Raw genomic sequence first — 41,237 nt, 5'->3', positions numbered from 1 at the left:
CTATTTACATACATTTTGATAGTATTTCCAATAATTATAAGATAATGCAAGAAATTACTCATTTTTGTAAATTTAATAAAAAATTTATAAAAATATAAATTTATATGTTTAATTAAGATAATTTTTCCAATAATTGAGATGTTTTTTTCATTCTATAGTATATTATTCAAGTAGAACTATAATATTTAGGAGGTATTTATATTATGAAAATATGTAAAAAATTATTAACTATGGGAATTTCATTCTTGCTAGTAATTTCTGCTTTTCCAATAGTATCAAATGCACTAAGTTCGATTGATAGTATAAATGGTAAAGATAAGTATGAAACTTCAGCTATTATTGCAGATAGGCAGAATTATACTAAAGCTATCCTTATCAATGTGGATAGTAGTTTAGCAGATGGATTATCAGCAAGTGGATTGGCTGGAGTTGAAAACGCACCAATATTATTGACTAAGAAAGATGAGATACCAGACTCAACATTAAAAAGATTTAATAATGTTAAAAAAGTGTACATAATAGGAGGAAATAATTCTATAGGAAGCAAAGTAGAGAATTTATTAAAGGAAAAAAATATTGACGTTGAAAGAATTGAAGGAAAAGATAGACTTAGTACAAGTTATAAGGTAAGTGACAAGATTTTAGAATTAAAAGGTACTTCAGGTAATGTACTGGTAGCAAATGGGTTTAAAGGTGAAGCAGATGCCATAAGTGCAGCTTCAGTTGCATTTAAAAATGAGATACCTGTATTACTTACTAATGGTTCAGATATGCCTGAGTTTAAAATTAAAGGAGATAAAATATTTGCATTTGGTTCAACAAATACTATGAGTAATCAACTTGTAGAAAAATTAGGAGCAACTAGATTAGGTGGAATTGATAGATATGAGACTAATAAAAAGATAGTTCAACAGTTTTATGGTGGTGCTAAAGAATTTTATGTAGCTAGTGGAAGTGACCTAGTTTATCCGTTAATTGGCTCAACTCTAGCTGAAAGTAAACCAATTGTATTAGTTGGAAATGGAAGTAACAAAAGTATACTTAAAGGTGCTACTAAAATAACATCAATAGGAAATATTGATGCTTCTATAATAACACAATGTTTGAATGTAACTAATAATGTAGGTGACACTAATACAGGCGTAGTCAAAAACAATACAAACGAGGAATATCCTCTCAAAGGGATGCTAGTACAGCTTGGCCTTAACACAACTGGTAAAGCTGGGTGGGACATTAATTATGGTGGAAATGAAAATGGGAATGAACTTAGAGCAGATGGCAAATATTATTATATAAATAAAGGATATGCAGGATTAGGTGCATACGCTGCTGCATTTGCAGGTGAACCATACAAGAGTGTAATATTTAAAAATCTTGACCCTATAAAAATTATAGCAGGCAAAGAGTTGCTTACTTATGAGCAGACTAAAAATGAACTTGCAGTAATTAGAAATTTCCTAAATAGTTTCGATTGGAGAAATGCATCTGATATGGAAAAGGCGAATAGAGCTGCAAAACTGGTAATAGAGTCAAAATATGTGAGTGGTATAGCACATGATACAAATGTATATGGAAATCTTGTTGAAAAACGTGGTTCATGTGGAAGTTTTGCAAGTAGCTTTCATGTATTGACAAGGCTAATGGGAATGAATTCGATATATCAGGAAGATGGAGCCTTAAACCATGCTTGGAACTATGTGCAAATTGATGGTAAGTGGTATGAATTTGATGGTTCTGAAGTTGCATTATATAGAACTTCAGCAGAGTTTAATTCTTCTAGACTAGAAAATGCAACAAAAACTATGCCTAAGTACTATGATGCTAAGGCATTATTTGTATTAGGCTTCAACCAGTAAAACAAGAAAGGTTCTTTAGGGAGCCTTTTTTATGATTGAATATCCTTAAATTCTTCAAAAAGTTGGATAAACACTTTCAAAAATATATTTATCATTTAATTATTTATATTGAAAAAACATGTACATATATGATGGATTTTATAAATGTATTATTAATAATAAAATAAATATCGAAAAACTAACATGATTTTTAACGTTTTTACATTGAACAGTTGAATAGTCTAAAAAAATAGACTATAATATTTTTATAGATTAAAGAAAGGGATGATAAGATGGACGTAGTAAAATTGATTCTAAATCCTGCTAGACTTCGTATTTTACAGTATATTCGACTTCATGGCAGTGTTCGTACATCTGATATAGTGAAGTATTTGAATGATATTCCTCGCGCAACGGTTTATCATCATGTCAAAATTTTAGAAGAGAATAATATGATTGAAGTAGTCAAAGAAAATCGTGTGCGTGGTACGATTGAAAAGGTTTATGCACTAAAGGAAGATGAAGTGCCAATGGAAGGTGAGGCATTTGTTGCACTTTCTACAGCATTTCATATAGGGTTAATGCAGGAAATGAATGAGTATTTTAGCAGGAAAAATCAAGAGCATAAAAAAGATAATGTACTTTTTACTTCAGCATTGTTATATATGACTGATAATGAATATAAAGATCTTCTTCAAAATATAGCTAATTTATTGAAACCATATGTAGATCAAAAACCTAAATCGAATCTAAAGCTTCGAAAACTCTCAATTATATCTTCTCCACCTGTAGTGGATGATGACAAGAAGAAATAACATTCATTTTATTTTTATAGGGAGAGGTGACATATGAAATTTCATGAATTTGGAAATAAAAAAAGTCCACATATAATGTTGATTCATGGAGGTGGGAACGCATGGTGGAACTATTTACGACAAGCACAGGTTTTGTCTGAAAACTATTATGTAATACTTCCTACATTGGATGGTCATGGAGAAGAATATGAGAATACATATATTTCCACAGAGGATACAGCAGACAAGTTAGTAGAATATATAGATAAAGAATGTGGTGGTCATATTTTTGCTTTGTGTGGTGTGTCACTTGGTGGTCAAATTGTGATGGAGCTTTTATCTCGAAAACCTGATATTACCCAAAAGGCAATTATTGATGGTAGTATATGCTACCCAAGACCTACTATGGCAAGGGTTTGTATTGCTGGTATTCGTTTTTGTGGAGGACTTCTATTTAGTGAGAAGGCCTGTCGTTTTCAAATTGCTATGATGCCAAAGCTATTACCTAAAAATATGCAGTACCCAGATGAAATCAAAGCATATTATATGCAGGATATGCCACATGTCAGAAAAGAAACATTATATAATATGTATCGTACTTATATGATGCAATATACACTTAAGGATAGCGTCAAAAAAACCACGGCACAAGTGATGTACTGGTATGGAGAAAAAGAAATGAAGTGTGTCAAAAACTCTGCGAAAATGTTTCAGTCTTATGTGGCCTCATGTAGGATTTATGAAGCTAAAGATTATAATCATGGTTATCTCTCTCTTTATCTTCCAAATGAGTGGCTAGCAATTGCTGAACCATTCTTTCAACAGAAATAAATGAAGTGAAGAAGTCATTCTACTATGAACATAAAGTTTAGAAGATGCAACAAAGAACATGCCTATTTACTATTATGCTAAGACATTATCTGCATTAGGCTTCAACCAATAAAACAAGAAAGGTACTTTAGAGAGCATTTTTTTATGATTGCACATCTTTAAACCCTTCAAAAAGTTGAATAAACACTTTCAAAAATATGTTTATCATTTAATTGTTTTAGAGGAAATATATAATGAATGAAATCTTGGGAAGAAAGTGATAAATAGATTAAAAGGTAGCGCCTATGTAAATAGTTGCTACCTTTTTATATTTGTAAATAAATGATAGATAAGGAAGTTTACTGACCATTTACTGACCAAACTCGATTTTCTTACATTGAAAGCCTTAATTTTACTTGTTTTAAATAAATTTATAGTTTTTTGTTATAAAATACTAAATTTTGTTAACAATTATAATTAGCATTTAATTTATACTGGAGGTTTATATGATTAATGTAAGAACAGATTTAGCTTTAGAAGCTAGTGAAATGTGTGAAAAGTCTCAAGAAGGAAGTAGTATTCCTGGGGTAGAAATAGAAACTAAAGAATTAGAAAATTGTATTGTAACAAAAGTTGAAGTAATAGATGAACAAGGTTCAGAGATAATGAACAAAGATATAGGAAAATATATAACCCTAGAAAGTAATCTTATGAAGTTTGATGATGATGAGTCAAGAGAAGAAATGATAAGTTATTTAAAAGATGAATTGGTAGATGTGTTTGGACAAGACAAAAACAAAAAGACACTAGTAATTGGTCTTGGAAATAGAAATATTACTTCTGATGCATTGGGTCCAAAAAGTGTATCTAAAACACTGGTAACTAGACATCTCTTTAAAAATTATAACAAGGATTATGATGATGATTTTACTGAGGTATCAGCTTTAAGCCCAGGGGTTATGGGTGTTACTGGAATAGAAACTAGTGAAGTAGTGAAGTCATTAGTTGAGAAAGTGAAGCCAGATAGAGTAGTAGCAATAGATGCACTAGCATCAAGAAAAATGGAAAGAGTAAACTCTACTATACAAATATCAACAGCAGGAATATCACCTGGTGGAGGTGTTGGCAATACAAGAAAATCTCTCACTAAAGAAACTTTAGGAGTGGATGTTATTGCAATAGGAGTTCCAACTGTGGTTGACGCAGCAACTCTTACTATAGATGTTTTGGATATGGCAATAGATAATTTAATATCTCAGTCAGAAGAAACAGAAAGTTTTTATAATATGTTGAAAAAACTTAAAGAAGAAGAAAAATATCATCTAATAAAAGATTCTTTAGACCCATATGATAAGAATTTAATCGTAACACCAAAAGATATAGATGATACAATTGAAAATCTATCTATAATAATAAGCGAAGGTCTAAATAGGTCTTTACATCCAGGTAGATTGTAAAATAAGGAGGAGCAAATATGTTTAAAAAATGCATTAAAGTAGTAACCTTGACTTTTATATTAGCATGCATTTTACCAGGAAAATCATTGGCTTTAAATCAAGATGACTTTTTGAAGTTTTTAGTAAATTCATCTTATCCAGAAGCTAAAGTCGAAGGAAATAATACAGAAAATAAAAAGAGTGATAAAAATAAAGAAACAAGTAAAGAAAGTAAAGATGAAAATAAAAAGTCTGAGGATGTAAGTAAAGCTGACAATAAGAAAGAAAGTGAAAAAGAATATATAAAACTTTATGTTGGTAAAGAAAATGTTCCAGACATTGAGTCAAAAAACTCGGATACAACTGAAACTAGTACTGCATCTAGTGAAGATTATAAAGATGATTTAAGAGTGACTAAGGAAAATCCAAGAATTTTGATATATCATACTCATGGATGTGAAACTTATTCAAATTCACCTGCTGGAAATTATCATTCAAGAGATAAGAAAAATTCAGTAATGGAAGTAGGAAATGCATTAACTAGTGCTTTAGACAGTAAGGGATGGGGTGTAGTCCATACTACTAAATACCATGACTATCCATCTTATAATAACTCTTATGCAAGTAGTTTAAAAACAATAAAAAGTATACTCCCTAAATATAATACAGTGGACATAGCAATAGATTTACATAGGGATGCTAGGGATTTAACTAATCCAGCCACTAAAGAAAAAGACCATTTGAAATATACAACTATGATAAATGGAGAGAGAGTATCTAAATTCTTCTTTGTTGTAGGAGGAAAAAATGAAAATAAAGCACAACTTAGAGCTTTAGCGGATGATATAACTGCTTTTGCTGAAAAGAAATATCCAGGCTTGGTGTCTCCAATAGTAGAAAAAGATTATGCTAGATTTAATCAATTTGCAGTTAAAAATCACATGTTAATAGAAATTGGAAATAATGCAACAAGTATAGAAGAATCTAAGGCTACTACAAAGTATCTTGCTGAAATTTTAGATGAATATTTTAAACAAAAAAATTAGATTGTTTAGTGTAATTAGGAGCATGTTGAATGAGCCGATTAGAAAGAAATATAGAAGGTAAAAGTAAACAAAGAAAATATAAGTATATTATGAGAATTATATTTTTAGTTATTATGATTATAGGTACATCAGTTTGTGTATTTATAGTTGACAGTAATGCTAAAAGTATGTTGGGAATAAAACAACATAATTATTTCTCAAGTATTAAATTTGATATTACAAAGCTTGATATCCCAAAGATTGATATACACAAAATCGTTGAAAAATTTAATAAGTAGTAAATAAGTGAATAAGGTTTATTGATTAAAATAAGCCTTATTTTAGTTATGTATCTTTAATTGTATAAAATAAAAATACATTAACTATCTTTTATAGGATTTACTTTAAGTTTATGATATTATATAATATTTAGTGTTAGGCTTGATAATCCACATATAATGTGGATAATTTTGTTTAATGCCAATTAGTTTATATTCAAAAATTTAAAATTTGATATATAAAAAGTTTTTATATAATATAAAATGATAACTATAAGAATAATCAAGAGGAGGGAATTTAAGGTGGACAATAAACAAAGTAGAACTAGAAATTTTAGTATAATTGCACATATAGACCATGGAAAGTCTACCTTAGCTGATAGATTAATACAACAAACGGGGCTTGTCAGTGAAAGAGACATGAAGAGTCAATTACTTGATAACATGGATCTTGAAAGAGAAAGAGGAATCACTATAAAGCTCCAAAATATAAGATTAATGTATAAGGCGAAGGATGGAAATGAATATTATTTAAATCTTATAGATACACCAGGACATGTAGACTTCAATTACGAGGTATCAAGAAGTTTAGTTGCATGTGAGGGAGCATTATTGGTAGTTGATGCAGCACAAGGTGTTGAGGCACAGACTTTAGCTAATGTGTATCTTGCAATAGACCAAGATTTAGAAATATTACCAATAATAAATAAAATAGATTTACCAAGTGCAAGACCAGATGAAGTAAAACATGAAATTGAAGATATAATAGGGCTTGATGCAAGTGAAGCACCTCTTATTTCAGCTAAAACAGGTTTAAATATAGAAGATGTTTTAGAAGATATTGTAAAAAATGTTCCTGCGCCTAAAGGAGATAATGAAGCCCCATTAAAGGCGTTAATATTTGACTCTTATTACGATGCTTATAAAGGTGTTGTAGCCTATGTTAGAGTGTTTGAAGGAACTGTTAAAAAAGGTATGACAATAAAAATGATGAATACTAAGAAAAAGTTTGAAGTAACTGAAGTTGGTGTTATGGCTCCAGGGCAAACTGAACTTAGTGAATTATCAGCAGGTGATGTTGGTTATATTGCTGCTAGTATAAAAGATATAAGAAGTTGTCGTGTAGGGGATACAATAACAGATTCAAATAATCCTACAGAAGAACCTTTACCAGGATATAAAAAAGCTACTCCAATGGTATATTGTGGTATATATCCAGGAGAAGGTGAAAAGTATGAAAATGTAAGAGATGCTCTTGAAAAATTACAAGTAAATGATGCTGCTCTTGAATATGAGGCTGAAACTTCAGCAGCACTAGGGTTTGGGTTTAGATGTGGATTTTTAGGTCTTTTACATATGGAAATAATGCAAGAAAGACTTGAAAGAGAATTTAATCTTGATATAATCACTACAGCACCATCTGTTATATACAGAGTTACAAAAACTGATGGAGAAGTTGTAATGATACAAAATCCTGCAAATTTACCAGAAGTAGCTGAGATAAGAATGATAGAAGAACCTATAGTAAAAGGAGATATAATAGTCCCTAAAGATTATGTAGGTGTTGTTATGGAACTTTGCCAGGAAAGACGTGGAAATATGTTAAACATGGAATATATAGATGAGAGAAGAGTAATGCTTCATTACGACCTTCCTCTTAATGAAGTTGTTTATGATTTCTTTGATGCCTTAAAATCAAGAACTAGAGGATATGGCTCTCTTGATTATGAGATTAAGGGATATGTTGCATCTACTCTTGTAAAACTTGATGTTTTAATTAATAAAGAGCAAGTTGATGCACTTAGTTTTATTGTACATGAAACTCGTGCTTTCCCTAGAGGAAAGGCAATGTGTGAGAAATTAAAAGGAGAAATTCCAAGGCATCAATTTGCTATACCTATACAAGCTGCTGTTGGTAATAAAGTTATTGCAAGAGAGACAATAAGTGCTTTAAGAAAAGATGTACTTGCTAAATGTTATGGTGGAGATATATCTCGTAAGAAGAAACTTCTTGAAAAACAAAAAGAAGGTAAGAAGCGTATGAGACAAATTGGCTCTGTTGAAGTTCCTCAAAAAGCATTTATGTCTGTACTTAAGTTGGATGAATAATTTATTAAATTTTTATAAATTTAGATAAAAATACTTAAAAGCTAGAGTGATTTTAGAATTATTTCTAAATTAATCTAGTTTTTTTGTGGTATATTTTAATTAAACACATGGAGAATATAAGTAAGAGTATATTAAAGAAAAAATAAAAAAAGGTGATATTTATGACTAATATAGAAATTCCTAAAAAAGTGGATTATATAATTAAAGAATTAGAAAAAAATGGTTATGAGGCATATGTAGTTGGAGGATGTGTGAGGGATTGTTTATTAGAAAGAATTCCAAATGATTGGGATATAACAACTAGTGCAAGACCTGAAAAAGTAGTAGAGATATTTGGAAGAACTATTCCGACTGGTATACAACATGGTACTGTAACAGTCATGATTGAACATGAGCCATTTGAAGTGACAACATATAGAATAGATGGAAGCTATAGTGATGGTAGACATCCAGATTCAATAGAATTTACAAATGATATAGTTAAGGATTTGTCAAGAAGAGACTTTACTGTTAATGCAATTGCATACAATTCAAAGACTGGATTAGTTGACCCATTTAATGGCTGTGAGGATATACAAAATAAGTGTATTCGTTGCGTTGGAAATCCAATAGACAGATTTGAAGAAGATGCACTTAGAATGCTTAGAGCGATTAGGTTTTCTGCACAGCTTAATTTTAAAATAGCTGAAGGTACTAAACAAAGCATATACAAAAAAGCAGATTTAATAAAATGTGTGTCTATGGAAAGAATTCAAGTAGAATTCAATAAAATGCTAGTATCTGATTCATCTAAGTTAAATTTATTAATTTCAACAGGATTATTGAAATTTATAATTCCTGAAATATGTGATTTAGAAGATGTTATTCAACATAATCCATATCATATTTATAATGTTGGGAAACATACTTTGATAGCTACTGAAGTAATTGAAGATGAATTATATCTAAAGCTTACAATGTTATTTCATGATTTGGGTAAAAAAATTACTAAAACGACTGATAAAAATGGAATTGACCATTTCTATAGTCACAGTAGGGAGTCTGTTAAAATAGCAAAGCAAATTTTGAAGAGGCTTAAGTATGATAATTATACTATTAATAAAGTTTTAATATTAATACAATATCATGATTATAGAATAGAACCAAAAAGAAAAATTATTAAAAAATTATTAAATAAACTGGGAGACATTGAACTATTTGAAGATTTAATAAAAGTTAATTGGGCTGACACACTTGCTAAAAACCCAAAATATGCAAAACAGAAAATATTAAACCTTATTGAGAGTGAAAAGGAATTTAAACATATAATAAGTCAAAATGAATGCTTTCATATTAAAGACTTAGCTATTAATGGAAACGATTTAATGTCTATAGGTGTTAAACCAGGTAAAGATATAGGGTATCTATTAAATAAGATGCTGGAAATTGTTATCAATAATCCAGAATTAAATGAAAAAGAAATTTTAAAAGAAAGAGTATTAGATATATACACATTTTAAGCTAAAAGATTAAACTTTAATTTAATTAATTTAAGATAGAAAATATAATTCACATTTAAAAAATAGACAATCTTTAAAGATTGAGATTATAAAGATTTATATTCTATAATTTTAATGTATAGAAAATTAATATAAAACTAGTAAGTTAATATAAAATTAGTAAATTAATATAAAAAAAAACTTTGGGAATACTAAAACCATAAATTTATAAAATTAATATTTTATGCACTTATAAAACAGTGAGGAGGGACATCATGCGTACTCAACTACAAAAGACTATTGGTCTTTCAGCAGCTCTTTCTACTGTTGTAGGTATGGTTATAGGTTCGGGAGTTTTTTTTAAGCCACAGGCAATATATACTACAACTAATGGAGCTCCAGGTCTAGGTATTATAGCATGGCTTTTAGGTGGATTTATAACAATAACTGCTGGACTTACAGCTACAGAAATATCAGCAGCTATCCCAAAAACTGGCGGTATGATGATTTATATTGAAGAGATATATGGAGAAAAACTAGGATTTTTAACTGGATGGATGCAAACTGTATTATTTTTTCCAGGCACATCAGCAGCATTAGGGGTAATATTTGCCCAACAAGCATCTGAACTTTTAAATATGAGTCCGAACAATATGTCAGTTGTGCTTCCAATAGCAATTGGAGTAATACTGTTTTTATCATTACTTAACATAATAGGTTCATCATTGGGAGGAAAAGTTCAGACCGTAGCTACTGTTGGAAAAATGATACCATTAGCTCTAATAATAATCTTTGGATTTATTAAAGGTCAAAGTAGTGAAGTATTAAATCCATTTGTAGGCGATGGAGTTAATGTATCAAGCGCACTTGGACAAGTATTAATAGCAACATTGTTTGCATATGATGGATGGATAAATGTTGGTGCTATCTCAGGCGAGATGAAATCGCCAGAAAAAGATTTACCAAGAGCAATAGTTGGTGGGTTATCATTAGTTATGACAGTCTATATTATAATAAATGTAGCATATCTTTGGGTTGTACCAGCAAGTGAATTAGCAACTGTTACTTCACCAGCAACATTAGTTGCAACAAAATTATTTGGAAATTTAGGTGGAAAAGTAATAACTGTGGGTATATTAATATCAGTGTTTGGTACATTAAATGGATATTTATTAACAGGGTCAAGAATACCATATACATTAGCTGAAAGAGGAACTTTGCCAGCTTCTAAAGTTTTATTAAAAGTAAATTCTGGTGGGTCTCCTGTAAATTCAATACTGCTTATAACTGTATTAGCATGTATATATGCTCTATCTGGTCAATTTAATCTTTTGACAGACTTAACTATATTTTCAATATGGGTATTTTACGTATTGACTTTTGTTGGGGTTATAAGGCTTAGAAGAGAACAACCAGATTTACACAGACCATATAAAGTTCCTTTATATCCAATAATACCAATTATAGCTATATTAGGTGGGTTATTTGTAATAATAAATCAAATATTGACTTCAACAGCAATATCCTTAGGTGGTATATTTATAACCCTACTTGGATTACCAGTTTATTATTATATGAAGAAAGGATAGTCATTTGTTTTAATTTAAAAAATTTGGATACAAGTAAAAATCTACTTTTATCCAAATTTTTTATGATATTACATAGTGAAGATGTTTTATATGTAGCTTGATGAGTTATTTTGTTTGATTTATAATTTAATAACTGATGCTTTAAGATAATTTTAAGAAATGAGGAATATAAAATGTTAGGACTTTATATACATATCCCATTTTGTGTGAAAAAATGTAAGTATTGTGACTTTAATTCTTATAAAATGGACCTAGATTCAAAAAAAAGATATATAGAAGATTTGAAAATAGAAATGGAGTTATACAGCAATAAATTAAATAGAGATGATAAATACAAAAATAAAGAAGATTTCAATTTAGACAAAAACAATATAATAACAAGTATATTTATAGGAGGAGGAACACCTAGTATTTTGACATCTGAAGAAATAAGAGAAGTATTTGTAAGTATAAAAGAAAAATTCAATATAGATAAAAATGCAGAAATAACTATAGAATGTAATCCTGGTACACTTACACTAGAAAAATTAGGAACTATGAAAGAAGTTGGTATCAATAGACTTAGCATAGGGTTACAAGCTGTCCAAGAAAAGCATTTGAACTTTATAGGAAGAATACATAGTTATAAAGAATTTGAGAAAAACTATATGGATGCACTGAGTGTAGGATTTAAAAATATTAATGTAGATTTAATGTATAGTCTTCCTAATCAGACACTATGTGATTGGAAGGAAACTCTTGAAAAAGTTACAGATTTAAATCCAACACATATATCAGCATATTCTCTTATATTAGAAGAAGGTACTGAACTGTATAATATGTATGAAAATAATCAATTTGACCTTATAGATGAAAATATAGACATAGAAATGTATGAGTATACAATAAACTATTTAAAATCAAAAGGATACAACCAATATGAAATATCAAATTACTCACAAGAAGGCTATAATTGTAAACATAATATTTTATATTGGGAATGTGAACATTATATAGGTCTTGGAGCAGGAGCTTCTGGTTATATTGATAATAATAGATATAATAATTTAGAATCTTTAGAGGATTATCATTTAAGTCTGATTAAAAGAGAGAAGCCAACACAAGATAGTGAAAAACTTTCTATAAAAGATATGATAGAAGAAAAAATATTTATGGGTCTTAGAATGAATAAGGGAATAAAATTTAAAGATTTTGAAAAAAAATTTGGAATAGATTTTAGAGAAAAATACAGTAAGCAGATAGAAATGTTACTAGCTAGAAACCTTATAAACCAAAGCTTTGAGGGCATACAATTAACTCAAAAGGGAAGAGAAATATCTAATAGTATATTTATAGAATTTATGGAATGATTTTTAAGGTGTTGACAAAATAAATTTATAATGGTATATAATATATATAATCTTTTTAGCACTCGAACTTAGTGAGTGCTAACAGCTAGGAGGTATAATAATATGGAATTAAATGAAAGAAAATTAAATATCCTCAAAGCTATAGTTAAAGATTATATAGAAACAGCTGAAGCTATAGGTTCTAGAACAATATCTAAAAGGCATGATTTAGGTGTTAGTGCTGCCACCATAAGAAATGAAATGGCTGACCTTGAAGAATTAGGATATTTAATTCAGCCACATACTTCTGCGGGTAGAGTTCCATCTGAAAAAGGCTATAAGTTATATGTAAACTCTCTTATGAGTAAAAGTGAATTGGATGATAATGATAAGATTCTTATTGAACAATGTATGAATCATAACATAAATCATATAAAAGAATTAATTCATGAAACGTCTAAGCTATTATCTCAATTAACTAACTACACAACTGTAGCAGTTACTAAGAGTTTGATAAATCAAAGCGTCATAAAGCATATACAGTTAGTTGCTATGAATGACAATAATATTTTACTTATAGTTGTAACAGATAAAGGGGACTTAAAAAAAGCTAACCTTACAACTAATGTATATTTAGATCAATCTAAGTTAAATTTGATTTCTGATAATCTTACAAAGAAGCTCTCAGGAAAAAGTATAACAGATTTAGATGATAATCTGATTGCTTTTATTAAATATGAAATAAGTGAGTATTCAGGGTTTATAGATGAACTTTTAAATGCCCTAAATTCAAATATGGAAGAAGAAGATTTTTCTCTATCATTAAATGGAGCCACTAATATATTTAGTTATCCAGAATTCAATGATGTGTTAAAAGCAAAGTCATTTTTAAATATGTTAGAAAGAAAGGAAACAATAGCTGACATAATTAAATCAAAGGGAATACAAAAAGAAAATCTAAATATAATAATTGGTAGTGATAATGATTGTAAATTGGCACAGGATTGTAGTATAGTTACAGCAACTTATAATGTAGACAGAGACTTAGTTGGGCGAATAAGCTTCATAGGACCTACAAGAATGGATTACGCTAGAATTTACTCTATAATAAATTATATGAGTTTATTAATTAATAGAAAGTAAAGAAATTTTAAATTGAGGGGTGTAAAGTCTTGGATAAAAAAAATGAGCAACAAGAAGTAAAAGAAGAAAATGATACTTCTATTAACCAAGAATCTGAAACTCAAGTAGAGTTAGAAGATGAAGTTGTTAATGAAGAATGTGAAGAGTCAAGCGAAAAAACTGATGAAGAAAAAGCTGATGATGAAAATGTAACAGATATAAATTCTAAATTAGCAGAAAAAAAATTAAAAGATGAAGTAGATGAATTAAATGACAAATATCAAAGACTTCAAGCCGAATATGCAAACTATAGAAGAAGAACTCAACAAGAAAAAGAAACAATTGGTGTGTTTGCAAATGAGAAAATAATAACTGAGTTAATACCAGTTATAGATAGTATGGAAAGAGCCTTAGATGCATGTGAAGATAAGGAAGATACTATGTATAAGGGTATAAGCCTTGTACATAAGCAATTAATAGATACTCTAGTAAAATTTGGAGTAGAAGAAATAGAAGCAGAATCTAAGGAATTTGACCCAAACTTACATCTAGCAGTTATGCAAGAGAGTGTAGATGGAGTAGAAGCAAATCAAATAGTGATGGTACTTCAAAAAGGATATAAGCTAGGAACTAAAGTTATAAGACCTTCAATGGTTAAAGTTTCTTGCTAAGTATATAAATTAAGGTTAAAATATTTAGCCTAATATAAAATACACAAATAAGTAAAATTTAATTATACAATTACTCAAGGAGGATTTTTAGTCATGGGAAAAATAATAGGAATAGATTTAGGAACAACAAATTCATGTGTTGCAGTATTAGAAGGTGGAGAAGCACAAATAATAGCAAATAATGAAGGTATGAGAACTACTCCATCAGTAGTGGCATTTACAAAAGATGGTGAAAGAATAGTTGGAGAACCTGCAAAAAGACAAGCAGTTACAAATGCAGATAAAACAATAACTTCAATAAAAACTCACATGGGAACTGATTACAAAGTAAATATAGATGGAAAATCATATACTCCACAAGAAATATCAGCAATAATATTACAAAAATTAAAATCAGATGCAGAAAGTTACTTAGGACAAACAGTAACAGAAGCAGTTATAACAGTTCCAGCGTACTTTACAGATGCTCAAAGACAAGCTACTAAAGATGCTGGTAGAATAGCAGGGTTAGATGTTAAGAGAATAATAAACGAGCCAACAGCAGCTGCACTTGCTTATGGTATGGACAAATTAGACCAAGAAAAGAAAATATTAGTATTTGACTTAGGTGGAGGAACTTTTGACGTATCTATACTTGAAATAGGTGATGGTACTTTTGAAGTTTTAGCTACAGCTGGTAACAATAGATTAGGTGGAGATGACTTTGACCAAATAGTAATAGACTATTTAGCAGATGAATTCAAAAAGGCTGAAGGTGTAGATTTAAGAAATGATAAGATGGCTCTTCAAAGATTAAAAGAAGCAGCAGAAAAGGCTAAGAAAGAATTATCATCAACAATGAATTCAAACATAAACTTACCTTTCATAACTGCTACAGCAGAAGGTCCAAAACATTTAAATATAGATTTATCAAGAGCTAAATTTGAAGAATTAACTAGAGGTCTAGTTGAAAAAACTATGGAACCAACTAAGAGAGCTTTACAAGATGCAGGACTTTCTACAAGTGAAATAGATGATGTATTATTAGTTGGAGGTTCTACAAGAATACCAGCAGTTCAAGATGCTGTTAAGAAATTTATAGGAAAAGATCCTCATAAAGGTATAAACCCAGATGAATGTGTTGCGGCAGGAGCTTCTATACAAGCAGGAGTTTTAGCAGGAGATGTTAAAGACTTATTATTACTAGACGTTACTCCATTATCTCTTGGTATAGAAACTATGGGTAATGTAATGACTAAGATAATAGAAAGAAACACTACAATACCAACTAAGAAATCTCAAGTATTCTCAACTGCTGCTGATAACCAAACAGCTGTTGACATACATGTTCTTCAAGGTGAAAGAAGTATGGCTTATGACAATACAACTTTAGGAAGATTCCAATTAACTGATATACCACCAGCACAAAGAGGAATACCTCAAATAGAAGTTACATTTGATATAGATGCAAATGGTATAGTTAATGTTTCAGCTAAAGATTTAGGTACAGGAAAAGAACAAAAAATAACTATAACATCAAACACTAATTTATCAGAAGCAGATATAGAACAAAAAATAAAAGAAGCTGAAATGAATGCAGAAGCTGACAAACAAAAGAAAGAGAAAATAGAAGCATTTAACCAAGCTGAATCTACTATATATCAAACTGAAAAAACTTTAAATGAACTTGGAGATAAAATAAGTGCAAGTGATAAAGAAGATATAGAAAAAGCAATAGCAGACTTAAAAGTTGTAAAAGACAATCAAGATGCTACAGCAGAAGAGCTTAAGAAAGCTACAGAAGAAGTAATGACTAAGTTCCAAAAAGTATCTCAAGAAATGTACCAAAATGCAGCACAAGAACAGCAAGCAGCCCAAGGTGCAGAGCAAGCTCAAGATAATGGACCTAAAGATGACAATGTAGTAGATGCTGACTTTAAAGAAGTAGATGAAGATAAATAAGCTATATAATATAACATCAAATGATAATTGAAGAATAGATTATTTATGAAAATCATATAGATATTAAAGATATATGGACAATATACATCATAAAGAATATAATATATCATAGATTATATAACTTAAAGTAGAATATAAGAATTAATGATAGCTTGTAGTTTATTATTCTACAAGCTATCATTTTGTAAAATGAAGGTGGTGTCAATTTTTGAGTACAAAAAGGGATTATTATGAAGTCTTAGGTATCAGTAAAGGTGCAGAAGCTCAAGAGATAAAAAAAGCTTACAGAAAGTTAGCAATGAAGTACCATCCAGATAGAAACCCTGGTGATGAAGAGGCTGAGGAAAAGTTTAAAGAAATAAATGAAGCTTATGAAGTACTTTCAGATGATACAAAGAGAAAGACTTATGACCAATTTGGACATGATGGGCTAAATGGTCAAGGAGGCTTTGGAGGCCAAGGTGGATTTAATGGCCAAGGCTTTGGTGGATTTGAAGATATGTTTGGAGATATATTTGGCGACATGTTCGGAGGGGGCTTCGGAGGTGGAAGACAAAGAAGAAGAGGTCCTCAACGTGGTGCAGATATAAGACAAAATGTTACTATATCTTTTGAAGAAGCTGCATTTGGTAAAAAAATGTCTATAAAGTTGAATAGAAGTGAAGAATGTGATGAGTGTGATGGAACTGGAGCAAAACCAGGAACATCAAAGAAAACTTGTTCAACTTGTAATGGAACTGGTCAAGTTAGAACTGTTCAAAGAACTCCATTTGGAAATATAGCAAGCTCAAGACCTTGTAGTACTTGTAATGGGACTGGAGAAGTAATTGAATCTCCTTGTAGCAAATGTCATGGAACTGGAAATACAAGAAAAGTTAAGACTATAGAAGTAGATATACCTGCAGGTATAGATGATGGTCAAATGATAAAACTTGCTGGTCAAGGTGAAGTAGGAGAAAAAGGTGCTCCAAGAGGAGATTTATACATTGTAGTTAATGTAAAATCTCATCCACTGTTTACTAGAGATGGAAATGATATTTACTTTGAGATGCCAATTACATTTGTTCAAGCAACTTTAGGTGATGAGATAGAAGTACCTACTTTGGATGGAAAAGTTAAGTATAGTGTGCCAGAAGGAACACAAACTGGAACTGTATTTAGACTTAAAGAAAAAGGAATTCCTAGAATTAGAGGTAATTCAAGAGGAGACCAATATGTTAAAGTTGTAGTCGAGATTCCTAAAAAATTAAATGATAAGCAAAAAGATCTATTAAGAGAATTTGCGAAGGAGTGCGGGTCGAACGTCCACGAAAAGAAAAAAACATTCGGACAGAAAATAGAAGATATGTTTAAGAAAAAGTAGTTAAAATAGCCAATATAATGTAATCATATTCTTTAGAATCTAAATTATTTAGTTATAAGATTTTGAATTAATATAATATGATTTTTATATTGGCTATTTTTAATTTTGAGTATGTAAAATATGTATAAATAATTTCTTTATAATACTCACCATTATAATGTAGTTGATGACAAAAATACTTATATTCTTTAACATGAGCTTTGTGACAGGTATTAACTATATAACTTTTTTTTATAAAATAATTGTTTTGACCAAATGTACATTTTAGACGACCAGTTACGCATAAATTGTTGAATATTCTTTTAAATATCTATATAATTTATAGTATAATTTATCAGAAAATTTAGAAAAAAAGATATAAAAAGAAAATCTAATGAAATTATAGGCGGTGTTAATCATATGGAAAGTAATAATAAAGGTGTGTTTAACAATGGAACAATTTCTATAGGTGAAGTATCTATGCCTAAAGGTGGTGGCGCAATAAAAGGTATGGGTGAGACTTTTAGTTCAAATCCATTTACAGGAGTTGGAAATTTTTCTATACCAATAAAAACTTCAAAAGGTCGAGGTTTTGAACCAGATATTTCTTTAAATTATAACTCTGGTGCTGGGAATGGTCCATTTGGATTAGGATTTTCTATTTCATTGCCTTATATATCTAGAAATACGGAGAAGGGTGTGCCTACATATGAGGATATTTTGGACAAGTTTATATTATCTAATTCATCAGAACTTGTAAAAACATGTGATAATAGAAAACAAATGAAGAAATCAAAAAATTTAAATTCCTCATGGGAAGTGACTTCATATTTACCTAGAGTAGAAGGAGACTTTTCAAGAATAGAATATTGGAAGAGTAAAGAGAGTTCTTATTGGAAAATTACTACAAAAGATAACATTACATCAATCTATGGCAAGTCTTTAAATTCAAAAGTTGCAAATCCAAACAATGATAGTCAAATATTTATGTGGCTTATTGAAGAAAGTTTTGATTCAAAAGGAAATAAAATTGAGTATATTTATAAACAAGAAAATAATGAAAATATAATAGATAAATCTAATTATGTAGATAGAAGATTTGATTCATATAAATATATACATAAAATAAGATATGGGAACTATTTTGATAAACAAAAAAAAGAAAAATGGGCCTTTGAAGTGCTCTTTGATTATGGTGAATATGAATTAGAAGATACTTTATTAAAAACGAGTCAGTCGAATCCATATGTATATACAAATATGTGGAAAGTGAGAAAAGATTCTTTTTCGTCATATAGAAGTGGATTTGAAATAAGAATTTCTAGGCTTTGTAGAAATATATTAATGTTTCATAAATTTGAAAATGAACTTGGAGAGATACCATGCCTTGTAAATGTAACTAATTTAAAATATGAAGAAACACTGCAAATGTCTATGCTATCAGAAGTTCAACTGAAAGGATACAGAAGGAATAAAGATAATAGTTATTTTTTAAAATCTATGCCTCCAATAAAGTTAGGATATTCTAGTTTTAATCCAAATAATAAAAAATTCAATTTATTAAAAACAAAAGATGATTCTAATTTACAAGGATATTTACAAAAAACTGAGTTTAATTTTATAGATATTTATGGTGATGGTTTACCGGGAATTTTAATGAGCAATGAAGAGTCTACATTTTTTTGGAGAGCAGAAGGAGATGGAAAATATGGCTTTTTAGAAAAACCAATTAAGTTTCCTATTGAAAAAGATTTAACTTCCTCTAATTATTTTTTAATGAGTCTTGAAGGTAATGGCAAATTGAACTTTATTGTTTCAAAAACAGAAAGAGCAGGATTTTATGAGTGTGAAAGTAATGGAGATTGGAAACAATATATGGATTTTGAATATTTTCCTATGGAATTTACAAGAAGCAGTAGAAAAGAAATGGTTGATATAAATGGAAGAGGACTAATAGATATTGCTATATTTGGAGATGATTACCTAAATGTGTATTCATCTATTAAAAAAAGTGGTTTTAGTAGAGCAAATAGAATTGATTTTGGAAATAGAATAAGTTCAGGAGAATTTCCATATAAGAATAGTGAAAACATAAATGAATTTATTGGATTTGGTAATGTATTTGGAGACGGTCTTTCTCATAGAATTAGAGTCCGAAATGGATGTTTTGAATGTTGGCCAAATTGTGGTCATGGTAATTTTGGAGAAAAAATATTGTTGAGAAATGCACCAAAGTTTGATGAAGATTTGGATATATCAAGAATTCATTTTGCAGATATTGATGGTTCGGGAACTATGGATATATGTTATGTATATTTAGATAGAGTAGATATATATCTAAATTTAAGTGGTAATAGATTTAGTGATGCAATATCAATACCATTACCAGAGAATTACTCAAAGTTTGACCAAATAAACTTTGAAGATGTAAATGGAAATGGAGCTTCTTGTATGATATTTACAAAGGTAGGAGAAATAATAAAGCACTATGTTTATGATTTTACAAATAACTCAAAGCCATATTTATTAACTAATATAGATAATTCTTTAGGTATGTTGACAAATATAACTTATTCTAGTTCTGTAAAGTTTTATCTTGAAGATAGGGTTTTAGGTAAAGAATGGCAGACAAAGTTACCATTTCCACTACATGTAGTGGAAAAGATAGAGTTTATTGATGAGATTTCAGAATCTAAATTTACAGAATATTACAAATATCATTCTGGTTATTATGATTATGTGGAACGAAAGTTTAGAGGATTTGGGTTTGTTGAAAATTGGAACTCAGAAAAGATTAATTCAAGTCTAGAAAATCCACTCATAGTACCTACTACTTATATAAAAAAATGGTATCATACAGGGTGTTGTGCTCAATTAGAAAATATATCTAAACTTAATGAAGAAGAATTTTTTTCTGAAGATTTGGATGCCTATGTACTACCAGATATTATATTAGATAGTTCTATTGACAAAAAAGATTCAGAAGAACTGAGAGAGGCATATATCTCTTTAGCTGGAAAAATTTTGCGTGAAGAAACTTATGGATTAGATAGTGATATAGAAACTTTAGATATACCATATACTGTGTCTGAAACTAACTTTAAGATAGTAAAGCTTCAAGATAAAATAGAAAATAATTTTGGTGTGTTTTATTCTCATCCAACTGAGTGTATAACATACAATTATGAAAGATTAGTAAAAGACCCACGCATAGCACACAAATTTATATTAGATGTAGATAAGTTTGGTAATATAGAAAAATCTTGTGAAGTATATTACCCAAGAAGGTTTAAAATAATAAACCAAAATAGTGTTTATAGTAAACAATACAACCTTAATATAACAGCAGAATGTACAAAATTTATAAATGAAACTGAAGATTTTAATTTAATTGGAATTGCATATGAACATAGTTTATTTGAGATAGGAGAAGTATCATTAAATGGAAAAATCTATTTTTCATATGATGAAATCAAAACAATGACAAATGAATCTTTTTGTAATGTAGTAAATTACAATGAAAGTTTCAAAAAAGGAAGAGTACAAGCTAGATGTATTTCTTGTGATAGAAAATATTTTTGGAATGAGCATCAGGATAATTTACTGGATTTAGGAAAGATAACTGATAAAGCGTTACTTCATCATCAGGAATTTGCTGTTATGCCAGAAACTTTAGTAAATGATATATTTGCGGATAGGGTAAATGATAATATATTAGTTCAAGATTGTGGTTATATCAAAAAAGAAAATTATTGGTGGAATAGAGGGCTTGTTCAAAGTTATTTTACTAGAGAAGAAAATGGATTTTTTATGCCTATATCAAATGAAAATTTATTTATAGAAAAAGATTCAAAATTATATTGTAAAAAATATATTGAGTATGATGAATATAGATTATTTCCAATTAAAATAGGAGAATATTTGTCTGAGCAAATATCAAATGAATCAGAGTTTATAATTGACTATATAACTACTTTACCAAAACAATTGAAAGATATAAATGGTAATATATATCAAGTTATTTTTGATCCATTAGCAATGGTAATTGCAAAATCTAACTATGGTATTGTTGACGAAAGTTTTCAGGGAAACGGAGATTTAGATATATATAAATATTTAGAGAATGCTACGTTTAAAGATGTTATAAAAAATAATCAAAAATATTTACAAATGGCATCTGAATTTTTCTTTTATGATTTGTGGGAATGGAGTGATAATAAAAAACCAGCTTGTTTTATTCAACTTGTAAGAGAGAATTATTTAAGTGAGATTCAAACTAAGGAAGAAGATAAGGTTCAAATTAATATAGGTTTTTCAGATGGTTTTGGTAGAAATATAGAACAAAAAACTAAAGTTGATTCAGGAAAAGCAATCTTATATAACAAAGGAAATCTTATATATAACAAGTTAGGAGAAGTATCAACTGGGTATGTAGATGAATGTTGGCAAGTGTCTGGAAGAGTAGTGTACAACAATAAGGGAAAACCTATAAAGCAGTTTAAGCCATATTTTTCATCAACTTCTGAATATGAACAACAAAAATATCTAGATAATATATTAACTGCATCAGAAGTTATTTATTATGATTCAATTCTTAGGGTTGTGAAGATTGAAAAAGCTAAAGGTATACCATCAAAATGTTCTATAGTAAAGAATGTATTTACTAAAGTTAAGTATTCTCCATGGGAGGAAGTTCACTATGATGAAAATGACACCTTAATAGATTCAGATTATTTCAATGAATATATAAATAATTATCCTGAAAATCCTACTGTAGAACAAGGATATGAGAAAAAAGCACTTTTAAAAGCTAGTAAATTTTATAATACCCCTGAAAAAAAAGTATTTGATAATATAGGAAATCAATATCTATTTATAAGGGATAATCTAGGTGAAGTTTATAAGGATTCATTTAAAGAGATAGCTTGTAAAAGAGGTATAAGTGTAGATGATATATGGAATGAGCTTTTGGATAAGGAATATATAAAACCAAGCAAGATTCAAGAAAACAAAATTTTAAGTGGATGGGTATCTGAAAAATTTCAACCATATAGTAGTAATTTTAAATTAGAGATAGATGAGAAATATGAAAGTTGCAGTAATGAGTTAATAGATTTTATGAAAAAGAGTTGTCTAACAACGTTTAATGATATAGATGTAACTGGTAAGATTAAGCGTAGTGTAGATGCAAGATTGTATTATTCAAACATTAGTGAAAAAACAGATTTTTGTAATTTTAAGTATTTTTATGATATGAAAGGTAATGAAATTTATGTAGAAAGTGCAGATGCAGGTATAAAGTTAAACCTATTAAATATGTATAATAAGCCTGTACATTTATGGGACTTAAGAGGTTTTCATAAAAAAATACATTATGATAATCTACAAAGAATTAAAGAAATTTATGTTGATGGAAGATGTGAAAGTGGTCTAAACATAAATCAAACTGTAGAAAAGTATGTTTATGGAGAATTTTATAATCAAGATATTAAAAAGGTGAAAAGTAGAAACCTAATAGGCAAAATTTATAAACATTATGATAGCGCAGGTATAGCTATCTCAGATATTTATGATTTGAATGGTAAGGCTATTAGTGTTAGTAGACAGTTTGCTTCCGATTATAAGAATGAAATTAATTGGGATAAAATAAGTAGTGTTCAGCTTGAAGAAGAAGTATTTCATACTAAATATAAGTATGATGCACTTGAAAGATTAAAAATAGAAATTACACCAGATTTAAGTATCTATAAAGCCAAGTATAATCAATTAGGTCTATTAAATGGTGTAGATGTATTTTTATCTGAAGAAAACAAAGAATACAATTTTATAAAAGATATAGAGTACAATGCAAATAAGCAAAGAACTAAGATTTATATGAATAATGGTTTAATTACTCAGTATACTTACGATGATATAGATTATAGGTTGAGAGGAATTAAGTCCATAAGGACAATAAATAAAAATGAGGCAGATAAAGGTAATGAGATAAGCACATTTCAAGAGTTAAAATATATATTTGACCCATGTGGAAATGTTATGACTATAATAGATAGTTCTTTGGAAGCAATATTAAAAAGCAAAAAACAAATAAGTCCTGTAATGGAGTACACATACGATGCTATGTATCAATTAATTAATGCAACTGGGAGGAAACATTCAGGTGTTATTGCAGATAAATCAGGTTGTGGCTTTGGAAATTCAAAATACATTAAATTAGGAACATTACATATAAATGATAGTGAAAAAATTGAAAATTATAGAGAGATGTACGGATATGATGATTCAGAAAATTTAGTATCTATAAAGCATATATCAGATAGTTTAACATGGATTAAATCTATTGATATTGATAAAAAATCAAATCATTCTCGTGGCATTAAGTATGGAAATAAAGATGAATTATATTATGAAACTAATTTTGATGAAAATGGTAATATGAGAAACTTAGAAACTATTTCTCAAATTTGCTGGAATTACAAAAATAATATATCTCATGTAGATACTTTAACTAGAGAAAATGAAATATGTGATAGTGATTATTATATATATGATGCAAAGGGTCAACGTGTAAGAAAAGTTAGCGAAAGAAAGATAAATACAAATATTTTTGAGATAGAAGAAAAATTTTATATTGGTAACTTTGAAATTAAAAAGATAAAGAGGATAAATAATAAAAATGAAACTATAATTTTAAGTAGAAAATCTATAAAGGTAATGGATGATAAGAAATGTATATCAATGATCTATTTCTGGAATATTGATGAAAGACAACGAGAAACTAAAAATACTAATAAGTACTTTTTTAAATATCAGTTAGATAATAGTAATGGCTCATATTGTGTAGAGGTAAATGAAAATGCAGAACTAATAACTTATGAGGAATACTATCCATATGGTGGAACAGCTCTGATTTTAGGAGAAGATGATAGAGAAGTTAATCTAAAGGAATACAGGTATTCAGCAAAAGAGAGAGATTTATCGACAGGACTATATTATTATGGGGAAAGGTATTATGCGTCTCATATTGGCAGATGGGTTTCAGCTGACCCTGCTGGTAAAGTGAATGGTTTAAATTTATACACATTTACTATAAATAATCCTATTAAATATAGTGATGATTTTGGAATGGATATAGGTGATAATTTTACCTTTGAAAGAGAAGATTTACTGTATGGATTGCATGAATCAAGGTCTAAAGATATTTATATGAATGAAGTTAGAGCTGCTAATGGACGTAGCCCTTTAGGTGTAGGACCTATAGTAGTGGACAATATGAATAACTTATTTTTGGGAGTGCAAAGAGGTGAGACTTATGGTCAAGGTAAAGTAGCAATTAATGGAATGACTATAGGAACTCCTGTTGTATTTAGATTTAGGAATTTTCTAGAGCGCAATTTTTCAGGAAGTAAATTACCTAGAGATAATAGACCTACTTCAATAAAAAGAAGAATCATATCTGGGTGTAAAGCAGGAATGTTGTTTACTGCTGCATCAGGAAAAACTATAAGGTTTGTGTTAGATGGATTGAATATAAGAAGTGTATGCTACAATACTCATGAAGAAAGAAGCTATACAGAAAGAGAGCTTAGATTTATATATAAACGACGTAATGATGCAAATTTTATGCAACACATAAAATTTTATAAAGAAGGTAGAGAAGTTGAAGCTCCATGGATAAGTAATAGTAGGTGGTGGAACACTTGGTATGAAAGTAAAGTTGTTAAAGGATATGGAAAGATTTTAAGTACACTTGAAAAAGTAGGATATGCTGCCTCTGTAATATTAGTTCCATTCTTTCTTAACTTTGTTGCTACTAAGGTTGGTGATAAATTAAAAGCTTTAAGTGTATAATATAAATTTAGAAAGGAGAATATTATGGATAAAGACAAGCTAACACAAAAAGAGCAACTCCATGTTTTTTATGGTAATAATCCAGATTTTGAATTATCGGATATTGAGTTACATAAAAAAGAAACTTTAGATAAATTAAATTTAGATGGAGTTAATAAAGAAGTGGTTTTAAAAAACCTTATGATACAAAAAAGATTACATCAATTACATGCGTCAGAAGGTATACATTCAAAGTTAATTGAAAATGATTTAATATCAGCTCAACAAATTGCAAGTATGGAAGAAGAGTATTTTGTTAATACATATTCAACTAAACTAGAAATAAGCAAAGAAACTGCTAGGAAAATTTATAAAAATGCAATATCAATACATAATAAAGTAATGAATCTCTTAGTAAATATAAAAACAACAGTTGCATCTCCATATTTTAGAAATCTCAAAGTAAATACAATAGGTGATGATACAATTAGATATTTTGAAAAATTACCTAGTTACCAAGAGATGTTCGGAAATTTAGATTTTTGTGATTGTGAAGATTGTAAATCAATATTTGGACCTGCTGCGTATTTTGTAGATTTAATGAGAATAATAGATAAATATATAACTAAACCAAATGAACATACTATTGATAAAGACCTGAGTTTAAATTATAGAAGACCTGATTTACAAGAGATACCTCTTACATGTGAAAATGCAAATAATCTTGTTCCATATCTAAAAATAGTAAATGAACGTTTGTATGATTTTATTAAAACTTTATTTAGTACAAAAGACACTAGTATATTTGAGGTTCTTGCTACAAAAACTGTGTATCCATTTAATCTCCCATTTAATTTAAACTTGGAGCAGATAAGAGTATATCTAAATCAAGAAAATTTAAATTTGAGTGACATATATGAAACTTGGGATATAGAACAAAACGAAGTTGAGAGAGAAAGGTTAGGTATTTCATTAAAACAGTATAATATTTTAACACAGAGTTTTAAAGATGATAATCAATTAGCAAACTATTATGGTATGAGTGATAAAGCTAAATTAGCAGAATTAAATAATACACAAACATTACTAAAAGTAACACAATTAAAATATAATCAACTTGAAGAATTACTAATGCAAAATGTTTCACAGAACGAAAAAGATAATAATATAGCACATAATTTTTATATAAATCAAGGTCTTTTAGACAAAAAATATTTGTATATTGATGACAATAAGGAAAATAAAAATAATAATCTATCAAATTCAATTAAAAACATCGATAATGATGTTCTTGATAGATTAAATAGATTTGTAAGACTAAGTAAAGCAACTTCTTTAAATTTTATGGATTTAGACTGGATGATAAACTCAATTCATTATTATGATAAAAATATAGAAATATCAAAAAAAACTATTACAGATATATCCCGTTTATTAAAATTATCAAGAGATATGAAACTTGATGTAATAGATTTATGTGCACTTATTGCTCCAATAAAAACATATGGAGAAGGCAATGACTTATTAAAGTCAAAAGTACCTTTTGATGTCATATATAATAATTGTAAAACTAAAAAAACTGAGTCTACATATCATCCTAAAAACAATAAACTAAACCCTCTATATATAGACAATTTAAAACTTTGGAATCCTGCTAAAATTGATGAAAATAATATTAAAATTTCAAGATGGCTTTCCAGTAGCTTAATTATGTCAATTGAAGATTTAAATTTTTTAGCTATCACAATTTTTAAAGAAAATGCAAACATAGATTTAAAGGAAGATATAGAATTAACTGTAGATAATTTATCAGCTTTATATAGACACTCATTACTTGCAAGAAAATTTAAAATGAAAATTGAAACCTATATAATATTGCTTAAGCTATGCCACTTAGATACTAAAAAAGTTTTTTCTATTGATGATATTTATTGCATTAAAAATGTTGTAAGTTTTATAGAAAATTCTAAAATCAACATATACGACTTTAACTATTTTATAAATGGAGAAGAAAGTCAGTATGTAAAGCAAATATTCAAAGAAGATAGTATTGATAATTGGTTAAAGTCATTATGTATGAGCATAAAAAAAGATTCAAGTCTAGATATAGAAAATGAAATTATAGAAATGATGTCTGCTTATCTAGGTACAGAAAAAGAGTTATTAAAATATTTAGTGATTGTGTTTAAAAAGTCAATTGTTTTACCTGAGGGTATAAAATATTGGACAGAAGCATTTATAAACTATTCTAACCCTGAGAAATATAAGTTTTATGTTATAGATGTATTAAGATGTTGTTCAAGATGGATTAACTTAGTAACTAAAATAGCACCAGATTATAAGCTTGTTGAAAGTATTATTAAGTATCCGAACTATTATGGTTTCCAAAATGATTTTAAGTTGTATTCTATAGATAATATTATGAATTTTTATTTGATTAATGAGTATTTATATACTTTTGATGATGTAGATTATGACATGCTTAATTTTATTGAATCAAGCGCAAAAAAAGAAACAAATAGTACAAAATATCTGTCAATAGCAACTAATTGGAATAAATCTCAAATAGATGATTTAATATCTAAGCAATTTTCAAAAGAACAAAATTTAGTGATTTTGATAAAAAAACTAAAAAGCTGTTTTGACATAATTAATAAATTAAAGTCTGATAATGCATTTATAGACCATATTCTTACATTATCAGGTTTGGATGAAGAAAAAAATTGGACTAAATATGTTGACATTTCGAATATGGTAGTACAAAAAGTAAAAGGGATATACAGTATAGAAGAATGGAAATCGATAAATACAAAATTACAAGCAATTATAGAAGGTTCTAAACGAGATATTTTGCTTAGTATCACTTTGTATACTCTCAATAAAAAGTTTGCAGATATTAAAACATCAAATGATGTCTATAAGTATTTATTAATTGATGTAGAAATGGATGATTCTACGCAGATTTCTTATATAGTAGAAGCATTAAATGCTACTCAACTTTATCTGCAAAGATGCAGATTAAAAATGGAAAAAGGAGTAGAGTCACTAAATATACCTGAATCTTGGTGGTCCTGGATTATGAATTATAGAATGTGGGAAGCGAATAGAAAAATTTTTGTATATCCAGAAAACTATTTATTACCATCAATAAGACATACAAAGTCAGAAATATTTAATAAGTTAGAAAGTGCATTATCTCAATCTGAAATAACAGATGCATATATAGAGACAATTTATAATGATTATATAGAAGAATTTTCAAATATATCAAAATTGACTATAGCAAGTTCATATCGTTGTACATATAAAGATTCAATGCGTGGAGATGTTTGTACCTTATTTTTATTTGGACGAACAAGTCAACAACCATATATATATTATTATTGTTATCAAGAAGAGGGGATGCCTTGGACTGAATGGAAAAAAATAGATTTAGCAATAAATTCACACTATATAACTCCAGTATTTGCATTTAACAAACTATTCATATTCTGGGTGGAATTAAAAGAAAATCAAAGTACATCCATAGATGTGGTGGGCTCAGTAAGTAAATCTAATAATAGCAAAACATTTAAAATGGATATGTACTATTCGTTTTTAAATATTCAACAGAAGTGGGTAAATCCTCAAAATATATTATCAGAAGATTTGGTATATTACACTGATTACTCTGACAAGGATTCAATAAAAAATCAACTGCCTTTTAAAAATATTTTTGAAATGGATAGTATTCCTTGGCTTAAAGTAAATGCATTTTCAGTTAATGCATCTAATTTTAAAGCGTTTGATAAAAAATCAAAGGATTTTGAGCGTATAAATATACTTTATGGACCATTTGCAAATCAATCTGGAAAGGTAATTGAAATAAAGCAAATCAATGATGATGGTACAAATAAGTATTGTTTTGAATCCAAGTTAAGTGAAATAGGTGAAAGTTTTAATAGATTGGTTTTAGCAAATAATACAGGTTACTTGCCTATTCAAAATCAATATTCATTCAATATGAATATGAACAATGAACCACTATTATTAAAAAATGAATTTTTATTGGTTGATAGATATTCACAAAATAAATATCAAATACCTTATAAACCTATTATAGATAAATTTAATAATAAGCTTGGGATTGTTTATTCTCAAAGTGTAATTTATGATAATTATCTATCCGACATGAAAGACTTATCGCATCAAATAGAGGAAAGCTTTATTGAATCAGATTCTTTTACATCAGATACAATTGAATTTAGTTTATCAAGTCAGATTTTTAATGATTTAAAAACAAATAAGATAATTGATGATAATGGTAAGATATTAAAATCAAATCTCAGTACATTAGATTTGGAAATAGTGCTTATAAATAGGATTGCATCAAAAGAAATTAGTCCTAATCAACTTTTAGATATACAAAAAGTATTGTTTAGCCATGTTAGTGGTTTAAATATATTTAATAATATAAATCAAAAGGATATTTCTGTTATGCCTATATATAACCAAGTTGGTTCTTTTGTATTTGACAATGTAGATGAAACATTTATGATTTCTCCAGAGGATAAAATTACTTCAGATAAAATTTCAGTTCCAAGGTTTAGCATGTTATCAGAGGGGCTAATAATTACAAGACCACCAGCAAGTGTAAGTTCTTTTTTATCACTTGGTCTTAACTATGATAAATCAATAAAATGTATAAAACTTTTGAAAAATTATGGGTTATTGGATGAAAATAATATAGTTAAAGTTTCGAATATAGATTACAACATAATAGAAATAATATTGAGTAATGCTCAGTTGGATGACACAACAAAAAAATCTATCTATAGGATGTTGATGAATTTTCCAATAGTAAATAAATATAGTTTTGTAAATAAGGATATTAGTAAGAGTGTATCAGAAACTATTTACAATACTTTTGAGTATTATAAAATTATAGATTCACATGGTAGAGCAGATGGAAATAATTTAACATATCCAGATGTTAAGTTGATTCTAAAAAATCAAATAGAGAAAGGTACTATTAAAGTAAATCAGATTTATGATATTTATGAAAAACTAGTTCATTCACCTGTACCAGTAACACTTAAATATGAAAATTTATATGAAGATAAGAATATGTCAGACCTATCTAAATATAAATTTAATATAACTAGACTGTCAACAGGTGCAACAAAAATATTACAAAAACGTATATTTATAGGTGGAATTGATATGCTTCTTAGTACTAATTCTCAAAATATACCAGTTGTTCCTGTTTTACCTTTCGATAGATTTGAAGCAAACAAAAATTATATAAACTATCCAAGTGCAATTGATGGTGTACAGGTAGATTTTGATGGGCTTTATGGTGAATACTATTGGGAACTTTTTTATCATGCACCGATGTTATTAGCTCATAATCTGAGAAATAATCAAAATTATGCTCAAGCTCAAAGATGGTATCAATATGTATTTAATCCAACAAATCCAGAAACAAAAATAGTTAAAGATACTTTTTCAAAAGAAACTGAGCATATAATAACTGATAAAATGTCTGAAGATATACTATCAGTTTTAAAGACTAAAAAAATAGGTAATCCAGCATATCCTATTATTGATGATAATGGAAGAGTAAACCCAGAATTTAAATTAAATACAGAACTTAGTTTTTTAACGGAATGCAGTTTAAATAATGAAATGATAATCATGGTAAGAAATATATTGATGAATAAGCTTTTAGCTACACCATCAAGTTGTTATTGGAATTTCCAACCATTTCGTACTCATGTTTTAGATGAATTTATAGATACTTTAGATGACAGTAATCCTGCAATGAAAGTTTATAATAATGACCCATTTAACCCACATGCTATTGCTAGACTAAGAATGGGAGCATATGAAAAGTACACTGTGATTCAATATATAGAAAATATAATAGAGTGGGCTGATAAACAATTTATGCAAGATACATGGGAATCTATAACTTCTGCAACGATGCTTTATATATTAGCATCAAGCTTATTGGGAGAAAGACCAGTTAATTTAGGTAGACATGACAAAAAAAATGTAGAAACATTTAAGTCTATACAGACAAAATATAAAGATTGTCCAGGTGGTATACCTCAATTTCTGATAGACCTTGAAAATCATATATCTAATATAAATTCAGATATACAAGTTGATTTAGGGTTTAATAATATAGATGTTTATTTTGGAATACCAGAAAATGAGGAACTTATAAAACTTTGGGATATAGTGGATGATAGATTAAATAAGATTAGACATTCAATGAATATTAAAGGTGAAAAGAGATTATTGGAGTTATATCAACCACCAATTTCACCAGAATTACTTTCTAGGGCTGCAAGTTCAATCAATAATGTAAATTCATTAGCAGAATCACTAGATATAGAATTTTCTAATTATCGTTTTTCATTTCTAATTGAAAAAGCAAAGGAATTTGCAGGGCATATATGTCAACTTGGAACAAGTTTATTAAATACAATTGAAAAAAACGATGCAGAAAGTATGGCAGTGCTTCATTCAATACAAGAAAACAATATTTTAAATATGGTTACAGTAACAAAAGAGAAGCAAATAGAAGAGCTAAATGAAACTATTAAGTCAATGGATCAATCCCTTAAGAGTGCAGAACATAAGAAAACATATTATGAGAATTCAATAAAAGATGGGCTTTCAGAAGAAGAACAAACAAATTTAGATGCAATGGGAGTAGCCTTATTTTTCCAAGTTTATGCAAATCTATTTAAAACATCTTCAAGCATTGGATATGCAGTTCCACAAGTAGGTTCTCCTTTTGCCATGACGTATGGAGGACAGCAGTTAGGAGCTGTATTAGAAGGAATGGCAGGTGCAGCAGAAATAGGGGCATCTATCTCAAATTATGAAGCACAACGCTCTTTAACAATGGCTGGATATAATAGAAGAGAAGAAGATTGGACATTTAACAAAGAATTAGCTAATTATGAAATTGAGAATATTAAAAAACAGATTGAGACTCTTAAAATAAAAGTCCAGAGCGCAAAACAAGAGCTTGAAATACATAAGAAAACAATTTTACAGGGTAATGAAGTTTATAATATTCTAAAAAATAAATTTAATAATGTAGATTTATATTCTTGGATGGTAGGTAGAATAAGTTTAATATATTGGCAAATGTACCAAATTGGATTAAACATGGCTCATGTTGCTGAGAAAGCTTATCAACTTGAATTTGGTTGCGATGATAAATTTATAAATTTTAACAATTGGGATAGTATGAGAAAGGGTCTCTTGGCAGGTGAAGGACTTCAATTAGCATTAAGTCAGATGGAGACATCCTATTATAATAAAAATAAGAGGGGTCTAGAAGTAGAAAAAACTATATCTTTGGCAATGATTAGTCCTGAAGCATTATTAAATCTCAAATCATCTGGAAAATGTAGTTTTGAATTGACTGAAAAAATGTTTGATTATGATTTCCCTGGACATTATTTACGAAAAATTAAGAGTATATCTATATCTGTGCCAGCGGTGGTTGGTCCATTTCAAAATATTAAAGCTACATTAGTTCAGAAAAACAATAGTGTTGTTACAAAACCTTTATTGGAAGTTGTAACTTACCTGTTGGATAATAAAATTGGCAATAAACCAAAAGAAGGTATTAGAGAAAATTGGTTGCCTAATCAAAAAATTGCCATATCAAAAGGTATTGATGATAGTGGAATGTTCTTGCTTAATTTTAATGATGAGAGATACTTACCATTTGAAGGTACAGGAGTTGTTTCTAGCTGGGAACTTGAGATGTTAAAAGAAACGAATAGGTTTAATTTTGATAGTATATCAGATGTAATAATCAATGTAAAATATACAGCTCTTGAGGATTCAAATTTAAAAGAAAAGGTTATAGAATTGTTATCTAAAAGTTATCCATATGTAGGCGGACTTTATTTTCCTTTACAACAGATATTTTCTACAGAATGGAATATGTTTATAAATGAATGTGATAATCAAGAACTACAGAGTTTTAATTTTGACATTTCATTATCCCAACTTAGTTTCTTTAGAGAAGTTAATGTTAAAGCTATATATATGAAGTTAGATATATTAAAAGATATTGTTTTACCAATAAAATCAGACTTTATAACAATTGAAAATTTAGGTATGAAAGAGACTGTAATAAATTTAAATAAAGATATTGGAATGGTAAATAATATCAATTTAAATATGAATGATATTAAAGGCAAATGGAGTATAAAAATAGATTTAGAAAAAATGAAAAAAGATAAGGATTTAAAGAAGCTTCTTAAAGAAAATAATCATATTGATGGTAAGAAATTATATGGAATAGAAATGGTTTTGGACTATGAAAGTAAAATTTTTTAAGTTGATTAAATTGGTAAATCTAGTCAGTATTATGTTTTTTAAATCATATTAGAAAGAAGGCAAATACAAATGGATATTATTAAAAATATACAAAGCTATTGTGTAGAATTTAGAAATTTATTTGGGTTAAAAGATAATATATCAAGTCAAGTTTTATTAAGTATTGCAAAAGATAGTACATATGCACATAATCTGCATGCATGTAGAAATGTTCAAAGTTTTCTTGAACATCTTATAAAGAATCCAGCTTTAGATTATACAGATGAAGAAGTTGAAAAAGAATTTTTAGATAGCACATTATTTTCTAAACTTGATAACATAATTAAAGAATCTAAAATAAGTTTTGTATATGAAGATAATAAAAAAAATTATGAAGATAAGTATGGTTCTTATATAGAGGAAGAAAAGAAAAAAAATCCTGAAGCTAAACCATGTAAACCATGTGCTGAAATTAAAGTAAATGATTTTAGAGAAGTGTACTTAGATTCAAATGGAACAACTTATATTCGTGATGAGATAGTTAAATTGCTTAAAGATTATTATGATGGGGTTTATGGCTATGCTAATCCAAGTAGTTCAACAGTACAAGGACATTATACTTTCGATATTATGAATAGTTCCAGAAAGACAATAGCAGACTGTTTAATGGTTGATACAGAGGAAATATATTTTACAGGCTCAGGTTCTGAATCAAATAATTTGGCTATAAAAGGGATAGCGTTTAAGCATTTGGATAAAAAAGGTCATATTATAACCACTAAGATTGAGCATCCATCAGTACTTAGAACTATGGAATATCTTGAAACACTTGGATTTTTGGTAACCTATATAGATGTAGATAAATTGGGAAGGATATCACCAGAAGATATAAAAAATTCTATAAAGGAAAATACAATACTTGTATCAGTAATGGCTGCAAATAATGAAATAGGTACAATAAATCCTATTAAGGAGATAGGAGATATATGTAGAGATTATAATATACCTTTCATGGTGGATGCAATACAAGCTTTTGGTAAAATACCTTTAAAACCTAAGGAGTGGGGAATTTCACTTCTTACATTTTCAGGACATAAAATATATGCTCCAAAAGGCATTGGTGGAATATATGTAGAAAATGGATTAAGCTTAGTTCCAATAATACATGGTGGAGGACAAGAATATGGACTTAGAGCTGGTACAGAAAATGTAGGTCATATAATGGCTTTAGGAATGGCAACTAAACTTGCTTACAATGAAATGAATGATGAATCAAATAGACTTTTAGAATTACGAAAGTTTTTCTTAGAAGAGATTGAAAAAATTGAACCAGATTATATTGTAAATGGCTTACTTGAAAATAGACTTCCAAATAATTTGAATATAGGATTTCCACTTCTTGATAGTAGTGCAATTATAAGAAGTTTAAATAATATAGGTATAAGTGTATCTCCTGGGTCTGCATGTAGTTCAAAAAGAATAAAAACTTCTCATGTACTTGAAGCAATAGGAACAGACACAAAAAACTATGCTTCAATACGATTTAGTTTTGGACTTAATACAAGTAAGGAGGATTTAGAATATCTATTTAAATACCTTAAGAAAATTATTTATATACTGAAATCAAATAATGAAGAAGTAAGAAGTGAAATATTAGTAGAAAATTAAAATAATAAGGAGTGTTTTACTATGGGTTATGATTATAATGAATGTAAAAGACGTTTAGAGCAAAAAAAATTAAAGGCTTGTTTAGAAATGCATTGTATGGATTTTTCTACTTCAAAGGCATATCATGATTCGTGTGGTGACCAAGGAATATATCAAGCAGTACATGTAGTTATGTGTAGAAATAGTAAAACAGGAGAAACACTACCATCATCAACAGAACATTTAATTGATGATTGTATAGCTAAACGTATGCAGGATAAAAACTGGAACTTGGAAGATTGTTGTTGCTGTTGTTCATGCTTTGCAGATGGGACTTTTATTTCGGTACCAGATGGTGAAGTAGAGGTACAAAACATTAAAAATGGTGATAGAGTCTTAGGAGGTTCTATAAAAAATGATGGAGAAAAGTTAAATCTTATATGGGAGCCTGTAAAAGTACAATTTAGTACAGGTACTGAAAGTGGAGAACAACCTGCAATGGTATATATAGTATATCGTTCTGTAGATGAGGATAATTTAGATGAATTAGAAAAGAAAATAAAAAATGGTAAAAGAGAACTAATTGTAACTGCAGACCATGTATTTTTACTTGCTAATGGAAAGTTTACTATAGCAGGTAAATTGAAGCCAGGAGATGTACTAATTGATAAAGATGGAAATGAGGTGCCTGTTTTGACTGCTAGTTTAGGTCATTATACTGGTGGAGTCCATCACATAACGACTGATATAAATTTTGAAGGAAGTGTTGATAAGCATTTAGTTATTGCAGGTGGAGTAGTTTGTGGAGATTATACACTTCAACTTCACTTTGAAGATTTAGAGGATAGTTTAAAAGTTGAAAATTACAATAATCTACCTATTATAGGAAGTGAAGAACATATGAAAGAGTGTAAACATCTTGTAAAGGATAGAGGAGTATTACTTTTTAATACAAAAGATAATCCAGAAGTGGCTGTTAATGAGAAGTTTTCACCATATAAGTTTGGATATAAAGGAACTATATCATCAGCACATACATTGTTTACAAGAGAACAAGCAAATGATATATTCCAAAATGGCACACAATTTCCAATACATATGACATTGGGCTTAAATGCAATCCAATATTTAATAAAACTATTTAAAGGATTTTATCCAGATATAAATATACATTTAGAATGGGATAGAATAGAACCAAATGTATATGCATTTGAAGAATATGGAGTAAAGACTGTCCTAGTATCTGGTGGATTAGTTAGAATGGAAAACTTAGATGTTGAGGGTCTTGCTATGGCAATTGGCCATGGGATAGGTCGTTTCTATGGAGGAGCACCACAAAATAGTGATAAAATGTCAGGGACAGGACCATCAGATTATTATTCGTTTGGTGTTGTAAGTAGAAAAATATGGTTTGGTGACCAATGGATGACTTTAACTCTTAGAGGATATGAGCAATTGGGAGATTTATGTAGATTAATATCAGATGAAAATGCTACAGGAAATGAATATAATGTTTGTGAAGAACCATCTATAAAATGTAGATTGAGCGCAATGGCTTCTGGTATACAAGGAGGAAGTTTACCAGTTTGTGCAGGTGGTGTAGAAAAGCCAAAATTAAAACTTGAAGCAGTTGATAATAATAATGATGGAATTTCTCTTACTTTTAATATGACACTTGATAAGGTATTAGCAGAAGATGAATTGAACTACTTGATAGACCCAGTAGTTCAAGTAGAAGATATTACAGTAGATTCTAAAAGAGATTTTATAGTGAATATAAAGACTAAATTTGAATCTGGAAAAGAGTATACTATAAGTGTTAAAAATCTAAAATCTATATATAAGACTGACTTAGATTCAAAATATTCTTCTATTGTTTATATATGTAAAGAGTAAATTATATAAATATTAATTACATTAACATGCTATAAGATAGACAAAAAATAAAAATTGAATATATATAATTTTCTGAAAAATACTTGTCCTAAAATATATAATATGCTATAATGTAATTAAATAAGAGAAAGGGGTGATTCCAGTGGGAACGGATGTGGCACAGCCAAATGATGAAGAAAACTCAATTATAATCTATGAAATAAAGTTAGATGCTTTTAGTGCTATATTAAGTACTGGAAAAACTCAAAAGCTGGGATAATTATTGGAATTGCCTAGACTTAAAATTTTGGTAGTAAAATAGTCATATTGTATAGCCAAAGCATCTAAGTTTTAAAGTTATTTGTAAGAATTAAAACTTTTGCAAATTTCATATTTGCTTATAATTTAGTTAGAAAAATTTATGTGAAAAATTGCTTTCGATATGTGCATATGTAAAGAAATATGTATGTATGGCTAGGTAATAGGCTAGATATGTATGTAAAGAAATATGTATTTAGTCAAATATATGTATATGTAAAGAAATATATATATTATGTGTATAAGATTTTTAGTATAGATTGGTGAATAATAAAAGCAACTTATTATGTTATGTAAAACTAATTTATGTTTGTAAAAAATATATTTAAGATTTGGTTGATATATAGTTGCAAAAATATTGTTTAGTACAAAAAAATAAGTCAAGATAAGAGTTTAAAATAATTAATTTAAATATAGTTTGTTTTGACATCTAATAAATTGAAATAATTTATAAAAATAAACACCTTCTCATAGTGAAAATATACTATGGGAAGGTGCTTTTGTTTTGTATTAAAGATATTATTAAAAATTTGCATGGTTTTACATTTTAATATAATATAGACATGATAAAATATATATATTAATAAAATTTAAAAGAGAAAGGTGAAAAAGATGTATTATATAGGTGTAGACATTGGAGGAACAGGCATACAAGCAGGTGTGGTTGATAATCAAGGAAAGATACTTTTTAGAACAGAATGTAAAACTGTGGTTGAAAAGGGCTTTGAAGGAATACTAGATGATATAAAAATAATGATTGATAAACTGTTAGAAGAAAACAATCTAAATATGAAAGAGATAAAGTCTATTGGATTTGGAGTGCCTGGGTTTATAAATAAAAAAGGGTTAGTAACTTGTGTAAACTTAAAATGGGATGGAAAAGATTTTAAGAACGAACTCAAAAGAAGGTTTCCAAATGTAGAAGTTAATGGGGAAAATGATGCAACAGTAGCAGCACTTGGAGAATCAAAGTTTGGAAGTATGAAAGGTGCAGATGTTGGTGTTTTATATACTTTAGGAACTGGAGTAGGAGGAGGAATAGTAATCAATCAAAAAGTTTTTTCTGGAGCACATGGATTAGGTTCAGAAATAGGTCATCAAGTAATAGGAGAAAACTATTTTGATTGCAATTGTGGAAATAATGGTTGTGTGGAAACTTTTTGTTCAGCAACTGCCATTATAAAATATTCTCAAAAACTTATACAAGAAGGTAGAAAAAGCATGATTTTAGATTTAGCAGAAAGAGATTTAGAAAAAATAGATGCAAAGATGGTGTTTGATGCATATAGAGAAAACGACACAGTTGCAATTGAAGTAATAACTAGATTTAAATCTTATTTAGCAAAAACATTTGCAAATACAATAAATACATTAGACCCAGAAATTATATCAATTGGAGGAGGAGTTTCTAAAGCAAGTGATATAATACTTGATGGGATAGAAGATTTAGTAAGAAAATTCGTATTGTACAAAAAAGAAGATATAGCAAAAATTGTATGTGCAACTTTAGGTTCAGACGCAGGGATTATAGGAGCTGCTTTTTTATAAGGGAAATGAATTGCTTATTGGAGGCGTGATATATGGGCAAAACAAACACTAGAAGAACACTTTTTTTGATAGCCATAGGTTCAGGAACTATGCTGAATCCTCTTAATTCTTCTATGATTTCACTTGCTTTACATAGTATACAAAATGATTTTCATATTAGTTTTACAACTGTATCTTGGATTGTTTCAGCATTTTATTTAGCTAGTGCTATTGCACAACCAGTTTCAGGTAAGATAGGGGACTTAATAGGTAGAAAAATCTTATTTTTGAGTGGTTTGATACTTGTAATTTTATCAGCATCTATAGTACCATTTGTTCAATCATTCTTTATATTGATTTTTATAAGAGTAATTCAGGCAATCGGAACAAGTACCCTATATCCATCTGGAGTTGCTCTTATACAAAATAATATAAAGGAAAGACAATCTTCTGCCTTAGCAGTCCTAACCATTTTTGCTTCAACTACAGCAGGATTAGGTCCAACACTTGGGGGATTATTGTTGGATTTAGGAGGATGGCATGCTATATTTCTCATAAATATACCTATTGTTATGGTTTCTATATGTTTAGGATATTTTTTATTTCCAAAAGAAGCAAAAGAGAAAAAAGGTGTAAAGGAGACTTTAAAAAATGTTTTATCAAGATTAGATATTATTGGTATACTTCTATTTTCAATTGCAATGATTTTTTTATTACTATTCTTGCTATCTATGAAAGAGTCTTTTAATTTAGAACAACTTGTATTAGGTGTAATATTGATATGTCTTTTTATTTGGCATGAGCTGAGAACAAAATTACCATTTATAGATATTAAACTATTTGTAAATAACCCTAAATTGTCAAAGGTTTACTTACAGTTTATTATATTAAATTTCTTTAATTATATTTTGTTTTTTGGTCTTCCTAGTTATTTTCAAGATGCATTACATTATAGTGCAAAAGCAACTGGTCTATTTATGTTGTTCATGTCTGGTATAGGTATATTTATATCTCCATTGACTGGAAGATGGATAGACAAATCTGGAACTAGATTGCCTCTTATGATGTCATCAATTTTTATGTTGATTAGTGCAGTACTTCTTTCAGTAATTTTTGTTTATATACCAGTAATAGGTAAGGGAATTATTTTATCATTAGCAGGTGTTAGTTATGGAATTGGTAATGTAGCATTACAATCTTCAATGTTTAAAGAAAGTCCTCCTGAGAGCATAGGTACAGCCTCTGGTCTGTTTCAAACTAGCCGTTATTTAGGTTCTATTTTTGCTACTGTATTACTTGGAATGGTATTTGAAGCAACCATAACATCAGGACAATTTAAAATATTAGGATATGTTATGGTGATTTTAGGTATAATAAGTTTTTTATTGAATTTTATTTTAAAAATACTATTTGCAAAATATGACTGATTGGATATTCATAAACTTGAAGTACAGAATACTTTATAGGTATACAATATTTTGAATTAAAATTAAGCAGAAATTTGAACTAATATACAAAATTTCTGCTTAATTTAGTAGTTAAATTTTTTTATATAGAAAATAAGATTTTACACTTAGATAAAAAATCATTGCATTCTCAAAGTTTTTTAAATCAAGGTTGAGTATTTCATTAATTTTTTCCAGCCTATACACCAGTGTATTTCTATGTAAAAACATATCACTAGATGTTTTAGAGATGTTTAAGTCATTATTTATAAATTTTATTCCTGTAGATAGAAGCTCTTCATCAATAGATTTTATCTTATTGAAGTCTATCAGTCTATTAAGTACATCATCCTTGTTAATTAAGTCTAAAGTTTTATACCTAATAAGGTCAAATAAATTTAAAAATTTATCTTTAGCATTATCTTTTACAATATGAGATAGTAAATCAGAGCATAACTGTAATCTAAAATTAAAATCAGATTTGTTATCTAACTCACCAAGAT

At 28.5% G+C, this 41,237-nt stretch carries 21 protein-coding genes; 20 read left to right on the top strand and 1 reads right to left on the bottom strand.

Translation table 11 applies throughout. From position 1 onward, the window contains the following. The first annotated feature begins 203 nt into the window (after positions 1-203). The 20 genes from KGF52_RS09710 to KGF52_RS09615 all read left to right on the top strand — a co-directional run bounded on the left by KGF52_RS09710 (position 204) and on the right by KGF52_RS09615 (position 40,716). The gene (locus tag KGF52_RS09710) at positions 204-1,856 is read left to right on the top strand and encodes a cell wall-binding repeat-containing protein (RefSeq protein WP_227840031.1); all 1,653 of its coding nucleotides are present in this window, start codon (positions 204-206) and stop codon (positions 1,854-1,856) included. 272 nt (positions 1,857-2,128) lie between these two features. Continuing rightward, positions 2,129-2,650 carry a helix-turn-helix domain-containing protein gene (locus KGF52_RS09705; RefSeq protein WP_227840030.1) on the top strand — a complete coding sequence of 174 codons (522 nt, stop codon included), beginning with the start codon at positions 2,129-2,131 and terminating at the stop codon, positions 2,648-2,650. Positions 2,651-2,683: 33 nt separating this feature from the next. Continuing rightward, entirely contained in the window at positions 2,684-3,460 is a 777-nt protein-coding gene (locus tag KGF52_RS09700; RefSeq protein WP_227840029.1) for an alpha/beta fold hydrolase, read from the top strand. A 485-nt stretch (positions 3,461-3,945) separates the two neighbouring features. Next, entirely contained in the window at positions 3,946-4,896 is a 951-nt protein-coding gene (gene gpr, locus KGF52_RS09695; RefSeq protein WP_227828199.1) for a GPR endopeptidase, read from the top strand. A gap of 17 nt (positions 4,897-4,913) precedes the next feature. Beyond that, on the top strand, positions 4,914-5,921 hold the full coding sequence (gene spoIIP, locus KGF52_RS09690) for a stage II sporulation protein P (RefSeq protein ID WP_227840028.1): 1,008 nt from the start codon (positions 4,914-4,916) through the stop codon (positions 5,919-5,921). 29 nt (positions 5,922-5,950) lie between these two features. Next, positions 5,951-6,199, top strand: coding sequence for a hypothetical protein (locus KGF52_RS09685; protein WP_227840027.1), 249 nt, complete (start codon positions 5,951-5,953; stop codon positions 6,197-6,199). A gap of 282 nt (positions 6,200-6,481) precedes the next feature. After that, entirely contained in the window at positions 6,482-8,287 is a 1,806-nt protein-coding gene (gene lepA, locus KGF52_RS09680; protein WP_227482848.1) for a translation elongation factor 4, read from the top strand. Between the two features lie 161 nt (positions 8,288-8,448). Next, positions 8,449-9,786 (top strand): CCA tRNA nucleotidyltransferase, encoded by a 1,338-nt coding sequence (locus KGF52_RS09675; RefSeq protein WP_227840026.1) that lies wholly within the window; start codon positions 8,449-8,451, stop codon positions 9,784-9,786. A 254-nt stretch (positions 9,787-10,040) separates the two neighbouring features. Continuing rightward, positions 10,041-11,354, top strand: a complete 1,314-nt coding sequence (locus KGF52_RS09670; RefSeq protein WP_227840025.1) for an amino acid permease — start codon at positions 10,041-10,043, stop codon at positions 11,352-11,354. A 173-nt stretch (positions 11,355-11,527) separates the two neighbouring features. Further along, positions 11,528-12,703: a radical SAM family heme chaperone HemW gene (gene hemW / locus KGF52_RS09665; RefSeq protein ID WP_227840024.1), complete on the top strand. Its 1,176-nt coding sequence runs from the start codon at positions 11,528-11,530 to the stop codon at positions 12,701-12,703. A gap of 102 nt (positions 12,704-12,805) precedes the next feature. Then, positions 12,806-13,825 carry a heat-inducible transcriptional repressor HrcA gene (gene hrcA / locus KGF52_RS09660; protein WP_227828206.1) on the top strand — a complete coding sequence of 340 codons (1,020 nt, stop codon included), beginning with the start codon at positions 12,806-12,808 and terminating at the stop codon, positions 13,823-13,825. A 29-nt stretch (positions 13,826-13,854) separates the two neighbouring features. Further along, positions 13,855-14,475, top strand: a complete 621-nt coding sequence (gene grpE, locus KGF52_RS09655) for a nucleotide exchange factor GrpE (protein WP_227432572.1) — start codon at positions 13,855-13,857, stop codon at positions 14,473-14,475. A 93-nt stretch (positions 14,476-14,568) separates the two neighbouring features. After that, positions 14,569-16,416: a molecular chaperone DnaK gene (gene dnaK / locus KGF52_RS09650; RefSeq protein WP_227828207.1), complete on the top strand. Its 1,848-nt coding sequence runs from the start codon at positions 14,569-14,571 to the stop codon at positions 16,414-16,416. Between the two features lie 208 nt (positions 16,417-16,624). Continuing rightward, complete coding sequence (gene dnaJ, locus KGF52_RS09645) at positions 16,625-17,779, top strand: molecular chaperone DnaJ (RefSeq protein WP_227432574.1); 1,155 nt, start codon at positions 16,625-16,627, stop codon at positions 17,777-17,779. A 399-nt stretch (positions 17,780-18,178) separates the two neighbouring features. Further along, positions 18,179-25,609, top strand: a complete 7,431-nt coding sequence (locus KGF52_RS09640; RefSeq protein ID WP_227840023.1) for a SpvB/TcaC N-terminal domain-containing protein — start codon at positions 18,179-18,181, stop codon at positions 25,607-25,609. Between the two features lie 24 nt (positions 25,610-25,633). Continuing rightward, complete coding sequence (locus tag KGF52_RS09635; protein WP_227840022.1) at positions 25,634-33,943, top strand: neuraminidase-like domain-containing protein; 8,310 nt, start codon at positions 25,634-25,636, stop codon at positions 33,941-33,943. 69 nt (positions 33,944-34,012) lie between these two features. Beyond that, complete coding sequence (locus tag KGF52_RS09630; RefSeq protein ID WP_227840021.1) at positions 34,013-35,590, top strand: cysteine desulfurase family protein; 1,578 nt, start codon at positions 34,013-34,015, stop codon at positions 35,588-35,590. A 21-nt stretch (positions 35,591-35,611) separates the two neighbouring features. Next, positions 35,612-37,465 (top strand): hypothetical protein, encoded by a 1,854-nt coding sequence (locus KGF52_RS09625; protein ID WP_227840020.1) that lies wholly within the window; start codon positions 35,612-35,614, stop codon positions 37,463-37,465. Positions 37,466-38,374: 909 nt separating this feature from the next. Then, complete coding sequence (locus KGF52_RS09620) at positions 38,375-39,310, top strand: ROK family protein (RefSeq protein ID WP_227840019.1); 936 nt, start codon at positions 38,375-38,377, stop codon at positions 39,308-39,310. A 32-nt stretch (positions 39,311-39,342) separates the two neighbouring features. Then, positions 39,343-40,716, top strand: coding sequence for an MFS transporter (locus KGF52_RS09615; protein WP_227840018.1), 1,374 nt, complete (start codon positions 39,343-39,345; stop codon positions 40,714-40,716). A 111-nt stretch (positions 40,717-40,827) separates the two neighbouring features. On the opposite strand, the gene KGF52_RS09610 is transcribed toward KGF52_RS09615, so the two are convergent. Next, positions 40,828-41,237: helix-turn-helix domain-containing protein (locus KGF52_RS09610; protein ID WP_227840017.1), on the bottom strand; the 410-nt coding region annotated here is incomplete at its 5' end.

It is taken from the genome of Clostridioides sp. ZZV15-6597, assembly GCF_020657815.1.
GTDB lineage: Bacteria > Bacillota > Clostridia > Peptostreptococcales > Peptostreptococcaceae > Clostridioides.
The sequence above is the reverse complement of the archived record's forward strand: the minus strand, read 5'-3'. Positions and strand labels throughout refer to the sequence as shown.

Bases quoted from the DNA above. Each gene is read 5' to 3' on its own strand.
- KGF52_RS09710 (WP_227840031.1), top strand. From the start codon at position 204: ATGAAAATATGTAAAAAATTATTAACTATGGGAATTTCATTCTTGCTA.
- KGF52_RS09705 (WP_227840030.1), top strand. From the start codon at position 2,129: ATGGACGTAGTAAAATTGATTCTAAATCCTGCTAGACTTCGTATTTTA.
- KGF52_RS09700 (WP_227840029.1), top strand. From the start codon at position 2,684: ATGAAATTTCATGAATTTGGAAATAAAAAAAGTCCACATATAATGTTG.
- gpr (WP_227828199.1), top strand. From the start codon at position 3,946: ATGATTAATGTAAGAACAGATTTAGCTTTAGAAGCTAGTGAAATGTGT.
- spoIIP (WP_227840028.1), top strand. From the start codon at position 4,914: ATGTTTAAAAAATGCATTAAAGTAGTAACCTTGACTTTTATATTAGCA.
- KGF52_RS09685 (WP_227840027.1), top strand. From the start codon at position 5,951: ATGAGCCGATTAGAAAGAAATATAGAAGGTAAAAGTAAACAAAGAAAA.
- KGF52_RS09675 (WP_227840026.1), top strand. From the start codon at position 8,449: ATGACTAATATAGAAATTCCTAAAAAAGTGGATTATATAATTAAAGAA.
- KGF52_RS09670 (WP_227840025.1), top strand. From the start codon at position 10,041: ATGCGTACTCAACTACAAAAGACTATTGGTCTTTCAGCAGCTCTTTCT.
- hemW (WP_227840024.1), top strand. From the start codon at position 11,528: ATGTTAGGACTTTATATACATATCCCATTTTGTGTGAAAAAATGTAAG.
- hrcA (WP_227828206.1), top strand. From the start codon at position 12,806: ATGGAATTAAATGAAAGAAAATTAAATATCCTCAAAGCTATAGTTAAA.
- dnaK (WP_227828207.1), top strand. From the start codon at position 14,569: ATGGGAAAAATAATAGGAATAGATTTAGGAACAACAAATTCATGTGTT.
- KGF52_RS09640 (WP_227840023.1), top strand. From the start codon at position 18,179: ATGGAAAGTAATAATAAAGGTGTGTTTAACAATGGAACAATTTCTATA.
- KGF52_RS09635 (WP_227840022.1), top strand. From the start codon at position 25,634: ATGGATAAAGACAAGCTAACACAAAAAGAGCAACTCCATGTTTTTTAT.
- KGF52_RS09630 (WP_227840021.1), top strand. From the start codon at position 34,013: ATGGATATTATTAAAAATATACAAAGCTATTGTGTAGAATTTAGAAAT.
- KGF52_RS09625 (WP_227840020.1), top strand. From the start codon at position 35,612: ATGGGTTATGATTATAATGAATGTAAAAGACGTTTAGAGCAAAAAAAA.
- KGF52_RS09620 (WP_227840019.1), top strand. From the start codon at position 38,375: ATGTATTATATAGGTGTAGACATTGGAGGAACAGGCATACAAGCAGGT.
- KGF52_RS09615 (WP_227840018.1), top strand. From the start codon at position 39,343: ATGGGCAAAACAAACACTAGAAGAACACTTTTTTTGATAGCCATAGGT.